This is a genomic window from Pseudomonadota bacterium (assembly GCA_022572885.1).
In the GTDB taxonomy this organism is placed as follows: domain Bacteria; phylum Pseudomonadota; class Gammaproteobacteria; order Steroidobacterales; family MnTg04; genus MnTg04.
In genome coordinates this window covers 1-55,824 of sequence record JACZVC010000009.1, presented here as the reverse complement: position 1 = coordinate 55,824, position 55,824 = coordinate 1, and the positions used below count along the sequence as shown (strand labels likewise).

Below are 55,824 nucleotides of genomic sequence, written 5' to 3'. Positions count from 1 at the left end.
TCGGCCCGGCATTGCCCGGTCCCCGACGGGCTTGCTGCCGATAACGATATGCAGGGCAATCAGCAACAAAAGGCAACTGAACAAGAATTTAAGTTGTGGAAAATCCAGCGCGTTGGCCAGCGCCGCGCCGGCCAGACCCCCCGCCAATATGCCCGGCACCAAACGCCTGAAAGCCCGCCACAAAACAGCGCCGCGCCGATGATGCGCGTATATCGAGCCGAGCGAGGTCGGCACGATCGTCGCAAGCGATGTACCGATCGCCAAATGCATCTGCACCGGCTCTGCGACCTCCATCCCCGCGTACACCCAGGCCAGCACGGGCACGACCACGAGACCGCCGCCGATGCCGAAACAGCCGGCCAGCATACCGGCAACCAATCCGGCGGCCGGGAAGATCCACCAGCCCGGCAGGTTGGCAAAAATTTCGAGCAAGCCAAAAATCTGCTTATCCAACTTTCATCCTGTCGATAATGCGCCGATTAAAGCACAATAGGACTCAGTGAAATCCGCCTTGCCTGGCGGTCAAAGCCGTTAGTGGACTGGAATATGAAAAAATCTGTCATCTGCGTGCTCGGTGGAACCGGCTTTATCGGTCACCGCTTGCTCGCCCGCCTTGCCAACCAGGGTCATCATCTTCGCGTACCAACCCGCTATCGCGAAGACCACAAGGATTTGCTGGTCTACCCGGATCTTGAGCTGAGACAATGCGATATCCACCGGGAGGAAACACTGGTTTCGCTGTTCGAAGGCTGCGACTCGGTCATCAACCTGGTCGGGATATTGAATGAAAAAGGTCATGACGGCAGTGGCTTCAGGCAGGTACACACAGAACTCAGCAAGAAAGTCGTGGAGTCCTGCCTGCGCAACCGGGTGCCGCACCTGGTCTATCTCAGCGCCCTCAACGCGGACGGCGAACGAGGAGCCAGCCATTACCTGCGCAGCAAGGGCGAAGCGGAGAAAATTATTCGCCGGTCCGGGCGGGAACTGGCCGCTACGATACTGCAGCCTTCGGTCATTTTTGGACCAAGCGACTCCTTTACAAATCGCTTCGCCGGTTTGCTGCGAATACTGCCGGTGTTCCCGCTCGCAGCCCCGCGCGCGCGCATGGCACCGGTTTATGTCGAAGACGTGGTCAGCGTGATCACGCTGTGCCTGGACGATCGGGCGTTGCACGGCAAGACGCTGCAACTTTGCGGACCGCAGGTTTTCTCGCTGCAGGAAATCGTGCAGCTCATTGCCAAATCCATGCAATGCAAGCGCCTGGTTGTCGGCCTGCCGGACAGTTTGTCCAGCCTGCAGGCAACATTGTTTGAATACTGGCCGGGGAAACCCTTTTCTCGCGATAACTATCGTTCACTGAAGGTTGACAGCCTGTGCAGCGAGGACGGTTTTGCGAGGACCGGCCTCAGCCCCCATCATTTCTCCAGGCTGATACCCCGCTGGCTTGGCCCCGCAATGACCAGGGACAAGCGCGATTTGGCGCGGCGGACAGCCGGACGCTGACAGTGGGCGCGCAAGCGCTGCCGCCGGGACTCCTTGTCCTTGACCGCAGCCAGCTCGGTCGCCAGCGCCAGGAAAACATCCAGCCGATCCGCAGCGGCCCGGTGCAACAGGCACCGCAGATCCGGCAGTAAGTCATAGTACGTAGCCACCGAGACCAGGTGTGCGTTGTTCAGGTCCTGATCAAAGAATGCCGCAAAATTCTCAAAGTCCGGATGCTCATTGCTGAGCTGATGAAATTCTTCCTTCAACTCGAAAAATATCCGTCTTTTGCCCTGCCGTTTTTGCTCCTCCGAGTCGTCCGCGGCATACAGAATTTTCAGGCTTGCGCGGGCAGCGCCGGTAATCCTGGCGAAAATCGCCCGGCTGACGTGTCTGTCGTTATAGTCGGCAATATCATTGCTTGATTGGCGCGACCGCAGCCATTTGGTGACGGCGTATTCCTCGACAACCGTGGCAAACGCCTCGCTGAACTTCGAATCGCTTTTGACGTACAGCCACTGATGAGCCAATTCATGAAAAATCACGCCGGCCAGTTGCCAGTCGTCCCAATAAATCATGGTGTTGAAAACGGGGTCGTTAAAACGACCCAGCGTTGAGTAAGCTGTGATCCCGGCAACGTAAACATCGTTGCCTTTTTTCGCCATCCGCCGTGCGTAACGCTGCGCGCCGGCCTCCTTGAAGTACCCGCGATAGGCGACGCAACCGATAATCAGGAAGCAAGAATCCACCGGCTCGATCGAAAACTCGGGTGCGGCGAATACATTCCATACCGCGAAGGGTCTTTGCAAATCTGCGTAATAACGATAGCTGCCATTTTCCGGCAGCCCCAGGGTATCGCTGGCAAAATTCCTGATTTCCTGCACTCGCCGAAGCCGTTCCTTCAATTCCGCATCGGTATCGGGGTCGCGAAGCAACTTGTCGATGGACTCCCTCTGGCCTAGAACCCGCATCTGCCCGCCGATAGCCTGCGCGTAGTAAGTCAGGCTGCAACCGTTGATGCCAACCAGAACCAGGCAAATCACGAGCATGGGGAAAAGACGTTGCGGGCGCACCGGCGACCTAAAAAACCAATTTCCGGCCCGTCTTTTTCGCATATCTCTCCCTGGCCAGTGTCGTCCCGCGCACCGAACGATGCATGTGACATTGTACTGCAGCCGAACGACAGGCGGACATTCGGTTAATATTCCCGCATGGAAATATATCTGGTCGGTGGGGCAGTCCGTGATCGCTGTCTCGGGCTGCCGGTCCGGGAAAAAGACTGGGTTGTCACTGCGGCGACTCCAGAGGAAATGCTTCGCCTCGGGTATCGCCAGGTCGGCAGGGATTTCCCCGTTTTTATTCACCCCGAAACCGGTGAAGAATACGCGCTGGCCAGAACGGAAAAAAAAACCGCGCCAGGGTACAAGGGATTCGCGGTTCACGCGTCACCCGATGTGACTCTGGTGCAGGATTTGCAGCGCAGGGACCTGACCATCAATGCGATGGCGGTCGATAGCGAGGGAGAATTGATCGATCCCTGTGGCGGACGCGAAGACCTGGAAAAAAAGAAACTTCGGCATGTTTCTTCTGCATTCAAGGAAGACCCGGTTCGCCTGTTGCGGGTTGCGCGCTTCGCAGCTCGCTTCGCGGATTCCGGCTTCACGGTCGCTGAAGAGACCATGGAACTGATGCGCGGCATGGTCGCCGACGGCGAGGCCGATTCACTGGTGGCAGAGCGGATATGGCAGGAAACGCAAACCGCTTTGCAGGAACCGCGCCCACAGGTTTTTTTCCAGGTCCTGCGGGATTGCGGTGCGCTGGTGGTCTTGTTCCCCGAACTGGAAGCGCTGTTTGGCGTTCCCCAAAATCCAAAATGGCACCCGGAAATTGATTGTGGCGTGCATATGATGATGGCGCTGCAGCTTGCGGCCAGGCTAAGCGATGATCCGGTCGTTCGCTTCGCTGTCCTGGTCCACGACCTTGGCAAAGGCACGACGCCGAAGGACGAGCTGCCAAGACACATCGGCCATGAAAAACGTAGCGTGGAACTGATACTGGAAATGAGTGCCCGCCTGCGAATACCGAATGCATACCAGGGACTGGCCCGGCTGGTCGCGCAGTGGCACGGGCATTGTCATCGAGCCATGGAATTGAGGCCCGCGACGCTACTGAAATTGATCGAAGCAACCGATGCCTGGCGCCGGCCACAAAGGCTGGAGGATTTCCTGACTGCCTGTGAAGCGGACTACAGAGGCCGCAAGGGATACACCGAACGCGACTATCCCCAGGCCGACCGGGTCAGAAACATGGCGCAACTGAGTGGCGGAATTGCGGCCGAATCCCTCGACCTGGATGGCCTGAAGGGAGAGGAAATCGGCGCCCGGCTGTCGGCAGCCCGTTGCCGGGCCATAGCGGATGCGTTAAAAAAACAGGCCGGCGGCGGGCCAGGAAACGCCAACAATAACGGCGGCCATTAGCAACCGGTAAATGACAAAAGGCAACATCCCGATGCGTTCGAGCAGCGACAGGAACCAGCCGATCGTCAGGTAAGCACTGACAAAAGCGACCACGGCCCCAATTGCAAACACGGACCAGTCGACCGCCGCGGGCTGCTTCATCAGCACCCACAGTTCGAGTGCGGCCGCCAAGGCAATAACCGGAATCGACAGCAGGAACGAAAAACGGGCGGCTGCCTCGCGGGTCATGCCAAGCGCCAGCCCGGCGGTAATCGTTAACCCCGACCTGGACGCACCTGGAATCAGGGCTAACGCCTGGGCCAGTCCAATCAACATGATTGCCCGAAAACCGATGCCGTATTCATCCCGGCGAGGCTTGCTTGCGACATCGGCCAGCAACAACAGCAAACCGAAACCGGCGGTTGCTGCCGCAATAATCATCGGGTCGCGAAGCTGGTCGGCATAAGCGGCGACCGCAAAACCCACGATCCCGACCGGTATGGTGCCGAGCAAAACACCCCACGCCAGGCGGCCATCGGCCGATAATTCCCCGCCGGCAAACGTCGCCAGCCAGGCGCGCGCCATACGCCCCAGTTCGTCATGGAAATACCAGATCACCGCGCACAGAGTGCCCAGGTGAAGGGCAACGTCGAAAGCAAGGCCCTGGTCTGGCCAGCCCAGCAACCGGGGCATCAGGATCAGGTGGGCGGAACTCGATATGGGCAGGAATTCGCTCAGCCCCTGGACCAGGGCCAGCCAAAAGCTGTGCAGTAAATCCATTCCTTGAATTACCTCTTGCCGGCCTTGTTCACAGGCGGTCGCTTAAATCGCGCATCGCGAAACCGAGCAGGGCGATATCCAGCCCGCGGGTAAACGCGATCGCCTTGAAAACTTCGCCCATTTCCCCGGGCAGGGTAAGGGTTTTTACCTGCTGCGCCAATTCCAGCCTATCTTTCCAGTCGCCGGCAAACGACTGCTCCACCAGTTGGTCCAGACCCAACGACAACAACCAATGCGCCTGGGTCGTAAACCCGGCCAGTTCCAGCCCGCTGTCGCCAGCGGCTTCGGCCACTGCGGAAAACTCGACCCAGGCGGTGATATCCTGCAACCCCGGCCAGAAAAAAACCTCGGCATGCGCACGATGGCGGTAGTGGCACATCAGCGTTCCGCCAGCACGATCCGGGTGATAGTAGTCGGCGCGGTTGAGGCCGTAATCGGTAAACAACAGCATCCCCTCGGCCAGGCATGCCGCGATCGATGCGACCCACGGGCCCAGCGCCGGGCAGAACTCGGACGTATAACCGGGTGAATAATTCGCGAGCGGCAGACCCAGACGACCGCGCAACTGGCTGGCCAGATTCGCCGGCATTTCCCGGGTGCGCAAGCAAAAAAGCTCATCTTCAAGCCCAACCATGACTTGTTGCAACCGCCCGTCCGCAATAACAAAACGCTCGACCGGCAGGGCATCGAGCACTTCATTGGCGATGATGCAGCCATGCACTGGGGTAGCGGGAAAATCCGCCAGCCACTCGATGTTTGGAAAATACCCGGGCATATCGGCTGCCAGCCTGGCCTGTTGACGATCGCGCAGGTCGGCGCTGACTTCCAGAATAAGGTACCGGTCCGGCAGGGAATCCAGGGCTGACAATTCGGCCAGGATATCGGCAGCCATCGTGCCGCTGCCAGCGCCCAGTTCGAGTATGGTTCGCTGCTCGCTGCCGCCGATCGCGGCAAGCACCTGGGCGCACTGCCGGGCCAGGCAGCGTGAAAACAGCGGAGAAATCTCTGGCGCGGTGACAAAATCCCCACCCTCGCCGAATTTTCTGCTGCCCGCGCTGTAATACCCCAGCCCGGGTTCATACAACGCGAGCTCCATATAGCGGGCAAAGCTCAGCTCGCCGACAGCCCTGATTTCCTTGCGCAGCGCAGCGCACAGAGCCTGGCTTACGGCCTGTGCGTCCGCCGCTGGAACCGGTAGTCTTGCAGCACTCATAAAACGATCCTGTAGCGGTCGGACGGGCCAGCCTTGCTGGCGTAGCCTGCAAACGACCGGAAGTTGTATTGTAATCATCCAGGCAATCGTTCCGCAGTGATAACTTTGCACCTTTGACCAAGCCAAAATGAATGAATAAGAAAACCCCGGCGGGGCTGGAGAAAAAAACGGTACTGGTTACCGGCGGCGCCAGGCGAATCGGCGCAGCTATAGTTCGTGAATGCCATCGCGCGGGCGCCCGCGTATTTGTCCATTACCGCAATTCCGAGGTACCGGCGCAGCAACTGACCAAGGAACTGAATGCCGTCCGCGCGGACTCCGCCGTTGCAATTCACGCCGATCTGCAGGATCCGCTGGCAGCGGCGGGCCTGGCGAAAAAAGTCAGGGAACATGGCGGACGGCTGGATGTCCTGGTCAACAACGCAGCCGATTTTTTTGCCACCCCATTCGGCTCGGTCAGCCAGGACGACTGGGATCGCCTGATCAGCAGCAATCTCCGCGCTCCGCTTTTCCTCAGCCAGGCGGTTCTTCCCTTACTGAAAAAATCCGGCGGCCTGATCCTCAACATTCTGGATATTCATGCCGGCAAACCGCTGGCGGGGTATTCAGTTTACTGTGTCGCCAAGGCCGGCCTGTCGATGCTGACCCGCTCGCTGGCACTGGAACTGGCCCCGGAAGTCAGAGTCAACGGCATCGCACCTGGCGCTATTCTGTGGCCCGAACAAGGCCTTACCGCTGAACAAAAGGATGCGGTTCTGGCGCAGACACCGCTGGGCAGAACCGGCGATGCCGGCGATATTGCCAGTCTCGCAGTTTTCCTGGCGACCCGAGCCGGCTACATCACGGGTCAGGTCATTGCCGTGGATGGCGGCCGTAGCCTGACTTCTTAACGGCATGCCTCACAGCACCATGGCAACCTCGTGCAGTGGATGACTGGCGGCATCGAAGCGTTGCCACAATTCGGCAAAGCTCAGATTGCCGGCCGGGTGCAGCATGTCCGGCCGCAGATCAGCCATAGGCTTGAGGATATAAGATCGTTGCAGAATTTCCGGCCGCGGAATCTTCAGACCCGCTACGCTAAACATGGCATCCCCATAGAGCAGTAAATCGAGATCCAGCGTCCTCGGGGCATAGCGGGGAAGGTTGCGGTCCCGCTGGCAGCGATCTTCGATCATGCGCAGGTCGGCCGCCAGGTCCAGCGGTTCCCGGGCGCTGGAAAAGCCAGCCACCAGGTTAAAAAAATCGTCGCCATCGAATCCCACCGCCGAGTTTCGATAGACCGGTGACAATTCCAGAGGGCCGAATCGCTCGCGCAGCAAACGGATGCCGGCGCTCAGAAACCGCCGTGGTTCGATATTGCTACCGATGCCGATAAAGGCCTCAGCGACTGGCATTTTCTCCACGCTCGATAATAATACCGACGCCGACGGCACCCCGGACCGCCCCTTGCTTGTTGACAGCGACGCGGACCCAGGGCACGGAAAACTCATCGGTTACGATCTTCGCGATTGCCTCGGCCAGCGTTTCCACCAGTTGAAACTCCGCGGCTTCGACAAAAGCGATTATGCGCTTGGCAACCTTCTTGTAGTCCAGCGCATCGCCTATTTCGTCGGTTGCCGCCGCCTGGCGTACATCGCAGGCCATTTCCAGATCGATACCGATGGTTTGCCTGATGCGACGCTCCCAGTCGAATATCCCGATCGTGGTCTGGACCCTCAGGTCATGCAGAAAAACCTTGTCCACTGTGGCATCTCCGTGCTGATTCTTCATGGTGGCGAGAGCTGGTCAAGCGGCCAGCGTGTCCGCACGCATATCCCACCCGAATCCGACTCCCCGGCCTTCATCCTCAGGAACCCCGCATAGGCGATCATCGACCCGTTGTCCGTACAAAGTTCGGGTCTCGGGAAATGTACCCGCTCGCCAATCGCATCAGTCAGCGTCTTGCGCAGCTTCCTGTTGGCGCCTACGCCGCCGGCAACCACCAGGGTCTTGCGGCCCGTCTGCTGCAACGCGCGCAGGGATTTGCCGACCAGGGTATCGATAACAGCGTCTTCAAACGCACGGGCCAGATCGGCTCGCGATGCAGCGCTCTGATCGGACTTTTCCCAAGCCAGCATAGCCGCGGTCTTCAGGCCGGAAAAACTGAAATCCAGCCCCGGACGATGCATCATCGGCCTGGGCAAATCGAAGCGGCCAGACCGCCCTTCGCCAGCCAGTTTCGCCAGTGCGGGCCCTCCGGGATAAGGAAGTCCGAGCAGCTTGGCGGTCTTGTCAAACGCCTCGCCCGCCGCATCGTCGAGCGTTTCCCCAAGCACGCTATAAACGCCCAGGCCCTGGACATCGACCAAAAGCGTATGCCCGCCGGACACCAACAACGAGACAAAGGGAAATTGCGGGGGTTCTGACTCCAGCATAGCCGCGAGCAGGTGACCTTCCATATGATGCAGTCCCAGCGCCGGCACCTCCCATCCGTAAGCCAGGCTCTTGGCGACCGCGGCGCCGACCATCAGCGCGCCAACCAGCCCTGGCCCTGCGGTATAGGCAATGCCATCTATCCGGCCACCCGCCTGCGCGATCACCTCGCGCAGCATCGGGGTCAATTTTCTCACATGATCACGGGATGCCAGCTCCGGCACCACGCCGCCATACCGGGCGTGCAGACCGACCTGCGAATAGAGGGCATTGGCCACCAGACCCCGGTCGCCATCATAAACCGCTACCCCGGTTTCGTCGCAGGAGGTTTCTATACCCAGTACACGCATTGAGGTTTCCTTAAAAAAGCCTTTTCGGGTGATTGAAACTTTGCAATTCTACACTTTCGCGTTTAGAATTCCGCGTCTTCCATCCGGGCCGGGCCCGGATTTTTTGACCCGGCAATCCGGACTAGTGTAAAGGTTGTGTTTTTGATGCCCAGCGTTCGAGTTAAAGAGAACGAGTATTTTGACGCCGCGTTGCGGCGTTTCAAGCGTGCCTGCGAGAAAGCCGGCATTCTCACCGAGCTCCGCAGGCGCGAGTATTATGAGAAGCCGACCCAGGAACGCAAGCGCAAGAAAGCCGCGGCAATCAAGCGCCACATGAAGCGACTGTCCAGAGATAACTCCCGCCGCACACGTCTTTACTGACCTCCATGCCATTACGGTCGGATATCGAGCACGATATGAAGACCGCCCTCAAGGGTGGCGAAAAAGAACGCCTGATGACGATCCGCATGTTGCTGGCGGCGATCCAGCAGAAAGAAGTGGACGAGCGCATCGAACTGAACGATGTGCAGATTATCGGCGTCGCCGAGAAACTGGTCAAACAGCGCCGCGAGGCGGCCGATCTGTACCGCAAAGCGGAACGCGAAGAACTGGCGGCCAAGGAAGAATCGGAAATCCTGATCCTCAAAGCCTATCTTCCGGAGCCGCTCGGCGCAGCGGAACTCGCCACCTTGATCGATCAGGTCATTCGGGAAACCGGAGCCAGCGGCATCAAGGACATGGGTCAGGTAATGGGGCGAATCAAAGCCCGGGCCCAGGGTCGCGCAGACATGGCGAAAGTCAGCCAGCAAGTCCGCGCGCGTCTCGGCTGAAGCGCAACAGCGAGTTCAGCCGTCGTTGACTATATTCAGTATGGAGTTGCCGGAGCGGGACACCACGGCGACCGCAGTTTTTTCCATTCGGGATTCAGATGGCAGGCCGCATTCCAAAAGCATTCATCGATGAACTGATCAGCCGGACCGATATAGTCGATCTGATCGGTACCCGTATCCAGCTAAAAAAGGCCGGTCGTGAATACAAGGCTTGCTGTCCCTTTCACGATGAGAAAACACCGTCTTTTACCGTGAGCCAGGCCAAGCAGTTTTACCACTGCTTTGGCTGCAACGCGCATGGCACCGCACTGGGCTTCCTCATGGAATACGATCGGCTGGAATTTGTCGAGGCGGTGGAAACGCTGGCCGCCACCATGGGTATGGAAGTACCGCATGAAGGCGGGTCGGCGGCGCCACGCCAGGACCAAAACCTGTACCCGCTGCTCGCCGACGCGGAGAAATTTTTTTGCGAGCGTTTGAAGAAAGACGATCGCGCGATCGCTTATCTGAAAAAAAGAGGCCTCAGCGGCGAAACGGCGGCCCGCTTCGGGATCGGGTACGCCGCAGACGCCTGGGACGAATTGCTCAGGGAACTGGGGGCCGACAGCCAGGCACGGAAGCGGATGGTGCTGGCCGGCCTGGTGATCGAAAAAGATCACAACAAGGTCTACGACCGTTTCCGCGACAGGATCATGTTTCCCATACGTGACAGCCGCGGTCGTTGCATAGGATTTGGCGGCCGGGTGCTGGACAAAGGTGAGCCCAAGTACCTGAATTCGCCAGAAACCAGCCTTTTCCACAAGGGACGTGAGTTGTATGGTCTGTACGAAGCACGCCAGCAAAACCGGGAATTGGCCAGACTGATTGTGGTCGAAGGCTATATGGATGTCGTCGGCCTGGCTCAGCACGGGATTACGAATGCGGTGGCGACACTGGGCACCGCAACGACCGCCGCACATTTGAGGCGCCTGTTTCAGGCTTCAGAGGAAATCGTTTTCTGTTTCGATGGCGACAAGGCCGGTCGGGCTGCGGCCTGGCGGGCGCTGGAAAATGCGCTGCCTCAGACCGGCGGGGGCCACCAGATCAGGTTCCTTTTTCTGCCCGACGGGCAGGACCCCGACTCAGTGGTTCGCGAAAACGGCGCCGACACATTTGCAAGCTATATGGCCCAGTCAGAAACGCTGTCGGAATACCTGATGCGGCACCTCAGTGAGCAGGTGGATATGAGCAAACTGGATGGCAAGGCTCGTTTCGCTGAGCTTGCCAGGCCGTTGCTGCGGCAAATACCGCCCGGTGCATTCAGGGAATTGCTCGCCGGCGAGATCGCGGAGCTTGCAGGCGCTGGCAATAGGCTGGCCAGGCAGTTGGCGGAAGATGGGCGCAGACCGAAAAGAGCTCCCCGGAGTAGCCGCAGCAGCGGCCGCGGTGACCTGGTCCGCCAGGCCGTGACAACCCTGCTTCGTTATCCGACGGTGGCAGCTCATGCCGGCGATACCGGCTGGTTGCTGGAGATGGAGGGCGAAGGATGCCGGATCCTGGGTCTGTTACTTGAGGACGCCTTGAATAGTCCCAATATCACGACCGCGATGTTGCTGGAAAGACACCGGGATGATGATCAGTCTGCGGCCCTGATGAAGCTTGCCGCATCGGAATCACTGGTGGATGAGGAGCAAGCGATCGCCGAATTTCGCGACGCACTGAGCATATTGAGCCGGCAATCCGCTGGCATGAGGCTGGACACGTTGCTGGACAATGCGCGCCACAAGGAACTCAACGCAGATGAAAAAAAGGAGTTAAAGGATTTACTCGCCAAGCGGCAATCCGTGGAAGTCGTGGTCGACAGATGAGCGGTCAAAGGGGCCCTGTTCGGTGGCCGGAACCAGGGTTTGCGAGCCGGAAATTTTGACGCTTGTGCTATACTGTTCGATTAGCTTTGCGTGCGAAACCCGGCCACCACCGGAGAGTTCGGAATGAAGACGAGGAACAAAGACTTGACCAACAAAAGCGCAACCCAGGAAGCGGTTACACCACGCATCGATGACCGCCAGTCAAAGTTGAAGGCACTGATTGCCCGCGGCAAGGAACAAGGCTACCTGACCTACGGCGAAGTCAACGATCATTTGCCGAATGACATCGTCGATCCCGAGCATATCGAAGATATTGTCAACATGATCAACGATATGGGTATCACCGTGTACGAGAAGGTGCCGGATGCCGAAACTTTGCTGATGTCGGATAGCGCGGTTTCGGCCGACGAAGACGATGCCGCTGAAGCGGCGGCCGCTCTCGCCACGGTGGACAGCGAATTTGGCCGAACCACAGATCCCGTCCGCATGTACATGCGTGAGATGGGAACCGTCGAGTTGCTGACGCGCGAAGGCGAAATCCGCATCGCCAAGAGAATCGAGGAAGGCCTGAACCAGGTTCGCGGTGCACTGGCAATGTTCCCGGATACCTACCGGATGTTACTGGGTGTTTACGACAATATTACCGCTGGCAGCGGCCGTCTGCAGGATATGCTCACCGGATTCATCGACCCAAACGCCTCGAACGAACCCGCAACCGCAGCTGAGCTGCAAGCGGAAGCCAAAAGAAAAGAAGAAATGAAACTGCGGGGCGAAGAGGAAGAACCCGTTGACACCGGCCCGGACCCCGATGAGGTCAAGGCGCGGATGAAAAAAATCAGGAAATTTTTTGCCCGATCCCTGAAATTCATCGGGAAATATGGTCCGGAAGATTCCCGTACCATGGCGGTTCGGCGAGACCTCGCCGCGGATATGATGGAGCTGAAACTTGCGCCGAAGTTTTTTGATGCGCTGGTATGGAACCTGCGCGGCCACATCGCAAACATTCGCGCACAGGAACGCCAGATTATGCATTATTGCGTCGCGGAAGCAGGGATGCCGCGCAAGGATTTCATCGCCAGTTTCCCGAGCAACGAGACCAACCAACAGTGGGTGGAAAAACATATACGCGCAAAACGCAAACACTCATCCGGCCTGTCCCGGCTCAAAGAAGATATTCTGCGGGCGCAGAAAAAACTGATCACACTGGAGATCAGGACCTTCCTGGGTATTTCGCAAATCAAGGAAATTAACCGCCAGATGTCCATCGGTGAGGCCAAGGCCCGCCGTGCGAAGAAAGAAATGGTCGAGGCCAATCTGCGCCTGGTGATTTCCATTGCCAAGAAATACACCAACCGCGGTTTGCAGTTTCTTGACCTGATCCAGGAGGGCAACATCGGGCTGATGAAGGCGGTGGACAAATTCGAATACCGGCGTGGTTACAAGTTCTCGACCTATGCGACCTGGTGGATTCGGCAGGCGATTACCCGTTCGATCGCCGACCAGGCTCGCACGATCCGCATCCCGGTGCACATGATTGAAACCATCAACAAGCTCAATCGCATTTCCCGCCAGATGCTGCAGGAAATAGGCCGCGAACCCACTCCCGAAGAGCTTGCGATCCGTATGGAAATGCCCGAAGACAAAGTGCGCAAGGTTATGAAAATTGCCAAGGAACCCATCTCCATGGAAACGCCCATCGGCGACGATGAAGACTCTCACCTGGGCGATTTCATCGAAGATGCGACCGTGGATTCCCCGGTCGATTCGGCAACGACGGAAGGGCTCCGTGAGGCAACTTACGATATCCTCGGAGGCCTGACACCGCGGGAAGCCAAAGTCCTGCGCATGCGCTTCGGTATAGACATGAACACGGATCACACACTCGAAGAAGTCGGCAAGCAGTTTGACGTCACGCGTGAACGCATACGTCAGATAGAAGCCAAGGCACTGCGTAAACTACGCCACCCGACGCGCTCGGAACGCTTGCGCAGTTTTCTAGCCGAAGACTAGCAGGCCTGTTAATGGCTTGCGGAACTCCGCGGAAAACACGATCCCGCAAGGGCCTGTAGCTCAGTTGGTTAGAGCAGAAGACTCATAATCTTTTGGTCGAAGGTTCGAGTCCTTCCAGGCCCACCATCTTTTCCAAACCCGCCCCTGACGGTGATTACCCGGACAATGCCACCATCGCGCCAACAGAGTGCGGGCTCGCTCCACCTGGGCAAAATAGCGCCGATCGGCTGATTCGAGGCCAAACAAGCCAGTTTTTAGGGCCCAAGTCCGCATTTTGTTAACTGGGTCAAGATTTTGTGGGTCAGCGAAAGGTATTTTCCATATTCCGGCAGGGTCTCAGGCGGAAGCCCTGCTGCTGCGCTGATTTTATCCTCGCCGAGGGGAAGGCGCAGACGACAACCCGTAAAGGACAAAGCACATAGTGGCAAAAGCAGGCAAACAACCGGAAATCATGATTCTGCTGCTATCCAGCGACCAGGAGTTTTTGGGCCAGGTCACAGACGCGGTTGAAGAACGCTATGTGCTGTTCCACGCAAAGGATCTGAAACAGGCCCTCGGGTTTGATCACCTAAACCAGATCGCTCTATTGATTGCCGACTCCGAACTGCTGAGCGGCGAGCCCGCACCTATGCTCGAACGCTTGAGCCGTCGTGCGCCAGGCATGGTTCAGGTGGTTGCCGGCACCGCTAATGACAGGCCCAGGCTGAAACAATTGATGAATGACGGCAAGATTTTCCGGGTACTCACCAAACCATGCCAGCCGGGACAAACCAGACTTTATATAGAAGCCGCCATCAAACAGGCGATGCAGATGCGCGGCTTCGACCACAGCGTGGAAAAACCGTCCGGGCGCTCCTGGAAAAAACCCGCATTGATCGTCGGCAGTGCGGCAGCCGTACTCGTATCGGTCGCATTCGTCATTCCCTGGGGTGGCGATAATACTGCGGCGCCTGACGATTACCTTGCATCGGGCCAGGGCGCGCTGATCGAGCAGCATCTGGATATGGCCAGGTCAGCCATGGGAGAGAAACGATATTTTGAGCCAAAAAATAACAATGCGATTTATTATTATTATCAGATTCTGACCCTGGATCCGAACAATGTCGGCGCCCAACGAGGGATTATGGCTGCAGCCGACGAAGTACTCGCGCAAACCGAACAGGATCTGCTTCAGAACAGGACCGCCAGAGCAGCGAAGGCGCTGGTCATGATCAGAAATGTGCTTCCCGATCACCCGCGCCTGGCTTTTTTTGACTCGCTGGTCGGCGCCACCTCACCGGAACAGCGCATGAGCAATGCGCGCAGAGCGATCGCCGCCGGCCAATACGAGCGAGCATTTGGTCTCTTGGCCGAAGTATCCACCGGCGGTTCGGCAACACTCCCAGCGATGGAAAAGGCCGTGCTCGGAGGTGTCCTGGAACACGCACGGGCCGCGATATCGAGCGGTGAAATTGGCCGGGCACTGGACCTGATTGACCGCGTTAAGGTAATCAATTCCCTCTACGGCGGGATTGCCGAAATTGGAGATCAGCTTGGCCAGAAGTATTCGACGCTCATGAGCGAAGCTCGTACTGAAACCGATAATGGAAATCTCGGTACTGCCGAGAACCTGCTGCGACAGGCCGAAACAATTCCGGTTGCCAGCGTATCTTCTATCAGGCAGGCACGCGCTCGTATTTCGAAGGCTCAGCAGGCAATGGGCGAAGAAGCTGCCGCGCTGGCCGCGCTGAAAAGGCGTGAGGAGCAAATAGCCGACCGGGTAAACGCCCTGAACCAGGAATTTCGAGCCAGCATCGCGGACAACCGTCTGCTGTCGCCGCGGAAAGGCAACGCGCTCTTTTTTCTGAATGAAATGCGGGAACTGAATCCGGCCAGCGAAGAATATAGTGCCGGGTCATTGGCACTGACCAACAAACTGCTGGAACAAATGTGGCAAGACCTCGCGGCGCGGGAGTATGCCGCTGCCGAGTCTTTTTTACAGCAGGCTGAACAACTCGGCGGCGATAGCGAAGAGCTGACAGCGGCACGTTCCGGACTGGAACAGGATTGGGCCGCTCACCAAGGTAGCATTGCAATCCCGGCGACGAAGATGAAAATGACGAATTTTGTGGAGCCGGACTTTCCGAAACGCGCTTTGCGCCGGAACATAGTGGGCTGGGTGGACGTCGAGTTCACGGTCACAGCAACTGGTGAAGTCAGCGAAATCGAAATCATTGGGGCCAAAAAAGCCGGCTACTTCGAAAAAACCACGCGGCTAGCAGTCGCCCAGTGGCGCTTCGAACCACACGTATTTCGTGGCGAGCCTCACAAGCAACGAGTATCGGCACGCCTGCAGTTCAATTTGTAACCTGTCGCCACTCCGTCAGCATCGGCAACGCTGGCGAAAATGTCTGGCCGTCCCTCCGGCTCAGGATTGGCCAGACCACCCCACAATCTCGCTGACAGCTTTCTTGAGGATAGCAGCGCTTCGGATATACTGCGGGCCATGTTCGACTGGCTCGCCTTTTTCACACCGTATTTACCATGGATGGCGCTGGCGTCCTTTCTCAGCCTGATCCTGGTCGTTATCCTGCTGCCAGCGATCGTCCTCCAGTTGCCGGATGACTATTTTGTCCGCGAAAAACGCCAGCCTGTCGGTCGCAAAAGGGGACACCCAGTGTTGATGGGCATTATCAACCTGGTCAAAAACCTGCTGGGTTTGTTGTTCATTATTGCGGGAATCCTGATGATGGTTTTGCCGGGACAGGGATTACTGACCGTCCTGATCGGCATGATGCTGGTAAATTTCCCGGGCAAATACCGACTGGAGCAAGCGCTCATCAAACAGGCAATGATTTCACAAACCCTAAACGGCCTGCGCAGGAAAGCGCGCAAGAATCCTTTCGATTTGCCACCCACTCACTGACCATTCGCCGTTTGCGCTTCGGGTAGCCGCAAGCTAACCGTCGGGCGGTTTCGGGTAGCTCGCGGCAACAAGTCTGAAACACCTAGCGCCGGATGAAGTTGACCCATAGCGGTCGACCAGGGCGGCGATCAATTCGTTCAGTTCCTGGGCGAATGCTTGTTGTTCCTGCGCATTATCGAACGCAATTTCCGTGTCCAAGGTCAGCATTGGCTGTTTTTCCCCATCGTTCCCGGCTGCCGATGACAAAACGCCGACTTCTCGAATTGTCCTGGCGCACGATTCCACCAGCCCACTGACGGTAAATCGATCCTGCAAGGTCGCCGCGTTCGAGTCGGCCTGGACCACAATGATCCGCCGGGCCGCCGTCTGGAGTTTCCTCGCGACACAGTTGCCCCGCCGGCTCTCCCCCACGTTTGCCAACAACCCTGCGCCCTCGAGTTTCCTGACGTGGTAGCCGAGCTTCTGCCTGGGCATGCCCATCGCCAGGGCCAGGTCGGCCGTCGTCCGGGGCTGATCCATTTCTCGCAGAATTTCCGCCTTCAGCGGGTCCGCCAGCAACGCCATCGTCCGGACATCGGAAACAACCATCAATTCCCGTCTCATTGCTGCTTACCCTGGTCCATATACTGGGTTTGATTATTAACCGACAAAAGTATTTGTCAAGACAATTATTTTTGTCCATACCTTTCGAATACCACGTTCTGCCGCTGATCAATCCCAATTAGGATCGCCGCCTGCCTGTACGACTACAGCTTCTGGCCCGTGGCCGGGAGGTTTCCAGCAAACAAAGAGACATGGGCCCTGGGCGGGTTTTCCGACGCACGGAACAACTCGGTTTAGTAGACCCTGAAACCACCATAGCGTTTTCGGCTGCGGTGATCGAACCACAGAAAGCCCGCAAATAAACCGACCAGCAGCATCAGCCCGGCAGCCAGAAAGGCCCAGCGCACCGGTACGCTGCCACGAAAATCAACCATGCGCTCGTTGAAAGCGTTGTTTTCGGCCTCCAGCTCGGTTGCTCTCGCCACTGCGGCGGCCCCTGCCGTGGTTGCCGCGGCCAGTTCGCTCTCGAGGTCGGCGATAGTCTGGCGGACATCCGAGGTTTGCGCCAAAACCTGTTCCAGTCGGGCATTGACTTTCGCGTTCGACGCTTCCAGTTCCATGACCCGCGCCGCGGCTGGTTTGCTGCTGATCAGGTAACCCGCCTTGACCCAGCCTTCTTCACCGGCGCTGGTGAGAACTCTTGCGTAGAAACGATTGCGTTCCAGCACTTCGAGCTCAGTGCCGCTGACCAGCGTCCGAAATGGCCTATCGCTGGTATCTTCCGCATGATGCAGGCCCAGTTGGAGTTCATCGGTGACATATTCGGCCTGTGCCTGCAAAGCCATCAACCACAGCAGGCTCGCCAAGACTATAAATCCGCCCACTTTTATCATCGGTCGATTTCCATAGAAGGAATGCCAGCTAAAATCCATTTCCCGCGCCGATTAAAATCCGTGCAGAACTATTCTGACCGGAATCTGCGACTTCTTGTCTTGCCAGACCCGCTTATTGTACGGCTTGCTTACGCACTTGCCAGCAAAAATCATTATTGCTGGTGAATGCTCGCATTTTATACCCGATGGTGAACCGGTCGCGCTCATTTCCAGCGGGCCTTGTTCAAAAGCGTAGCTGCGCCGGTTACCATGGGCCATGCAAAGCGTGAATCGATATGGCATGGCAACTTTGTGTGCAGTCCTCATTGTTTTGGGTGGTTGCGCCACTTCGCCGCTTGGCCGCACTCAGCTGGTTTTTTTTCCGGATTCGCAAATGAACCGGATGGGCGTGCTGGCCTTCCAGGAAATCCAGACCCGGACCCCGCCCGAAGAGGATCCCGTTATCCGCAGCTATGTGCAGTGCGTCGCTGATTCATTGCTGCAGCAACCGGGTGGAAATGCGGATTCCCTTGGCTGGGAGGTGCGAGTTTTCAGACAAGATCAGGCGAACGCCTTTGCCCTGCCCGGAAGGAAAATTGGCGTATTCACCGGCTTGCTGAAGGTGACAGAAAACCAGGACCAGCTGGCCACGGTCATCGGTCACGAAATCGCCCATGTCCAGGCTCGTCACGCCAATGAACGCGTCTCTACTGGCTACCTCGCACAAAGCGGAAGCCAGCTGATTGCGGCGATGGCCGGCGGCTCGGCGGAGACCCGGAGCAACGTCATGGCCATGCTGGGCGTAGGCACACAGGTCGGAATTCTGTTGCCGTTTGGCCGCACCCAGGAAAGCGAGGCAGACCTGATCGGCCTGGACCTGATGGCGAAGGCCGGTTTTGATCCGCGGCAAAGCATCCGGCTTTGGCAAAACATGGGCGCCACCGCCGGTAGCAGGCCACCCGAGTTTCTATCGACCCACCCGGCCAGCGAGACCCGTATCCGGCAACTTCGGCAAAGGATGCCGCAAGCCATCAAGCTGTATGAACAGGCCAGGGGGGCCGGATACCGCCCGGCGTGCAGGCAGCCTGCAGCTTAGCTGGGTGGTGGCCGCCGCGCGGTCACCGCAAGCTACTCGCCCCCGGCCCGGTTGCCGAACTGGAGCGCGGTCCAGCCAGCCGTTCGACCTCGGCCCACGGCATTCTCAGCCGGATGCTCGCCGTTTCCACATCGAACCCGGCGCCGCTGCTGATCAGAAAGTGGATCGTCCGCTTGAAATAAGGCCCAAATAACGCCAAAAAATCGAATAATTCGCCGGGATTCGCGGTCGAATATATTCAATGATGGCCGGGAAAGCTTCCGAGGCCCAAATTTTGCCGTAATTGTGACTTCGGTGGTTTACTGGTTCACCTGGCTCAGGCGATAGTTCAACTATATTTGGATTCTGACATACGATGATCAAACTTCGACTGGCCGCCCTGTGCGGCGCCATTCTGCTGATTGCAGCGAACAGTTTTGCCGCCGGCCGCGCTGCCGATGAGGGCAGCTTCCGGGTTTTACACCACGAACCGGTAATCTCACCGGGGCTGCGGGAACCGGCCGCGCTGGCAGGTCGATCGATCCGCTTTCAGGCGCTCGGGCGCGATTTTAATCTGCGCCTGCAAGAAAACAACAGGCTATTGGCCGGCCTGCCGGAAAACCGGCGCACCGAAATCCTGCAGGGCATGGAAATCCTTCGCGGCCACCTGGACCAGGTACCCGGCTCCTGGGTGCGACTGACGCGCAGCGCGGGCGAAATACGCGGGCTGATCTGGGATGGACAGGAAATGTTTGCGGTCGGGCCGGGGTACGAAGTGGCCTTGTCCAGCCCCACGCCTGCGGTAATCCAGACTTACGGCCCCGTCATATTCCGCTGGGCCGACACCGAAAACCTTTACCGCGATATCGTGCGCGCGCACCCGCGCCTGGAAGAATTGAACGCCGAGCGACAACTGGGCTTTGTCACCGCCGAACTCAGGGAAAAAACCATGCTCCATGGCGGCGTCGACCACTTTCGGCTGGATATCGCCGCACTGGGCGACTTCGAGTACGCCAACGCGCTCGGCAGTATTGCAGAGAGCGGGCTTATCGACCGGGTCAACAGCGTCGATGGGATATTCGACAGCCAGCTCGGCATACAGATCAACCTGGCGGAATTGCGAGTGTTCGATGTCGCGGCGAACGACCCGTTTGGCACAACCTTTGCTGCCACCAGCGACGCCTCGCAACTGATTGACGATGTCTCGGACTACAAGTTTGGCGATACCTTACTGCGGCCGCTGGGCATCGTTCATTTGTTTACCGGCGTGAACCTTGATGTCAACACGGTAGGCATTGCCTTTCGACCGGGCGTGTGCGATGCCAGGTTCGGCGTATCGCTGACCCAGGCGATCCTCGGCCCCAGCCCCAATTACCTGGTCACCGCCCATGAGATCGGCCACAATTTCAACGCGCCCCACGACGGCGATACCAATGAAGCCTGCGGCGGCACTCCCGACAATACGTTCCTGATGGCGTCCCAGTTCAATGCCAGTACCGTCTTTTCCGCCTGCAGCATCCAGGAAATCCTGGCTGAAGTGGCGCGCGTGTCATGCCTGACCCTGCTGGGTCCGGCGGACATGGCGGTTTCGATTGCCGACACCAATGTCAGCGCGCTGGCCGGGCCGGCTTTCGATTATGCGCTCCGGGTCGATAACCTGGGACAGGTCGCCGCCAGCAACGTGACGGTTACCCTGACCGTGGACACCGGGCTGGGTATTGGCAATATTCGTATGCCGGGCTTCAGTTGCTCGGCCCCGGTCAGCCCGGTCGTCTGCCAGGCACCGCAACTGGACGCGGGCGGCTCGGCGACCCTGACCGTAGCGATCACCGGCACAACACCGGCTTTGTTCAATGTCGGCGCGATGGTGAACTCGGACAACGACCCCGACCCCGGCAACAACATGCAAAGCGGCGTCATCGAGATTCTGCCGGCTGCGGATCTTTCGGTGTCGGTCATGGCTGCGGATGCATTCATCCGCAGCGCCGCAAGCACCACTGTCACCGTTTCGGCGGTGAATAACGGCCCCCAGGCGGCAACCGACACCCAGCTGTTCATCGACCTCGGCGCCTTGCTGACGGTGACGCCGGGCCAACTCAACCCGGCGTGCATGACCCCCGACGGTCGAATGCTGACTTGCCTTTTGGCCACACTGGCATCGGGTGCGCAACAAAGCATAATCCAGCTAGTCGATGCGGCAGCCTCGATCGGTGCTGCAACGGTCACCGCGACGATCAGCAGCGATCTCGCAGACCCGGACCTAAGCGACAACAACGGCAATGCGACTGTCCAGGTCGCCAACCGGCTGGTGGATCTGCGAGCCGCAATCGGTACCTTGCCGGTCGGTGTGCAGGTCGGGCAAAGCGGCAGTTTTACAGTCACCATGGAAAATCTCGGCCCCGACGCGGCCTCGCAACCGGAAATCGAAATTGTCGCGGGCGGCACCGGCGTATCGTTCAACTCGGTGACTGCCGATACCGGTAGCTGCACATTCACCCAACGCATAGCGACCTGTACGGCCACCGATCTGACCGGCACGCAAACCGTTACCCTGTCTTTTAATGCGCTGAACGCCGGTAGTTTTTCGATATCGGCCACGGCCCGCACTATCGTCGTGGGAGATGCTGATACCGATTCCGGCAATAATCTGGTCAGCCAGACCCTCACTTTGCAAAACGCGCCCACCAATACCGGCGGTGGCGGCGGGTCGCCAGACCTCTGGTTGCTCGGGCTGCTGTTTTTGCTGAGCACAAGCAGAAGTCGCCAGGCAATGCAAAACTTGCCCGCATAAAGGCATAATAAGACCTTCGACGTTTTGCGGTACCCGGATATGAAGCCAGGCCCCCTTCTGACGATATCTGCCACCATACTGGTTTTTGCAGGCATGACAGCAACAGCGGACTCACCCATAGCGATAGCAATTCACGGCGGCGCCGGAACCATATCCCGTGCCACGGTTACCGTGGAACAGGAGCAGGCGATTCGGGAAAGCCTCCTCGAGGCCGTCAACGCCGCTTACCAGGTCCTGAAAAATGACGGCGACAGCATGGATGCCGTAATTTCCGCGATAAAAATCCTGGAAAATTCGCCGCACTTTAACGCCGGCAAAGGATCGGTCTTTACCTGGGACGGCAAAAACGAAATGGATGCGGCGTTAATGGATGGGGCATCGCTGGATGCCGGCGCCATTTCCGGGGTTACCAACATAGCCAACCCGATCGTGCTGGCGCGGCTGGTCATGCAAAACTCCAAACACGTTTTTCTTTCCGGTGATGGTGCTGTGGAATTTGCCACCGAGCAGGGCATGGAAAAAGTGCCCGATGAATACTTTTTTACCGAGCGCCGCTGGCAGCAATTACAGGATCTCAAGGACAACCGGGAATTGGCAGCCGCCGAGCCGCAATACGGCATCGGCACGGTCGGTGCGGTCGCGCTGGATCGCAGAGGAAACCTCGTCGCCGGCACATCGACCGGTGGCACCACGGGAAAACGATACGGCCGTATCGGCGACAGCCCGATCATCGGTTCGGGAACCTATGCGAATAACCGGAGTGTTGCCGTTTCGGCTACCGGCACCGGCGAGTTTTTTATCCGCGGAACGGTGGCTCATGACATCAGCGCACTGGTCGAGTACAAAGGCATGACCGTAGATGACGCTGCCCGAGAGGTCATATTCGAAAAACTTGTTGCGCTGAAAGGCGATGGCGGCGTCATCGCGATGGACCGGCATGGAAATATCAGCATGCCATTCAATACCGTGGGCATGTACCGGGCATCGATCGACACCTCCGGGAAAGTCAATATTTTGCTGTACGACGAAACGGCGGAGACCGATTAGGCCGGCTATTTCGTTTGCAGGTGTCTTTTCAGGGCGGCGAGCAAGCGCTCCACATCTTCATCGTCATTGTAAAGATAGGATGCGATTCGCAACCGGCTGCCGCGCTGGCTGAGGTAAACGCCATCGGCGCGCAGTTTCCCGAGCAAATCGGCGGGTGGGCCACCGGCCAGGCGTATTCCCAGCAAATGCGGCGCGTGCGGTTCGGGCACTTCCAGGCCGAGCCCGGCAGCCCCGGCGGCGATTTTTGCGCTGGTCAGTGACACGGTCCTGGCGATATTGTCTACGCCCCATTCCAGTATCTGCCCCAATGTCTCGATAACGACCGGCCATTGCTGGAACTGGCCCCGACCACCCGCATCGAACCGCCGGGCGCCGGCCTGGTAATGGTCACGATAATTAACCAGGCCGGCAAAGTTCTCGCTACCGGCCCGGTTTATCCATGCTTCCTCCAGGGGTCTGGCGTGGTGCCACCTGGGAGCTGCATAAACAAAACCGGACCCATAGGGACACAACAACCATTTGTAAGCCGCGCAAAAAATAAAGTCGGGATCAAGCTCCGCAATATCCACTCGCATGACGCCGATCGACTGGGTCAGGTCGAGAACCAGCTTCGCGCCCATCTCACGACATCGCTTCGCTATCGGGACCAGGTCGATCAAAGAGCCATCGGTCCAGTGAACGTTTGGCAACGCGATCAGGGCGGCGGGTTCGTCCAGAGATTCCAGGACGGACTCGGACCAGTTGCGGCCCTCCGTCTTTTGCACGAAATCAATGACCAGGTCTCGCTCACGGGCAAGCGAGAGCCAGGAATAAACATTCGAGGGAAACTGCTCCGCCAGCATGACGATGCGCTGACCGGGGTCTGGCCGCAGGTTTTTTCCAACGATTGCTACCCCATAACTGACCGATGGAACCAAGGCAATATTTTCGGCCGCACAACCCACGATATCGGCAAACAGGCTCCGCGCTTTTTCCGGGCCATCGAAAAAATCGTCAGACGAAATATTCCAGGGGCTTTGTTTGATTTTTGCGCCTGCAGCCGCGGCCTGGCTCGCGCTGTTCAATTGCGGCGACAGATAGGCACAGTTGAAATACGCCAGGTCCCTGGGAATAGAAAACAAATGCCGCTGGCTGGAAATGATGGTTTCTGACATATTTGGCAGGTTATTTGCTGACCACAAAAGAAACAAGCAGGTGAAATATGCGGGCCAGACTGACCAGACACATATGCCTTTGGTCCGGGCCGCGCAACGTTTCGACCGCCTTGATGTACAGTTTCGGGCAGCGGAATGACACGCGGATCGTGGACGAACCACTTTATGGTCATTACCTGCGGGTAACTGGCGCAAATCACCCCGGCCGTGAAGCAGTGTTGTCGGCCATGGATACCGATGGGGATCGGGTCATGAAACGACTTATCGAGCGACCGCATGACCGGCCAATCCTTTTTATGAAGCAAATGGCGCACCACCTAGTCGACCTGGACTTTTCTTTTCTCCAGCAAACCATCAATGTCTTGTTGATCCGCGATCCAGTCGAGATGTTACCGTCGCTGGCTATCCAGTTACCGGAGGCCGGTCTCGCCGATACCGGACTGGCAACCCAATGCGAGCTGCTTGAACGTCTCGGCGAATTCGGGCAACAAGCGATTGTTCTCGATTCGCGGGAGCTGCTGAAAAACCCTCGTGCGGTTCTCGCCAAGGTTTGCCAAAAGCTTGCCATACCGTTTGCTGAAAGCATGCTGAGCTGGCCACCGGGCCCACGAACGGAAGATGGCGTATGGGCCCGGCACTGGTATTATCGGGTCCACCAGTCGACCGGATTTTCGCCATACCGGCCGAAAACCGAACCGTTCCCGGACCACCTGGAGCCACTGCTGGAACAGTGCCGGCCCTATTATCAGCATATGTATAAGTACGCCTTGAGAGCGGATCAGCCAGACGGAGACAGTCGATGAAAAAGGCCGCAATGCCCGATCCGCGCAACCTCGATATCCAGGTCTGGGTAGGCGAAGGCCTGGTGCATCGCGACCAAGCCCGGGTCTCGGTTTTTGACAGCGTGGTCCAGGGCGGCGACGCAGTCTGGGAAGGACTGCGGATATACCAAGGGCATATTGGCGCATTCGATGCCCATCTAGACCGGCTTTTCGCATCCGCCCGGGCCATGGCTTTCGACCAGGTCCCCGACCGCGACTGGATCGCGGCGGCCGTATTCGCCACGCTCGAGGCCAATGGGATGACCGATGGAGTTCACATCCGTCTGACCCTGACGCGCGGCAACAAGATCACTTCGGGCATGAACCCGCGTTTGAACCAGTCCGGGCCATGCCTGATCGTACTTGCCGAATGGAAGCCACCGGTATATCCGGAGCCGTTGTCCCTGGTGACCTCGGCAATCAGACGTAACAGCCCGCAATTCGTCGATTCCAAGATTCACCACAACAACCTGATCAACAATATTCTTGCCCTAATACAGGCCAATGTCGCGGGCGCCGATGCCGCCCTGATGCTGGATGATAACGGCTTCGTTTCGGAAACCAACGACACGAATATATTTATGGTTCGCCAAGCCACCTTGTTTACGCCGTTAGCGGACGCCTGCCTGCCAGGAATTACCCGTGCGCTGATTCTGAAAATCGCGGCCCATGAAGGCATCCGCTGCGAGGAAAAAAATCTGTCGCTGGTGGATTTCTATACGGCCGATGAATCGTTCACGACCGGAACCATGGGCGAACTAACCGCGGTACGCCGAATTGACGGCCGGATGATCGGCGAGACCGTGCCCGGCCCGCTCACCCGGAAACTGCAGGAAATTCATCGACAATGGATATTGCGAGACGCCACGCCATTGCCGTTCATCTGAAAATATCAAGAATATCTGCCGACCAAAAAAAAGCCCGCAATGCGGGCTTTTTCAGACCTGAATACAGCGGCTAATCACCACCGACACTTGCGGCATTGCCACGCTGGACGTTTTCAAACGTCCGTCTCGCCTCTTCCTGCTCCAGGCGAATCAGTTCGGCAGTGCGACAAACCGTTCTTTTCCTGTGAGACCCGGTAACCTGCGTCTTGCGGCAAATGATCTGATTCTTTTCTTCCTGCTGGCTGTTGTAGATCGCCACTTTTTCTTCGGCGCTCATCTGATCTATTTCATCCTGGGTAAAAGTGGGCGCTGCCTGGGCCGTCTGCACCGGGGCCGGTCCAGGGCTGGCGCCAGTGGCGCAGCCGGAGATTGCGACGGCAGCCAACGCCACCAGTAAATATCTTGTTTTCATTGAATTGCTCCTTAAAAAAACTCTGCCCCGGCGACATTGGCAATAGCTGAAATGCCGCAATTGACCGAAGATTCCTGCCAAAAAAGTTTTGGCCAGCGCCCCTAAAAGGCCTGGCCAGAAATCCAATTTCCCGGGTTTTCAGAATTCGCGAGTATACAGGTTCCAACAAATATTTTGTAGTGCCTCAATATTCATACGCACGATGCCTCAAAACAAGGCGGCAGCTGCGTTACAGGAGTTGATCCGCCTGGCTGAAGTAGTTCTGCAAATACGCTTCGAAGCTGATCCGGTCGCTGGCCTCGACTTCTTTTTGTCGCTCGATGGAGGCGGCTGCCTCGGCGGCAAGGAACTCCAGGCGTGCAGAATCGTCATTCCCCAGGCTCAAAAAGTAATCCCGGTGCTGTTCCGATATTCGCCGGGCAATTGAAAAAAAGGATTCGCCGGACCTTTTCATCTCCGCCAGAATGCCCGCCGACGGTGTCAGCCCGGGATCACGGATAGCTTCGCGCTGCAACTCGAGCGCATCGCGATACAAAGATGAACCGGTACCATCGTCCAGCAGATCGCAGATAGCAACCAGGTGGGCGCATATCTCATCCGCCCAGTTCGTCAGCAGGTGCTGCTCCTGATGCCGGGTCAAGGTCAGTCCGGGCTCTCGTCCCTGGCGGGCCACCAGTAACTGGTTGTTTTCCGTTTCCGCAATTTCCCGGGCATCCAGCAGGGGACTGTCCTCGATCATGCAATAAATCAGGAATGCTTCCAAAAATCTCATCTGGTTCTGGTTTATCCCGGTCGGGTCTGCCAGGCTGACATCCAGCGCCCGCAGTTCTACATATTCCACGCCCCTGCGTTTCAAGGCCCTGCTTGGCATTTCACCCGATCGGGTAACGCGCTTTGGCCGAATCAATCCGTAGTATTCGTTTTCCACCTGCAGGATATTTGCGCTGATCTGTCTGTACTCGCCATCGGCCTTGATACCGATTTTCTGGAAATCGCGGCTGGGCGTGGTAACCGCCTTCAGCAATGTTTCCACGTAGGCATCGATATTATCCAGCGAAATATCCAGCGCGGCCTGGGTGGTGTTTTTATAGCCCAGGTCACTCATTCTCAACGAGGTGGCATAAGGCATAAAAAAAGTGCCCTTATCGAATACCTCGAGGCCTGCCTTTGTGCCGTCTGCAAAACACCTGCAGACTGCCGGCGAGTTGCCGAACAGGAAAAGCACCAGCCAGCCCATTCGCCTGACATTTCTCAATAATCCGAAATAAGAAGACGAACGAAATTCCTGGCTTCCGCCGGTGTCTTTCTCCAGTTCCTGATAGTGATCCCAGAAATCCTCAGGCAGGGAAAAGTTGAAATGCACGCCGGAAATCGTCTGCATCATCCGGCCATACCGGTGGCCAAGACCGAGCCGATAGACCGTCTTCATTTTGCCGACGTTTGAATCGCCGTAACGTGCTACCGGAATAGCCTCGTCAGCTTCGATCAGACAGGGCATGCTGGCCGCCCACAACAACTCATCGTCGAGTTGCTGATACACAAACTGGTGGATATCACACAGAAACTGCAGCGTCTCCCAGGTCGAGGTATAGGCTGGCGTTACGAACTCCAGCAGCGCCTCCGAGAAATCTGTCGTTATATACCGGTTGGTCAGCGCGGAACCCAAAGCCGGCGGATGGCGCGTCATGGCCAGAGCGCCATCCGGGAGCACTCGCAGCGCCTCTTTCTCGACACCCTTGCGGCAGCGTTGCAAGACTGCCGCCAGCCCGGCGTCTGCCAATCGTTGCAGACGTACCTCCGCCGGCTGGTTCAAACCACACCCCCCGACGGCACTGACAAGAACAAAATGCCGATCAAAACGGAATGCGCCCGGTGAGTATGTCCTTGTACATGACAAAATCTCCCAGCAGGCTGTACCACGGATATTTAAAGGTCGCCGGCTTGTTTTTCTCGAACACAAAATGCCCGACCCAGGCAAAGCCATAGCCAAAAACCGGCATCAGCCACAACAACGCAAGAGGGCCTTTAAGCAAAGCGTAAACAAAAATAATCAGGACCAGGCTGGTGCCGACAAAATGCAGGCGCCTGCAGGTCCTGTTGCTGTGTTGGCCGAGATAAAACGGGTAAAATTCTGTGAAATTGCTGATTCTATTTTCCATAACCCTGCCCCTTGCACTTCCTCCGGTTCATTGTATCCCCAGTTTCTACCGCCCGGTAGCCGCAAATCCAGACCTGGGAACAAGCTGTCAGGCCAAGACTGTGAACCGCAACACACTGAATATAGTGGGGTCACACTACACTGGGCGGGATTTGTGCCAAACAGGCCTTTTTGTGTCCGCAAACGACCAACAAGAAATAACCGGCAATGACGATACCACTGAACCGTTGATATCCGATGCCGATCTGGCGATCGGCGTCCGCGATAACCAGTTCGTTATGCATTACCAGCCGAAAATCGATACTCGAACGCTGGAGTTCGTCTCGGTGGAAGCGCTGATACGCTGGATTCACCCGGTACTTGGCATGGTGATGCCGGACTCTTTTATTCCGCTGGCGGAGCAAGGCCAGCATATCCACGGGATTACCGATATCGTGCTGAAAACGGCCCTCAAGCAAAGCGCCCAGTGGCGGGAGCTGGGGCTGGATTTGCGCATGTCGATAAATATTTCAGGCGCCTCGCTTGAAGTTCCGGATCTGCCCGAACGGATCCACGACGTCACCAATGCGTTTAATGTGCCCGCGGACAAGATTGTGCTGGAAGTTACCGAAACCTGGCAAAGCAAGGACACCGACACGGCGCTTGATATTCTGAACGGCTTGAGCGCAAAGGGATTTGGCTTGGCGCTGGACGACGTAGGCACCGGTCATTCCAACTTTTCCAAGCTGCAAGGCATGCCATACAGCGAGATGAAACTGGACAAGAGCCATATCCAAAGCGCAACCATTGATCAAGAGACCCGGCAATTCATCGCCATGTGCGTCGAACTTGGCCATGAGATGGGGATGTATGTCGTGGCCGAGGGCATCGAAAGCCAGGACCAGTGGGAAATGATGTCGGCGATGGGCTGCGACGAAGCGCAGGGATTCTTCATTGCCCGGCCCATGCCCGGCGACCAGATACCGGGATGGCTGAAACGCTGGAACAGGTACCTGGGACTGGCGGAAAACCATCAAAGAGCGAGCGGGCAGAAAGTCAACCTCGACGAAATGACCGGCACATTTCATCGGCTCAACAGCATTTTCCCCACCAAGCTGGATATCTAGCCCAACTGTAGCCACCGATCGCAGGCGGGTAGCGGGACCGGCGCTCCAGCGTATCGATCTGGCCGGTTGGTCACCCGTTCACAAGGCAATTTTGACAAAGAACTTGACATGAATCCCATACTGACTTATAAGTAAGTAACTATGGAGCGAAAAATGGCGACACCCCGAACCTCGACCCGCGAACACATACTCAAAAGAGCAACCATGCTTTTCCAGGGCAGGGGCTATAACGGCTTTAGTTTCAAGGATATTTCCGTCCCTATGGGGATCAAGAACGCGGCCATCCACTATCATTTTTCCACCAAATCCGATCTTTGCAGTGCCGTCATCGAGCGCTACCGAGACCTGCTCAAGTCGGAGACCAGCAATTTCATGAAGCACGGCGGTTCGGCCAGATTTCAACTGGAAGCTTATCTGGCCTTTATTCGCCATGAAATTCTGGATGCACGCTGCATGTGCCCGCTGACCAACGTTGCGGTGGCCATGGATACCCTGCCCGACGAGATCCGGGCGCGAGCCACTACGCTCGCTCGCGAACTTCTCGCATACCTGACCCGGGTGATGGAACTTGGGCGGGAACAGGGAGAATTCCAGTTTAACTGCGCGGCTGAGCAAAAAGCGTTGTCGGTAAAAGCCACCTTACAAGGCGCAGGGCAGTTGGCCAGACTAATGGGGCCGCAGGTTGTGGACCAGGTTATCGATCAAATCCGCTGCGATCTGGGGCTTTGATTTTTTTTGACTTATTTACTTACCTACTAGTTAGTATGGTTGGGAGGCAGGATGTATAACACGCACACAGAAAAATTGAATGAAATTGGCGGGCTGATTTCGGCCGTCAAGACATCGGCAACCCGTTTGTGCCCCGGCGCACTGGAAATCTGGTCCGTTCTTGTCGGTAGCATTATCACCGCGGTAATCGCTTCATTGCTGACAAATTGGGCGCTTTCTGAACAAACACAGCTCTTGTCGGCTATTTCGTTTACCGGCGCGCTGGTGTGGATTTATGGCATCTTGCTGGCCGGCAGCGGGCGAAAAGCCTTGTTCAGGTTGGCGCTGGTCATCGGTATCGTGGTATTCGCGGCCGGTGGAAATACCGATTTGCTCGCCGCGAGTTTCCTGATGCATGCTCTGGCAGCGGCGCAGGTATCCTCGGAAGTTTCCATACGGCAGGAAAAACTGGCGTTGCTGGCGTGGACCGGGGCGACCCTGACCCTGGCCGTGCTGACCCTGGTTGGCCTGGGTTGATAGACGGCGGCAGGCTGGCGATTGGTCCCACCGGAAAGGAAAAAAAAGACGCCGCGGCGGGGGAAGCTGACCGCGGCGCCAGAGCGAAATTCTGTGTTTAAGAACCGCTTCCGGACTTAGCCAAAAGCCACTTGTTCCATTTCGTAACCCAGTACTTTGCCGGTGTCAGGATCGGTGATTGGCCTTCCTTTCCTGAAACAGCCCGTGGTTGGCCATCGTTTCAAGTAGTCGACATCCGATTCCACTTCTCTGAGCTCAATGCGTCCATTTGACCGTCTGACCAGCAGCGTCGCCGTTGAGGTGAAATCATCGTCTGGTGAATCGACATCCGTGTCTGCTAACAGCAATCCTATGACCTCGGCACCCATTACGATCTCCATCATCAGTCTCTAAACCTGCTGGATTATGTGCAATCATCGTGCCAAAAACACTTTTATGTTAATTTACAATAACTTAAGAGATTTCTGATCGGCTGTTTGGGTGACTATTTTTGTCACAGTCTGACAATGGAGTTCCGCCCGACCGCGGGCAACGTCACTTGCAGGTAGCAATTTCCCAAAACCCCGCCGCTGCTATCGCCCAGGCTGTACCCTGCATCCAATAATTAAAGCAAGTGCCGGATGTCGGGCAGGTATTTCTCCCAGGATCCGGTATTGATGATGACCACGCGGTCACCTGGGTGGATATGCTGCTGATCCACCAGCCTCGAAATCGCCACCACGCAGGCGGCGCCTTCCGGGCCTATCCACCAGCCGGTCTTCTTGTAAACCCGGCCCAGGGTTGCGCCGATTTCCACCTCCGGTACAGCCAGCGCGGCACCCTGACTTTCCCGAAGTATGCGCAACACCTCAAAATGGCCAACCCCGCCCGGGACGTTGAGCCCGTAAGCAATGGTATCCCCCGCCTCCACCACCTCGCTGTCTGCCAGACCTGCTTCGAATGCCCGAACCAGCGGAGCCGTTGCCTCGCTCTGCACAGCGATCATGCGCGGCATTGGACCGTCGGTCAGACCCAGCGCCCGCAACTCGTTGAACGCTTTCCACATCCCCAGTATCCCGGTACCGCCACCCGTTGGATAGACAATGACATCGGGCACTCGCCAACTGCCCTGGTTAAACGGTATGGCGGGCTCGGCCAGTTCCAGGCCCAGGCTTTTTTTGCCATCGATACGCCAACCGGGTTCCTGGAAAGTGGCAACCGAAAAATACCCCTGGGACAGGTATTTTTCCTCAATCCGCAGCCCGGCCTCGCGTATGGTGCCCTCAACCACGTCGATACTGATCCCCGGGTAGAGCTGACTATATGCAGCAACCTTGCCCAAAATCGGCATCGGCGTGTTACTGGGCATCGCGATCGCGGCAGACAAGCCGGCCTGCGCCGCGTATTCCGCCAGCGAGTCGCCGGCATTGCCCTGGGTAGGGACTGCAAGCTTTTCAAGCCCGAACTTTCGCGCCATGGAAACCACCATAGCCATCCCCCGGTCCTTGAAACTACCCGTCGGGTTTGCGCCAAAACCCGGTGCCGGACGCCCCTCATCCTTCAGCCACAATTCAAAGCCACCCTTTTTTGCGAGGGGGTAATCCGACCACCGGTAAATCGGCGTGTATCCTTCGCCAAGAGAGAAAATATGACTCGCGTCTTCCGCATCCCCCGGATCCAGCGCCATCAGACGGCCAAAACGCCACATATTTTTCAACTCCGGGCGATACGCTATATCGCTGGCCTCTTTTTTCCGCAGCGCCTCCAGATCGAAGCACATCTGCACCGGGAGATTGTCCTCCGGGCACAGGTTCATGACCCGGTCGGCGGAATACTCTTTTCCGCATCCCAGGCAACGCAGGTGAGTGACATAGCTCATGTTGTTTCCTCGTACCGCTGCGGAAGCCGAGACTGGATTCCACATCCCAATGTGCGCACAATGCCACGATGAGTCAACGGGGCGCCAACCCCAAAACCAGGATCGAAAGACAAACACAGGGAGTATGACGATGGCCGGTAAATTTCGTCGCTTTATGGATAGCGCCGACGATTCCACAACCTTGCTGGGCGAAGGCACACGCTTTGTCGGCCAGTTTAGTGGCCGTGGTCATTTTGTCGTTTGCGGAGAGGTTGAAGGCGACTGCAAGATCGAAGGCTCACTGACCATTGCCGTCGATGGGCGCTGGAACGGCACCATCAGGGCTGAAAATGTGGTGATTGCCGGTCAGGTAAATGGCGAGGTGCAGGCTTCAGGTCAGCTTGAAGTCGCTGCAAGCGCCAGGATTACCGGTAGTCTGACTGGCGCGTCGATCGCCATCGCCGAGGGCGCGATTATCGAAGGCGGCGTCAATGTGAGCGGCCGCAGCGATCCCATCGCGTTCAGCGAAAAACGCTCTGATCCGGAATAAAGCTGAAAACCTAAAATGCAGCTGCAGTGGTGGATCGCGTATGTAACGACGATATTGATCCTCATGAGCACGCCGGGACCCAGCCAGGTCCTGATGCTGTCGAACAGCATGACCCATGGATTCAGGAAGTCCCTGGCAACGATGGCCGGAGATCTGACCGCCAACCTGCTGCAGATGGGGGTCGCCGCCGCCGGCCTGGTCACGCTGATCCAGGCTTCCTACTCATTTTTCAGGATTGTGAAATGGGCCGGCGTCACCTACCTCGTTTATCTGGGCATTAGGTTGTTCCTGGATTCCCAACCGGTGACGAATTCGCACCAGTCTGGCGACACCGGACGCTCCGGCCAAGCGCTGTACTGGCAGGGTTTTTTTACGTCAGCGACCAATCCGAAAGCGATCATTTTTTTCGCCGCCCTTTTCCCGCAATTTCTGGTTCCACAGCAACCTATCGCGGAGCAATTTATCATCCTCAGCACTACATACCTGCTGATAGACGGATGTTTATTGTTGACATACGGTGGTTTCGCAAGATTGCTTTCCGGTTTTTTCAGAAAACAGAAGGCAAACCGACTGAACCGCGTATCAGGATCGCTTCTGATTGTCGCAGCGATCACTCTTGGCCTGAAGGATATAGATAGCGGCGCGGGATAGACTGGCGAGAAGGCGCCACGAACAGTAAGACACGACTCACTCGACAGGCCGGGTGCGGCCATCGCTTTCCTTGCCAGCCCAAGCCGCAAGTAATAGCAACACCAGCCACCCGGCTGGGTACAACATGGCCAACGCGTCGTCATAGCGCCAGTATGTGAAGGTAGCGCCGATGATAACCAGGAAAACAATAACCGCGCCGATCAAACGCGTTCGGCGAAACCACAGCAAAATGACGCCAACCACCTGAATAAAACCGGTGGTAATGCGCAGCCAGTCAGGATAACCATAGACAACGAACTCCATGACCTGCTGCTGCGTGCCAAAAACACGGCTGCCGCCGGCATCGAGAAAGATCGCCAGCAGCGCGATCCGGGCGACAAGACCAACCATTTTCAAGTAACTTCCGCGAATCTGCGGTGGATTTGCCCATCGATCCAACTGCTTCCATCCAGGCGCTCGAGAAAACCGCAGTGACCGCCGAAATCGGTTACCACGATGTCCAACGCTTCGCTCCTGGCTACCCGATCGAGATCGCCAATCGGAATCATCGGGTCATCTTTTGCCAAAAACAGGGTCGATGGAACCGCCAGGCTATCGAGCTTGTCGCCGGTGATCGCATAATCAGACAAGTATGCTTGCAAATCCGGGTAAGGTGCGTACGCATCGACAAACCTTTCAGTCATTTCCATCAGACCATCCGTCCACGGTATGGTCGAAAAATCGTAAACATCCGGAAACAGTTTCTGCTTGATATTCAGCGAGCGGCGCCATTTGATGACGAAATATCTTTTGTAGCCGAAAAAACCATTATCGAGCGCTTCCAACGTGTGGCGCGGCTCAAGGACCGGACTGACCGCGACTACTTTTTTTAGATCGATATTTGCCTCCGGCGCTCTTGCGGCGATCCTCAGACAAAAATTACCGCCAAGTGAAAATCCGGCAAGGTAAAGTCCGTGGTCAGGAAACACCCTTTGCAATCTTGATACCGCGCCGACCGCCTCTATGATCCGGCCGGAGTGAAACAATTCGATATTCAGGTGATGAGTCGGCCCGTGGTCACGCATATTGAGACGGAAAACCTCGTAGCCCTGCCGGTACAAATAGTCTGCGGCGGATATCAGGTACAGGGAATTGGCGCTTCCCTCCCAGCCGTGAATCAGGATCGCCAGCCTTCGCGGACCGTTTTTCGCCTCCAGATGGGGTGAGTAATAACCATGCCAGGTAACGCCCTCGCCACAGTCCAGCAACATGGACCGTGACGCCTGCAACATTTTTCGGCCACGAAACCGAACCACCGGCTGACGAATATTCAAGCCGCCAAGTATCGATTGCGCATGACCGTTTCGCAAAAATTTTGCCGGCCGGAATTCTGCCATGATTTCTGCCAACCTTTGGTCAAGCGCGCCTGATATCCGGCGCGAACGGAAATGGGTGCGCTACGGCCGACATCAAGTGATTTCTATTTTGCCGGAACCTGGCAAATTCTCTACCAGGGCTTTGCCCGCCAGTAGCGATGGTGTGAAGTAACCCCCCGGAAAACTGCCATCCAGCACAATATCAACCAGGGCAAGCGCTGCGGTAACCGTCAATGCGTAACCGTTTGCGGTTTTGATTCTGCCGGTTCGGCGGTCGCCGGCTGCGTTCCTGACTTCGCCCCAGACAAAAGTGGGTATATTGTCGCGTTGCTCGCCACTTGGTCCGCGATGTCCTTTCTCCACCTTCTTTTTCAGAAAATTCTGCACTATGCCGAGCCCCAGAAGAAACCGCACTTTGTCCATCATCCTCAGTCTTTTTACCAGCCGGGGGGAGGCGGGCACAAACACTTTTATATTGGGTATGCCGGTGGAATAGTGCGCGGTCGCAACATCTCCCCAGGGTATGGTCATGGCGCATTTTTCACCATCGCCAAAATCTATTTGCCTGCTTTCGTGACCCAGACCGACGGTAAGCAGTTTACCCTCCTCCCTGATTCGCCCACCCTTGGCCAGGCCCTCGATGGAAGTCTTGGCGGTTCCCTGGCTCATGCCCGATCGGGAATCGAATCCCAGCGACAAATGGGTCGCATCGGGCAATGCTTCACTGAGTGCGGCGGCCAGACAATCGGTAGGGACTACATCAAACCCGGCGCCGGGACACACTACGGTGCCGGCATCGACCGCTCTTTGATGCAGACTATGTGCATAGTCGAACACATCGATTTCACCGGTGATATCCAGGTAATGAGTTCGGTTGGCCAGGCACGCTTCCAGCATCGGTTTTGCGGTCGCGGAAAATGGCCCGGCACAATGCACCAGCAATTCGATTCCGGACAGGCCCTGTCGGGTCGCCTGCGGATCGGTCAGCGAAAAAATTCGGCTGTCCAGACCCAATTCGGCGGCCAGTGGCTCGATTTTCCCGGCCGACCTCCCGGCAAGCACCGGCTTGCTCCCCCGGTTGACCGCCTCGCGGGCAATCAACTCGCCGGTATAGCCGTTCGCCCCGTAAATCATCCACTGCCTGTTGTTCATATCCTTCTCCGACGTTTGCTTATTGCTGAACCTGGCTGGTTTGCAGGAGCCTGGTCTCGACCCGATTGTTCAGCGCCGCGACGCCGTTCCAGGTATTGGCGCTTATGGACGCAGCATCAACCGGGTAAGCCATCAGCGGACTGCTGTCGCCATGCGCGATTATTTCCAGTCGAATACGGCCATCGACAAGTATAGGGCTGGAACTGAGAAACCTGGAAAATGCAGGCGAGCGCTCATCCGCCTGCATCGTGCCCAGGTAACCACACTGACTGACGATCTGGCCCGGCCCGGCAATTACCCACCGGCCAAGCTTCCGATTCTGGCAAAATATACCACTGTGAACATTCAGCGTAACCACGCCTTCAAATCCAAGCTTATCCAGGCGTTTCAGCAAACCTTCAACAGTGGCCAGCCTGATGTCTCCGAGCGGACGGTCACCCGGGTCCACCCACTGGTCAAGGTTCAAAGCCCATTCCAGGGCCTCCAGATCCACAACCGCAGCGGTAGCGAACGGTGGTTCAGCCTCGCCGCCGGCCAGCGCACGGCTAAGCCGTGACAAGTCACGCGCCATGCCATCGCGCAGACTCCTTAGCGCAGTTTCCTGTAACTGCACCTGGGATTGCAGCATCGCCACCTGGTCCCGCGATTTCGAGAACTGGTAAGCTAGACCGAGGCAGATTATGGCCAGGGCAGCCACCACCCACTGCCACGTGCCCCACCCGCGCGGCCTGCGGATAGAAAAATCATCGTCCACTTCATCCAGGGCCTGCGATTCGCCGAGCCTGGCTTGCAGACGGCGGAGTCCCTCGCATATGTCCTGCAAAACCAAGTCAGGATTTCCTGACCCGCAACCAGCCTCCACATCGCCGTTATCCGGACCGCTTGCCCTGCCACCGGGTGACGCGAGCCGCAGGGAACGCAATACTTTGGAAACCTGAATCGGCTTGTTTCCTTTCGGCAAAACGCCCGCGGCGCCCAATTCGCGAACCTGATTCAAATAGACTTCGCCACGCTTCGATGTGTACATCAGTACCGGAATGTTGCAAGTCTCCGGGTTCTCTTTTATTGCTCGCAGAGCTTCAAAGCCATCCATGCCGGGCAAAAGGTGGTCCATAAAAATAACATCGGGGTGTTGCCGTTCCAGGTACCGAAGCGCCGCCTCGCCTGAATCGACAGCGTCAACCTCGATCTGTTGATCCCTGAGCTGTTGCGTCAGGACGGCCCGTGCCGAGGTCGAATCATCGACAACCAACGCTTTACCCGACATCCTGACCCTGCCTTGCCTGCTTGTGTTTAGCCGCGCGACTCGTGCGCCGGGCCATCCTTTCCAATCCCCTGAAATAGGATTCCGGGAAAAATCTTTTCCACCGCCAATACCAGCGAGCGTCCATATGGGGGATCAGCATGAACTGCCGGGTTCTGAGCGATGCAAACATCTGCTCCGCTACGTCATCGGCAGTGACCTTGCTGCGCTCCATTAGCCGCTCGACCATTGCCCGCGCTTTATCGTGCGGCACGCCGGAAGTTTCCATCAGCCGGGTCTTGAAAAATGCCGGACAAGTAACGCTGACCCCAATATCTCTTTCCACCAATTCAGCCCGCAGGCTCTCGGAAAAAGAAATAACCGCCGCCTTCGTCGTGTTGTAGGCGACCAGACCCGGCGCCGCAGCGATACCGGCAAACGATGCAACATTGATGATATGTCCGCCCCGCGCAATCAGCGGAAGCATGGCTTGCGTCGTCCTCAGAACACCAAAAAAATTTACCTCAAAAATACGCCGCCATTCCTCCATCGAGGTTTCATCGGTGCGGCCCGCTGTCGCAATGCCAGCATTATTCACCAACACATCCAGGCCGCCCCAGTGGTCGGAAACAGACTCCGCAAGGTGTTCGATCTCCTGCTCACTGGTAACATCCGCCCGCAAGGACATAGCTGTACCGCCTGCGTGGTCGATTTCTTCCGCCGTTTGGCGGACCCGATTTTCATCCAGGTCACAGACGGCAACCCGCCAGCCCTCCACAGCGAAACGCAAGGCCAACGTTTTGCCCAGACCGCTGGCCGCACCGGTAATCAATGCCCTCCTCGCGCCACCGTTCCACATCCTGCTATTCTCCTGTTGATACTGGCCGCCTGATTCTACTGCGCCGTTGCTTCATTGCCCATTATAAAGGAGACCTTGATGAGCTCTGCATTGTTCGATTTGACCGGTAAGACGGCGTTGATTACCGGCGCCAGCAGGGGCATCGGCGCGGCCTGTGCGGTGCTGCTGGCCGAACATGGCGCACATGTCGTCATTACCAGCCGTAAACAGGAAAACCTGCAACAGACCACGAATAAGATTCTTGCCGCTGGCGGGCAGGTCACGCCCATCGCAAGCCACGCCGGCGATACGGACGCGATAGACCGTTTGCTGGCGGCAATGGAAGAAGGGCCCGGCGCACCTGACATTTTGCTCAGTAACGCGGCCGCCAATCCGTATTTCGGGCCGATGCTGGAAGTTGAAATGAGCGCAGTCGACAAAGTAATCGAGGTTAATTTGCGCGGCAGTTTTTATCTCGCGCGGGAAGTCGCCAGGAAAATGCAGCACAAGGGCGGTGGAAATATTGTCCTGGTCTCGTCAGTGAACGGCGTACGCGCCGGGCACTGGCAGGGAATTTACTCGATCAGCAAGGCCGCACTGATGTCGATGGCAAAGGCGATGGCCAGGGAATTTGCTGCCGATGGAATCCGCGTCAACGCTGTTTTGCCGGGGCTGACTGACACCCGTTTCGCCGCCGCCCTGACCCGGGACGAAAAAATTCTGCAAGACTTTTTGAAGCAGGTTCCGATGAACCGGATAGCGCAACCGGAAGAAATAGCAACCGCTGTCCTATACCTGGTGTCGCCGGCGTCTTCATATGTGACCGGGGTCTGTTTACCGGTCGATGGCGGCTATCTCGCCTAGCCCTTCAAGTCGCACAAGGCGCCGTTGGCGCAGCTTTCTCGCCAACGCCGATCGGCTTGTGAAAGCGCAGCACAAAGCGGTCGGTTTTTCCGCGTATGCCTTCGGCAAACATGGGCGCACTCAGATCGTCCTGGGAGTTGCGCAACAAATCCGTTGAGCCGGCAAACGCGAAACCAGCCCTTTCAATTTCACACCGTACTACCATCATTGCGATGCGATGCAGGCCGGTCGCCGTTTCGATTTTGTCAGCCCCAGGGTTTGCACTGTGATCTACGACGCCGAGTACGCCACCGGGTTTGAGCGAGTCATATATGTCGGATAACATCGCCGGCCCGTCAATTTCGGGCCAAGAATCGTCTTCGGGCCGATAATAAAGGTCATGGTATGAAAGTATCAGCAACGCCACGTCGATCGCATCGGCCGGCAAATCCAGATCGGCGACCGCGATGTTCAGCCGCTCTACATTCGCAAGCCTTCGATCGGCAAATCTGGTTTTCAACTCGTCTTTGGCGAAGTCCAGATACGCCTGGTTATTCTGCGCATACACTTTTCCCTCTGGCCCGACGAGGTAAGCCAGAATTTCGGTGTAATAGCCGCCACCGGAAAACATATCGAGCACCTGCATGCCTTCGGCCACATTGAAGAATTCCAGTATTTCCGCGGGTTTCCTGTCGCCGTCCCGTAGCCGGTCCGCCTCCGGCCGGGACGGATGAGCGACCGCAAGTTCATAAGGAGACTGAGTTGCAATCGCAGCGTCCGCCATTTCGGCGATCGCAGAACTCACCTCACCAGTTGCTTGCGCAGCCTGCTCCCCGTTACCGCAAGCCACTAAAAAAAGTGACGCCAGAACGATCCACCATTGTCTGCTCATTTTGTTTTCCCCGCCGGCTAAGGAAGCTCTGATCTGTGCATGGACTCGGATCTTGCGCCCGCGAACAGATCAGAACTTCCATGATTGCTGAGTGGTTCATTATTGATAAATGCTGGGACGTGATTTGGCAAGCGCCTGATCGCCCGCTTTTGCGACAAACTGCGGAAAAACGCCATCGATGGCTCCGTAAAAGGGTTGTTGCAACGCAATACTATGGTCCGAAAGGGTTGAGGGGCGGGCGTCCCGGGTCCTTTTTGGGCAAAGCCCGATACTCAATTGACCCAATATGCCGGATAATGGTTTCCTGAACCTCGCCTGATGTCATTCCGGAGAGCGGCCGGAGCCCGGGCCTGTTCAAGCCAGCAGAAAAAGAATAACGACAGTCCGAGGGACTCCACAGAAGCATCTGCGTCCCGCCCACTGGAAATCTCATCACGCTGGCGGGCGGGCCTGGTCTTTCGTTCGCTTTTCCCGGGCAGAAAGAAATAAAGATGAGAAAACAGTCACTAATAAAACATATGGTTATGATCGCCGTGCTGCCGGCTCTGCTGGCATTCGCTGCGTTCGAATGGCTGCAGGCCAATCCCGGGTTAGTCGAAACCACCGGCATCCAGTCATTTTGGCTGCTCGCCACGCTGGTCGTCTTTCTCGCCACCCTTCCTGGTCTGATCTGGGCATGGCTGGTCGCTGCACGCCGGCGCAGGGACATCGATGCGATCTCGGTATCGATGGAAGCTGTCGAGGCTGCAGAATCCGCTGACAAGCTATCGACCATCGCTGATCCGGACATGCACATGCTGGGCAAAAACGCGGAAAGCCTTAGGCGAAAACTTATCCAGGCGATTGATCCTGCCTACCATTTGAACTTGATTCTCGACAGCGTCAATGATGCTATTTTCGTAAGCACCACAGATGGCGTGATAAAAAGAGCCAACTCTGCGGCGTGCAATCTCGTTGGATACGAGGAGCAGGAGCTATTGGGGATGCCGATCCAGAGGCTCGTCAGCCCCGATCGTAAGAATGCCTTCCCACTGGACGCCACCACGACAGAGGCGACCGATACCGTACTCCTCTCGCGGGACGGCAGCAGAATTCCTGTATCTGTGTCGTGCTCGGTTGTCAGCACCGCCGACCCCAGGTTCCAGGGGAACATCTATATCGCGCGAAATATCAGCGACCGCAAGCGCGCGGAGAAACGCATTCGTTATCTCGCACGATATGATGCGCTCACCCGTATTCCCAACCGGATGCAGTTCCAGCATCTGCTTCAGCGCAATATCGCCCGTGCAAAACGCAGAAAACTGAACCTGGCGATGCTTTATCTGGATATGGATCAGTTCAAGGAGGTCAATGATACCTTTGGACATGCCGCCGGCGATCAGTGCCTGGAAGTCATTGCACAGAGGTTGCAGGCGGTACTGGGAGAGGATGTAGTCATAGGGCGCTTGGCGGGTGACGAGTTTGGCATCGTTCTGGAGGGTTTTGCCAACGATAAAGAAGCGCGTTACCGGGCATCGGATGTCGCTCGTCTGATACTGGATCGTATCAATAATGCGTTTTATCTTCAGGATTCCGAAATATTCATTACGGCGACTATTGGTATTGCCTGCTATCCACGCGATGCGGACAACGTCATTGATATCATCCGAAATGCCGACGCAGCGATGTATCACGCAAAACAAAATGGCGGCAACACCGGTCAGCTTTACCTTCCGGAAATGAACGCAGCCGCGGTCGAGCGATTGATGTTGAAAAGTAAGTTACGCAAGGCGCTCGAGCGTAAAGAACTGATCGTCCGATACCTGCCGAAAATAGACCTGCGTAATGGGAAAATCGCCGGCGCGGAAGCATTGTTGCGTTGGCGTTTACCGGGACACGGTGACATCGCTCCGTCGAAATTCATCCCGCTGGCAGAAGAAGGCAGCATGATCTCGGAAATAGGTGACTGGGTGCTGCGGAAAGTCTGCAACGATTACAAGCACTGGCAGGAATATGTTCCTTCGCCTGGGCGAATTGCGGTAAATCTCTCACTGCGACAACTAATGCGTCCCAACGTATCAAAACGGATCAGGGAAATTTTTCGCGAAACCCAGGTATCTCCATCGGCGTTGGAACTGGAATTGACCGAGACCACATTGATGCACGATGCGCGGCGAACAATTCGCATTCTGGATGACTTGTATGCCATGGGTATACACCTGGCAATCGATGACTTTGGAACCGGCTATTCATCGCTGAGCGCTCTGAAAGACTTCCCGATTTCCACACTGAAAATTGATCAGAGCTTTGTACGTAACGCTGACATGAACAGCAGCGATGCCGCAATGGTTAAGACGATAATAGAGATGGGCAGAAATCTTGACCTTGAAGTGGTTGCCGAAGGTGTTGAGAACCAGGCTCAACTCGAACTGCTCAGACAGTATAATTGTACCTATGCGCAAGGGTATCTGTTTGGCGAAGCGATGAGCGCAAAGAAGTTACTCGATCAACTGATATCGCAAAATGAGGGCGCCAGGCAACATCAGGCATTGTTTGCCTGAACGGGCAATCCATATTATTGCAAAGCGCATTCAACCGGAGTCCGACGATCGTGCCCGACCATACCGAAAAACCCGGCCGAGCGATGGTTTTGCAGGGGGTGGGCCAACCGCTTCGTCTTGAAGAAAGACCAATACCCACTCCCGGCCCGGGCGAGGTCCTGATTCGGGTCACGGCCTGTGCCGTTTGCAGGACCGACTTGCACCTGGTCGATGGCGAGTTGCCGAATATTCAGTACCCCATCGTTCCGGGCCATGAAATCGTGGGTCACGCAGTCGCCACCGGCGAGGGCGTCATCTTGGAAAAAGGCGTTCGCCTTGGTGTACCCTGGCTTGGTTATACTTGTGGCCGGTGCAGGTTTTGCCGGGAGCAAAAAGAGAATTTATGTGATGAAGCCAGGTTCACTGGCTATCAGATTGACGGTGGGTTTGCCGAGTATGTGCTTGCAGACCATCGTTACTGTTTCCCGTTACCGGAAAACTATAATGACCAACAAGCAGCTCCATTGCTTTGTGCCGGGCTTATCGGGTATCGCTGCCTGCGAATGACGGGGCAAGCTCAAAATATTGGCATATATGGATTTGGTGCGGCGGCGCATATCGTCGCCCAGGTGGCAGCACATCAGGGCAGATCCATATTCGCCTTTACCCGTGCGGCCGATGCCGCAGCCCAGGACTTTGCGCGCTCGCTTGGCGCGGTCTGGGCAGGTGGCTCGGAAGATGATCCAGGCGTTAAACTTGACGCTGCGATTATTTTTGCCCCCGCGGGAGAGCTGGTTCCCCGGGCGATGGCGCAAATACGAAAGGGAGGAACCGTTATCTGCGGTGGAATACACATGAGCGATATCCCGTCATTTCCCTATCAGCGACTTTGGGGCGAGCGGGTCCTGCGTTCGGTCGCCAATCTGACACGGGCGGATGCCAGGGAATTTCTTGAAATTGCGCCGCTGGTACCGGTACATACACGGATCACCACTTTCGGTCTTGAGGAGGCAAACATTGCGCTGGATCGTCTTCGCCACGGGGGTATAACCGGCGCCGCCGTATTGGTCCCGTGATCATGAGGCGCTTTGCTTGCTACTCACTTTTGCTGCTGCTGATTTTACCCGGCCCGGTCTCCAGTGCACCGGAAAATACCGGGATAGTCAGCAAGGTCTTCGATGGCGACAGTCTCATGGTATTACTCGCGCCAGGCCGTTCGATTGAAATACGCCTGGCGGAAATCGATGCGCCCGAGAAAGATCAGCCGTTCGGAGATAGATCACGAAACGAGCTAAAGGCATTGATCGATGGCGAGCCGGTTGCAATAGAAATTTATGACGTCGACGCTTACGGACGCCTCGTCGCCCATATTTACCGTCTTCGTGATCGATTACACGTTAATGCGTGGATGGTAGGCCATGGGCTGGCATGGGTATATTTGAAATACGCGGAAGATGAAAAAATGATTGCCCTGGAAAAAAGCGCTCGGGAAAAAAGCGCTGGCTTATGGAGTCTTCCGGAGAATCAACGAATTCCACCCTGGACATGGCGCCACAGAAAACAGTAGAAGCGGCGACCTTACTCTTCCACCACAGCTCGATGCGTTTCTTCGTCGACGCTAAGAATAGCGTGTAGCAGATTGTTCTGAAAAATGGGGTTGCCGGTCAGCCTGGTATGTTTCGAGCAAAGAAAAAAAGCGTATTCGATATCGATGAACCTCCATTCGTGTCGCTGGACGGTTGGATCGTAGGTCTGTCTCGCCAGCAATGATGCCTTGGTAACCCTTCCGTCGCCCGGCTCCATCATCAGGCGGTCATAATTTACCGTGGAATTCGGGTGACGTATCTCGCGAGGTGAATGCCGCAGCACCGATTTGCCATTGATTTCTTCCACCACCAACCGTGCTGGAGTCAGCCGGCAATCGCCGCCAAAAACAATCAACTTCACATCTGGATGTGGCGCCTTTACCGTAAGCGACCAGACAAAACGCCTTGCCCTTTCGAGATGTACGGCAAAATATGCCTGGAATACCCGCAAGTATTCCCGACCCTCCGACGGATTTTCGAATTGCGAGATAATTTCTTTTTCAACCTTGGGGTCGAAAATCGAGAATTCAAACCTGCGCCAGATCTCGACACTGAACAGATCCAGATCCAGAGCCTCGCCATCCACAGAAAACAACCACTGACTGATCGGATGTGGAAGCAATTGGTAGCTACTTGGCCAGGTAGCGATCAACTGTGGAGAAAGCTCCCCAATGCCAATTTTAAAGCCATTGATGATCGCCTTAACGGCACTGGTTGACCCGAGATTCGGGGTGCCCAGCAAAATCGCCCGGCGAATTCGTGATGCCCCGTAGTTATTAACCAGAAATTCGTTGTCCGTTAATTCATCGCTGGTACCATAGCGAATGTAATAGCGCGCTATCATCCCACCCATACTGTGCGCAATGAGATCGACTTTTAGATCGGGTTCCTGGTAATCGCGCCGTATGGCTTCGATCAGCGAATCAAGCTTCCTGACCGCCAACAGGTTGTCCTGCCGCCAGTCATAGGCGAGAACATAATACCGCCGTTCCCCCCGCCAGGCTCGCGTTCCTGGTGCAAACTCGACGAAACCACCGACCTTTTCAAGCACGTCGCGCAACCGCCGGTAGTAATCCTGCCCAATGATCGTATCGGTCAAACCGGTCAAAAGGAGATCAGATTTCTCGGGTTCCAGCGTGTCAGGGTTTACCTTTAACTTGAGTTCGTCATAATCGGACAACAGCAGTTTGAAAGCGGACCCGGGCCAAACCTCTTTGCCATTAGCGTCACTCAACCGCGAACCGAATAGGCCTGGTATCAGGATTATCGGCGGCTGGTTCGGGTTACCCTGTTGATAACGGTAAAGTCTTTCCAGATCCGGCTTATTGAATTGCGCACAACCGCTCAGGCCGCCCAGGACCAATAATGTCGCCAGCAAATAGCGGTGCTTCCTCATTTTGATTCGTTGCTGTGCCACCATTCTCTGAATTCTTCGCATAGACCATCTTCGTTCAGAATTGCCCGCAACATACCGTCGATAATTACCTGATCGCCGTTCTCACGATTGAAAGTGCATTGCCAATGGGCCGTACCTGCACGGTCAGACCAGTCAATAACGTTATAACGAAACTTCACGTCCTGCTGCCGGGCAACTGCTTTCTCCACTGCATTTGCAATTTGCGCCCGTCCCTCCAGCACTTCCTGAAATGGCGTCCAATAGTAATGTGCATTCGCGGTAAACAGTTGCGCGAAGCGATCGGCGTCTCTGGCCTCCCAGGCAACACCCATCGCCTGAATCCAGTTTTCAAATACCTGGTAGGAACGGCGCTCTGGCAGATCATTCATCGGCAAACTCCTGTTGTGTATAAGGGTGGCTGTGCCATAGACGGATACTGATTATCACTCAGGTAAGGGGTCAGCCTGGTTTCCTATGTCGACCAATACTTTCCACTCGCCATTTCTTTTAACCCAGACATTGAGGTATTTGCCCCTTCTTTCCATTACCCCCGAGTCGGTGTCAATCCTCAGCAGCCAGCGCCCCCATGTGTACCCCATGTCTGCATTCCCGGAAACAGCCGCATCCTGTGGAATCCATCGGAGCGAATACTCTCCTGCCAGTGATTTTACGATATTCTTCAGACCGGTAACCGCTGGCCCATTCCGCGGCAAGTTCAGTGCGTCGTCAACAAGATATTTCGAGAAAGCGTCAGCCGGCCCGAACTCCCCGGAAAGTTCGTCAAAACGAACATCCGCCGCCAGCAAGGACCTCCGCTCTGCCTGAAGATTGACGGGCGCGGCACAGGCAACAATAATCCAGGCGATCAATATAAGCAGACCCGCTCTTGCCATTATCACTTTTTTCTCCAGTTTTCTTGGCGGCCTTCCGGCCATTACTTTGCATCCGCTCAATCGATAAAATGGTCCGGCAATTCTTCATCCGAGCGTACCAACGGCTCCCAGAAATTATGTAATTCCTCGATACTGGTTCCGTGCTCTTTTAGATAGTGATCGATCATCCCGTCAATAATCGCATTTGCCTTGCGCAGGTTGGCCCGCCTTTTCTGGATATCCTCTACAAGCTTGGCTCTGCTCTTGGCGCCGAGAAAATACTCCGCCTTGTCCACCAGGTAAGAATGCACCAGCTGATTGCGTTGTTTAATCGCCTTATGGACGGTCTTCCTCTCGGCTGAAGTGAAAAACTCCTGTTTGCGCACAGTTCTGAACAACTCTCCCAAGGTTTGACTGGAAAGCACGGCGCTGAGACTTTCGTCGGGCCTGCCTTTGAATTTTGCATCTTCATACTTGGTCAGCAATGCCATCAGCAGCCCCAACGCATATTCCAGGCACTGCGCCGCATGGACCGTCGCGCCAAATTCGGCAAACACGATCTCGAGTTCGCGAGGATCGACCGGCAGGGCCTGATTCAGTTTTCCCGGTTCTTGATCAGTCATGGGTGCACCTGGTGACTATCATCACGTTTTCTTCCTTTCCCGTCCATGCTGGCGCATGTTCTAGAACGATGATCCGGGCTGGGTTAGAAACGTTTTTTCAGCAGCAGTGGATTCGCGGGAAAGAATTTCGTTTCGATGAGGATATCTGCCGAACTGCCTGATGATTTTTCGGTGCGCGTGGGCAAAATCAAGAAACCCCGCGAAAACTTCCTGGTGACGGTCCGGCACTTGTTCGCCCAGGGCTGCAAAAAGCGCAACACACCGGTGCTGATCAGCCATATCTTCCGAGTGCTCCAGGGGCAGATAGGCAAATAAACGCTCAATGGGCCGGAGCTCCAAATCCAGCCTCCTCGCCAGCAGTTGCCGACACCAGCCGCGCGCCAGGTGATCGTTTGAAAATGCGCGCGCATGGTCACGATAAATATTCCGGCTGAATTGATCCACCAGGATAATCAGGGCAAGCATGCCCCGGGCCGAGTTTTCCCAATCCGCCAGATCTCCTCTACAGGCTGCTTCGAGCGTTGCCCGATAGGTGTCCGAAATCTCCCGGTCGACAGCCGGATTTTTGGACCACCACAACGACTGCTGCGTTTTCGCAACATCGGCATCGTCTTCCTGCCCTCCAAACCAGAAACCTAAGATTTCGTCGACATTTATGCTCATCGTCCTTTATCTTTTTGATGCGTTCGGGAAACTCATCGTTTCCCGGCAACCAGGTCCTTAACCGGCAATAATTCCTCTGCGGGTTGCCGCTCAGCGATGGCGTCGTTCATCAACTTCGCGAGCGCCTGGTCCGCGGGCCCAAGGTCTTTGGACTTCACCCAGTGACCCCGGCTGGGCCAGGCAGCGTAGGCAACCCACCAGCCATCGTCGCGATAGTGGAGGCGTGATCCCAGGCCCCCTCTTTGCGCTCGTATCAGCTCAGTCATCTTCGCCCAGGCATCGGTGAACTGTTGTTCCATACCTGTTTTCAATCGCCAGCGGTAGAGCACGTAGAAATCAGCTTTGCCACTCATGGCACAGCCTGGCTACTTGAGTCCACTGGATTTATACCCATCGCCGGACGCTGGACCTGTAGCTTCGATATTGTTCGCCAAAGATTCTTTCCATCATCGCTTCTTCACGAAGAATAAAAACATTTCGAATAATCAAAATGAATCCCGGAATCAACAGCCATGGCGACAAGCTGCCCAGCAACACGCAGACGCCCATCAGCACCTGGATCATGCCCAGGTACATTGGGTTCCGCGTAAACCGGTACAAGCCATGGGTTACCATCGCGGTCGATTCTTCCAGCGGCCTGATCGCCGTATCGGCCCGGCCAAAGGCGCGCACTCCCCAGCCCGCGAACAAGACGCCGAGAGCCAGGAGTATCAGGCCAGCGTAACGAATCGGCCCATCGAAAAGCTGCGCCAATGGCCAGTAGCGATGAATTGCCATCTGACCCAGGATAAACAGCAGCAGATACACCGGTGGAACGATGAGCGGTTTTTTTTCGACCGTTGCCGACATCGCCAACTCCGTGAAAAATCAGGCCCCCTTCGCTGATAATACCGCACAGCGCTCTTTTTGATAGCTGACGGCAGTGCAGCGTGCTGGATCAAGTGCTAGTCTTTGCCTGAGCCAAAGGTGGTCTTGCATTGTGTCGTTGATCAAAAATTTCTATGGCGAACTGAGCCGGCGCAATGTCGTCAGGGTCGCAACTGTCTACCTGATTGTTGGCTGGCTGGCGATCCAGATTATCGATGTCGCATTTCCGCTGCTGAAGATCCCCGAATGGGCCGGCTCAATGGTACTGATACTGCTGTTGATAGGCTTTCCTTTTGCATTGATTCTCGCGTGGGCATTCGAATTGACCCCGGACGGGCTGAAACGTGAAGCGGATGTTGATCGTAGTCAGTCGATTACGCCCCAGACCGGCCGGCGGATCGATTTTGTCATCATTGCTTTGCTGCTCGTTGCGGTGGTTTATTTCTTTCTCGAGCCCAGAATTTCAATGACCCCGGCGGAGCGCATTGAAGAAATCCAGGCAGTTTCCGAAGTTCCCCCTGCCAAAAGCGACCTTGTATCGGTAGCGGTTATTCCCTTTGTCAATATGAGCAGCGACCGGGACAACGAGTATTTCAGCGATGGCATATCCGAAGAGCTCCTCAATGTCCTGGTCCAGATCAAGGGGCTCAGGGTCCCGTCACGGACGTCCTCGTTCGCCTTCAAGGGCCGGAACATGGATATTGCCGAGATTGCCGCGGCACTGGGCGTGAGCCATATTCTGGAAGGCAGTGTTCGCAAGGCCGGCGACCGGGTGCGTATCACCGCTCAACTCATCGATGTAGCTACCGATACACACCTATGGTCAGAAACCTTTGACCGGAACCTCGAGGACATTTTTGCGGTACAGGACGAGATCGCGCAAAAAATCGTGCGCGCGATTCAGGAAACGCTCTCGGTCGGAGATGTCGGCAACGCCGCAGCCGCTGTCGCCGACAACCGGCCGCCATCAGGCAGTGTAGAAACCTATGAGTTGTATTTGCAGGGGAGGCATTTTTTGAATCAGCGCGGTGCGGACCTGGAGAAGGCATTGGCCCGGTTCAAAAAGGTCGTTCGAACCGATCTGGAATACGCGGCGGCCTGGTCCGGCCTGGCTGCCACGTACGTAGTCTACCCGGACTATTTGCCGATGAATCGGCGGCAGTCGCTGATCGACGCCCGTGAAGCCGCTGAGAAATCTCTGGAACTGAAACCGGGCCAGGCGGAACCAATCGCCGTGCTTGGCTTGGTCGCGGCGCAGGATTATCGGTGGTCCGATGCTATGGAATATTTCGATCTGGCGATTGCGCTGAACCCGGGCGAGCCTTCGGCGTTTTTATGGAAAGGCATCCAGTTGCTGGAAGTCGGCTACCCGGATAAGGCGGAGCGCGCCCTGCGCAAAGCTGTGGACCTGGCGCCGGGTACCGGCGTCAACAATAGCTGGCTAGCGGCGGCACTGTTGCTGAATGGAGAAATTGAGGAAGCTGAGCGGTATGCGAACCGGGGCCTTGATCTTGACCACATGTTTGCATCGGCGGTGCTGAGCGAAATTTATGAAATGCGCGGCGACCTGGTATCCGCGGCGGCAATAATCGATGACTGGCATCGATTTTCCGGAATCGAGCCCTTCCGGTCGGCCAGTCTTGCCTACGCCGCGCGTGGCGACGCTCAGCTCGAAAGCGAGATCACAGAATGGGCATTGCACGCCAGTGGCACTGCCGGGGGCCGCGCTCCAGTCCGTTCGCTGTTGATTATCAAGTCGCCAAGGGCCCTCGAATTAATGCAGACACTGGTCAGCGATGCTCCTGCGATGATCGCCAATCTGTGGTTCCCAAGGTATGCCTATCTCAGGGCTTTGCCGGATTTCGAAATTTTGCTCGAGGAAATCAAGCTGCCGGACTACTGGAATGAGAACGGCTGGCCACGCTGGTGCAAACCATCAGTAGATGGCCCGGTCTGCGAATAAAACGGTACTCCCCCGGTCGCGATGTGCCGCACGTTCCCTCGTCATAAACATCGCGGTTGCTGTCTTATCGATCGCCGTTATTTTCCAAATCCCGAAACTCGTCGCGCAGATTCGCCTCGCGATCGGTAATGATTTTTTCCAGCACCTTGATACGCTCTTCCATCGCTTGCAGTTTCTCCGCTGCCGCATCGTTCTCGGCCTGCAACTCAGCCTCAGCGTTTCCGCGATGACGGCCCTTGCTGCGATAACCTTTTCCCAGCCTCCGCGAGATTATGAACTCCTTGAAAACCCAGGCGACAGCGAGAATGCATACGAGAGACAGTATAAATTCGTATTTGCTCATGCGGCATCAGCCCCAACCTGAAGTCTTTTACTCAAGATCGAGGAATTTCTCGCGCAACGCCGTCTTGCGATCCGTGGCAATACGCTCGAGTACTTCCACGCGTTGTTTCAGGTCAGCCGCGGTCGCCGCCAAGGTGGAATTGCCCCTGTTTTGCCCGCCGATGGATGATCCTGCCGGTCTTTGCCACTGCCTCAGCCCAAGAAGGCAAAGAAAACAACACAAGATCAAGGCTATCAGAAATAAATCACCGATCATAAACGCCCCCACAGGAGTCTTACTCCTGGTTTTTTAAATTCTCAAATTCCCGATCGAGCTGAAAACGCTTTGAAGTCACATAGCGCTCCATTTTCTGCAGGCGCGTCTCAAGATCGCGAAAACGGTAGCGCACCTCCCCAAACGTGGCTTTCGGTGCACGCCTCATTGCCCGATCGAAAGCTCGTTCCGCCACGGTTCTTTCCGGCGTGTTTGGCTGCCGTGGAACAATGAATACAAGAAGAATATACACCAGGATCAGCATCTGGAAAAACAACATGCTGAAGAATGTAACCAACCTGACCGCAGTCACGTCAAAGCCGAAGTAATTGGCAATACCTGCGCAGACCCCGCCAAAAATCCCGTGCTTTGGATCACGAAAAAACCGGCGTGTTGGAAACTCCTGATAATCAGTCATGCTCACTCCGTTTCTCGATCGCTGGAACGCCAGAATCGATGCTCATAGTCCGGCCCGTAATAATTAAGCGGGCGGTCGCGGAGCAACAAGCCGAAAGCCACGTAGGCCACAACGACCGGCCAGAAAGCCAGGCAGACCATTGCGACCACCGCGAGTATGCGCACGCCGAGTACGTTAAATTCAAACCTTTCGGCAATTCCGGCGCAGACCCCGAGGATCATGCCGTTTTCCCGATCCCTGTAAAGCATCTGTGTTCCTCCTCGAAACCATTGCCCTGTTGTCACGCTCTTGACCTCCAGTCAGGAATTTCCTCGTCCAGAATGGTCTCCAGCGCATTGACGCGGCTCTCCATTCGATGCGAAATATCCCACAAGTCCTGCAAAAGTTTTTCATCCGCCCCGCTGAGAGCCCCGGTCTGCTTCCACTTGGTAACGTAGTGCAGAATGATTGCCAGCGGCGCAATCACCAGCAGGGCTATCATTGCCAATAATTCAACCATCAGTTTTTCATCCTAATGCCAGAAACTCGCTTCAGGCTGTTTTTTCCACCTGCCGTATTTTCTTTTTCAGTGCGGCCAATTCCTTTTCCACTGCCTCTGAGTTCTCCAGGTTGGCAAGCTCTCGATTTAGATTCTTTTGTAACCCCAGATCGAATGAGTCCACTTGTCCTTCCAGATTTTCCATTTTCCGTTCGAATTGCTCGAAACGAACCAGGGCGTCCTCGATCTTGTAATCATGGATTTTCTTTCTTAGCTCAAGCCGGTTTCCGGCCGTACGATGTCGCAACAACAGCGATTTTTGCCGGTTCTTGGCGTCTGCAATCTTTACTTCAAGGCGTGCGATATCGTCATTGAGCTTTGCCAGCCCATTCTCGATGATTTCATAGTGCTGGCGTAAATCCGCAACCGCTTCAGCCGCTCGCGATTTTTCCGCCAGCGCCGCCTTGGCAAGATCGTCCCTGTTTTTGCTGACCGCCAGTTCCGCCTTGCCCTGCCACTCTTTTTCCTCTTTTTCCAACGCCGCCAATTTACGATTCAGCCCCTTTTTGTCGGCAATGGCCCGCGCGGCGGCGGAGCGAACTTCGACCAGCGTGTCTTCCATCTCCTGGACCATCAGGCGAACCAGTTTTTCCGGATCCTCCGCCTTGTCCAGGATGGAGTTGATGTTGGAATTCACTATGTCACTGAATCTCGAAAAAATACCCATGGAACCGTCCTCAATCAGATCGAATTGTCGTATTTGTTACTCTTGGTATTGAGTGTTGCGAAATTCGTGCCAGATTGCCTGAATTCCCGCAACATACTGTTTATTAAATAGAAATAGTAAAATATAGTCATCAATAAATAATCTATATTAGCGTATTTCACTAAAACATTAGTATTTTGCTCGTTTTCCAGCTATTTTAACTATTATGCCTGTCCACCGACCCGAAACCACGCCAATTATCGGCGAAGCCCCGGCTTTCCTGGAAATGCAGGAGCATGTGTCGCGCGCCGCAACCCTGAGCAAGCCGGTCCTGGTTATCGGTGAACGGGGTACAGGCAAGGAATTGATTGCCAGCCGCCTGCATTACCTGTCTGGTCGCTGGGAGAAACCGCTGATCAAACTGAACTGCGCGGCACTGACGGAAAGCATCCTGGAAAGTGAATTGTTCGGCCACGAGGCCGGCTCGTTCACCGGCGCGGTTCGCACCCATTTCGGCTGCTTTGAACGATCCGATACAGGAACGCTTTTTCTGGACGAATTGTCAACGATATCGCTGCGCATGCAGGAGAAAATATTGCGGGTTATCGAATACGGGGAGTTTGAGAGAGTAGGCGGCACCGAAACCATTTATGTCGATATCCGCATAGTCGGGGCCAGTAACGAGGATCTTCCCAGGCTGGTGCGGGAAAACCGGTTTCGCCCGGACCTGCTCGACAGGCTGGCTTTCGATGTCATTGCGGTGCCGCCGTTGCGCGCCAGGGAAGAGGACATCCTGCCACTGGCGAATCACTTCGCAATCAACATTGTCGGTGAGCTGAAACGGGACTTTTTCCCGGGATTCTCACACCGCGCCGCATCGTTACTGCTGAGGCATGCGTGGCCCGGCAATGTACGCGAATTGAAACACACGGTTGAGCGCTCTGTTTACCGGTCAGAACGACCCGACAAACCAGTGAGCAACATCGTCTTCGATCCATTCGACTCACCCTATATTCCGGGCCGAATGCCTATCCCGGGACGACGGATTCTCAGTGCAAAACACGTGCCGCCAGGCACCATTGATATGCTCGAACCGTCAACGAGGAAAATCCACTTTCCGCTGGACATGAAAGGAGCGATCGGCAAAATGGAAATCCACCTGGTTCGCGAAGCGATGAAAAAAGCGAGATTCAGGCAGTCTGAAGCTGCTAAATTACTGGGTCTGAGCTATCACCAGCTGCGCGCTTTGCTGCGCAAGCACGACTTACAGGATGAACTGGGCCGCAAGAGACGATGACCATGCAATCATCCCGCCTTTTGAAAAGCCATATTAGCCGGCGTACCAACGACGCCGCGGCGCAGGTTGCGTTCGTCGAGAGCCTGATGAGCCCCGATATATGCGACAGCGCGATCGCGCTCGCGGAGAATTCTCCAAAGCTGGAAGGAAAAACGGGGGCCGAGCGAAAAACCGATAAAGGCAGGAACTCGACCGTGCGCTTTATCTGGCCATCGGAGGAATCCGCCTGGCTTTTCGATTTTCTGGAAGACGCACTGATGAAACTGAACCGCGGATATGGCTTTGAACTAAACGGGTTCTATGACGGTATACAGGTGGCAAGCTACGAGCCGGGTGGCCACTATGACTGGCATATCGACCTCGGACCTGGCACTTATTCAAGCAGAAAACTGAGCCTCAGCGTGCAGTTGAGCGATCCGGCGGATTATGAAGGCGGCGAGCTCGAATTTCTTTCGGCGACAGACGAACTCGCTCCACGCAGCCGTGGTTCGCTGATCGCGTTTCCCTCATACCTGGCGCATCGTGTGCGACCGGTGACCAAGGGAACGCGCCTGTCCCTGGTGTCCTGGATTGGCGGGCCGCCGTTTCGCTAACGGGCCGTGGCAAAACGCGAGCCTCGTATGACGACACCTGGACCGACGTGCGCATTTAGGGCGGGCCACTTAACGTCTGCTTTCATCGATAGCGGTCGTTCATATGGCTGGAAAGGCGGAGTAGCGACAGACAACAGTCGGCCAAAAGCGGACGTTGTTAACCCTTTCTAATCGAATAGACAATGGGAGGTTGGCGTAAATTTGCTGACTCCCTTTTTATTGTTCGGACCACGACAAAATGACTGGTCCCTATTTTTTCTCTGGCACCAGGTGAAGGCCATTGAGTGCTTCCTGCGTATCGATGACCAGGCGGTATTCGCCCTCAGTGTCCGTATAGATAACCTCCACGTGGGTTGGTGAAGGAGACAGCGGGAAGAACAATTTCGCAGAAACTTCGTCCGATGAAGGTAACGCCAGAGGTAGCATCGACTGTCGACGTATGATTTCCGAATTGACCTTGCTGTTGTTTACGCCTTTTTTGATGCCAAGAAAAGCGATCACGGGCGCTGCAAGTAGCACGGCGCCCGCAGCACCTGCACCACCACCAGCAGCAGCTCCGGCCCCAAATCCCCCCCCCGCTGCTGAACCTACCGCGAGTCCATACCCGACAACCCCGACCGCTGCACCCGCAGCCAGCATTTTGCCGGTACCCATCCCGGCCTTGACCTTGATATCTGAATCTCGATAACGACGCTTGGTGCCTTTCGTGCCTTTAACCAGTGCTCGCCTGTCGAGTTGCCTGTTTATCTGGGTGCCAAGTGAGTCATAGACCCAGACATTGGTAATTTGCATTGGCGAATCCGTGAGATTCTTGAACCGCAGAAGGTATTCATCCCAGTCTGCATTTTTTGCCCAGGTGCCGGGACCGGCACGCACTATTACCCAGTCCAAGGTAATGGCCAGACGTGGGTCTGATGCCACAGCAAGCGGCTGCGTAGTCTTCAATGGCTCAGGTTTTTTTAGAACTTTTGCGCCACCGCAGCCCGTGAGGACAACGACTAATGCGCAAGTCATGAGCAGGCTAATTTTTTTCATTAGTTATTTCCTTTTGTGCCTCGTTTTGACAGATCAGCCAGTTTGGCTATATCGATGTTGTCTGCATCACGAAAGTTGAAGATTAGTCATCTTGCGTCACAATTAGGCTAATGAGCAATATTTGGATACTGGGAATGTCCGCTACGGGTCATTAGCGGCCCCTCACGACTCTACCATCCCAACGGCCGCTTTCGGGTGTATAGCAGACGTTCGATTTGAGCAAAAGCCGATTTTTGACAGTCCGCTAACGGCCAAGAGCCGACGTTCTAACTCCGTATCACGCCAACGTAAGCGGGCTGGACGCGGCAGGTACAAGTTCATCGATGAAGGAAATTGACTCCGACTCTGCGTGGGCTGCCTTGATCCATTGGCGTACGGTATCTGAACTTTGGACTGCATCAACAAACTCTTGTGCCTTGTCGCTAATCGGGATCGAATAGGTCACAAATCGCAGCGCAACCGGTGTGAAAATAATAT

60 protein-coding genes and 1 tRNA gene (1 of these 61 only partly in view) are annotated in these 55,824 nt (G+C 56.1%); 27 read left to right on the top strand and 34 right to left on the bottom strand.

Annotated elements, in window-relative coordinates; genetic code table 11:
* Positions 1-366, bottom strand: the start of a protein-coding gene (locus IIA05_05005; GenBank protein MCH9026461.1) for a sulfite exporter TauE/SafE family protein. The gene continues 378 nt to the left of window position 1, outside the view; only the first 366 of its 744 coding nucleotides appear in the window; its start codon is at positions 364-366; its stop codon lies beyond the left edge, outside the window.
* Between the two features lie 180 nt (positions 367-546).
* Here IIA05_05005 and IIA05_05000 point away from each other — a divergent pair, with 180 nt between their 5' ends.
* Complete coding sequence (locus IIA05_05000; GenBank protein ID MCH9026460.1) at positions 547-1,503, top strand: complex I NDUFA9 subunit family protein; 957 nt, start codon at positions 547-549, stop codon at positions 1,501-1,503.
* Here the strand turns inward: IIA05_05000 and IIA05_04995 are convergent.
* A complete protein-coding gene (locus IIA05_04995) occupies positions 1,416-2,597 on the bottom strand; it encodes an aminopeptidase (protein MCH9026459.1) in 1,182 nt (393 codons plus the stop codon). The two genes, IIA05_05000 and IIA05_04995, sit on opposite strands and share 88 nt — an antisense overlap.
* 96 nt (positions 2,598-2,693) lie before the next feature.
* Here IIA05_04995 and IIA05_04990 point away from each other — a divergent pair, with 96 nt between their 5' ends.
* Positions 2,694-3,959: a multifunctional CCA addition/repair protein gene (locus tag IIA05_04990; protein MCH9026458.1), complete on the top strand. Its 1,266-nt coding sequence runs from the start codon at positions 2,694-2,696 to the stop codon at positions 3,957-3,959.
* Here IIA05_04990 and IIA05_04985 read toward each other — a convergent pair.
* Both IIA05_04985 and IIA05_04980 read right to left on the bottom strand, forming a co-directional pair.
* The gene (locus IIA05_04985; GenBank protein ID MCH9026457.1) at positions 3,903-4,718 is read right to left on the bottom strand and encodes an undecaprenyl-diphosphate phosphatase; all 816 of its coding nucleotides are present in this window, start codon (positions 4,716-4,718) and stop codon (positions 3,903-3,905) included. The two genes, IIA05_04990 and IIA05_04985, sit on opposite strands and share 57 nt — an antisense overlap.
* A 28-nt stretch (positions 4,719-4,746) precedes the next feature.
* Positions 4,747-5,931: an SAM-dependent methyltransferase gene (locus tag IIA05_04980; protein MCH9026456.1), complete on the bottom strand. Its 1,185-nt coding sequence runs from the start codon at positions 5,929-5,931 to the stop codon at positions 4,747-4,749.
* A gap of 131 nt (positions 5,932-6,062) precedes the next feature.
* On the opposite strand from IIA05_04980, the gene IIA05_04975 reads away from it, so the two are divergent.
* A complete protein-coding gene (locus IIA05_04975; protein ID MCH9026455.1) occupies positions 6,063-6,821 on the top strand; it encodes a pteridine reductase in 759 nt (252 codons plus the stop codon).
* A gap of 9 nt (positions 6,822-6,830) precedes the next feature.
* On the opposite strand, the gene folK is transcribed toward IIA05_04975, so the two are convergent.
* The 3 genes from folK to tsaD are packed head-to-tail and all read right to left on the bottom strand — an operon-like array spanning position 6,831 to position 8,693.
* Complete coding sequence (gene folK / locus IIA05_04970) at positions 6,831-7,325, bottom strand: 2-amino-4-hydroxy-6-hydroxymethyldihydropteridine diphosphokinase (GenBank protein MCH9026454.1); 495 nt, start codon at positions 7,323-7,325, stop codon at positions 6,831-6,833.
* Positions 7,312-7,674 carry a dihydroneopterin aldolase gene (folB, locus tag IIA05_04965; GenBank protein ID MCH9026453.1) on the bottom strand — a complete coding sequence of 121 codons (363 nt, stop codon included), beginning with the start codon at positions 7,672-7,674 and terminating at the stop codon, positions 7,312-7,314. The genes folK and folB overlap by 14 nt, the downstream gene beginning before the upstream one ends.
* 23 nt (positions 7,675-7,697) lie before the next feature.
* Positions 7,698-8,693 (bottom strand): tRNA (adenosine(37)-N6)-threonylcarbamoyltransferase complex transferase subunit TsaD, encoded by a 996-nt coding sequence (gene tsaD / locus IIA05_04960; protein MCH9026452.1) that lies wholly within the window; start codon positions 8,691-8,693, stop codon positions 7,698-7,700.
* 144 nt (positions 8,694-8,837) lie between these two features.
* Between tsaD and rpsU the strand changes: the two genes are divergently transcribed.
* The 7 genes from rpsU to IIA05_04925 all read left to right on the top strand — a co-directional run bounded on the left by rpsU (position 8,838) and on the right by IIA05_04925 (position 16,264).
* A complete protein-coding gene (gene rpsU / locus IIA05_04955; GenBank protein MCH9026451.1) occupies positions 8,838-9,053 on the top strand; it encodes a 30S ribosomal protein S21 in 216 nt (71 codons plus the stop codon).
* A gap of 5 nt (positions 9,054-9,058) precedes the next feature.
* On the top strand, positions 9,059-9,502 hold the full coding sequence (locus tag IIA05_04950) for a GatB/YqeY domain-containing protein (protein MCH9026450.1): 444 nt from the start codon (positions 9,059-9,061) through the stop codon (positions 9,500-9,502).
* A gap of 92 nt (positions 9,503-9,594) precedes the next feature.
* Positions 9,595-11,349 (top strand): DNA primase, encoded by a 1,755-nt coding sequence (locus IIA05_04945; protein ID MCH9026449.1) that lies wholly within the window; start codon positions 9,595-9,597, stop codon positions 11,347-11,349.
* Positions 11,350-11,472: 123 nt separating this feature from the next.
* The gene (gene rpoD, locus IIA05_04940; GenBank protein MCH9026448.1) at positions 11,473-13,359 is read left to right on the top strand and encodes an RNA polymerase sigma factor RpoD; all 1,887 of its coding nucleotides are present in this window, start codon (positions 11,473-11,475) and stop codon (positions 13,357-13,359) included.
* A gap of 49 nt (positions 13,360-13,408) precedes the next feature.
* A tRNA-Ile gene (locus tag IIA05_04935) sits at positions 13,409-13,485 on the top strand.
* Between the two features lie 295 nt (positions 13,486-13,780).
* On the top strand, positions 13,781-15,706 hold the full coding sequence (locus IIA05_04930; GenBank protein MCH9026447.1) for a TonB family protein: 1,926 nt from the start codon (positions 13,781-13,783) through the stop codon (positions 15,704-15,706).
* 66 nt (positions 15,707-15,772) lie between these two features.
* Complete coding sequence (locus tag IIA05_04925) at positions 15,773-16,264, top strand: hypothetical protein (protein ID MCH9026446.1); 492 nt, start codon at positions 15,773-15,775, stop codon at positions 16,262-16,264.
* 33 nt (positions 16,265-16,297) lie between these two features.
* On the opposite strand, the gene IIA05_04920 is transcribed toward IIA05_04925, so the two are convergent.
* Entirely contained in the window at positions 16,298-16,867 is a 570-nt protein-coding gene (locus tag IIA05_04920; protein MCH9026445.1) for a helix-turn-helix transcriptional regulator, read from the bottom strand.
* A gap of 233 nt (positions 16,868-17,100) precedes the next feature.
* Positions 17,101-17,700, bottom strand: a complete 600-nt coding sequence (locus tag IIA05_04915; protein ID MCH9026444.1) for a TIGR04211 family SH3 domain-containing protein — start codon at positions 17,698-17,700, stop codon at positions 17,101-17,103.
* A 280-nt stretch (positions 17,701-17,980) separates the two neighbouring features.
* Here IIA05_04915 and IIA05_04910 point away from each other — a divergent pair, with 280 nt between their 5' ends.
* The 3 genes from IIA05_04910 to IIA05_04900 all read left to right on the top strand — a co-directional run bounded on the left by IIA05_04910 (position 17,981) and on the right by IIA05_04900 (position 22,592).
* Positions 17,981-18,775 carry a M48 family metallopeptidase gene (locus IIA05_04910; protein ID MCH9026443.1) on the top strand — a complete coding sequence of 265 codons (795 nt, stop codon included), beginning with the start codon at positions 17,981-17,983 and terminating at the stop codon, positions 18,773-18,775.
* 355 nt (positions 18,776-19,130) lie between these two features.
* Positions 19,131-21,545, top strand: a complete 2,415-nt coding sequence (locus tag IIA05_04905) for a hypothetical protein (GenBank protein MCH9026442.1) — start codon at positions 19,131-19,133, stop codon at positions 21,543-21,545.
* Between the two features lie 39 nt (positions 21,546-21,584).
* Positions 21,585-22,592, top strand: a complete 1,008-nt coding sequence (locus IIA05_04900) for an isoaspartyl peptidase/L-asparaginase (protein MCH9026441.1) — start codon at positions 21,585-21,587, stop codon at positions 22,590-22,592.
* Between the two features lie 5 nt (positions 22,593-22,597).
* Here IIA05_04900 and IIA05_04895 read toward each other — a convergent pair whose 3' ends face one another.
* The gene (locus IIA05_04895; GenBank protein ID MCH9026440.1) at positions 22,598-23,746 is read right to left on the bottom strand and encodes an aminotransferase class V-fold PLP-dependent enzyme; all 1,149 of its coding nucleotides are present in this window, start codon (positions 23,744-23,746) and stop codon (positions 22,598-22,600) included.
* Between the two features lie 59 nt (positions 23,747-23,805).
* On the opposite strand from IIA05_04895, the gene IIA05_04890 reads away from it, so the two are divergent.
* Together IIA05_04890 and IIA05_04885 are read left to right on the top strand one after the other, a co-directional pair.
* Positions 23,806-24,549 carry a sulfotransferase family protein gene (locus IIA05_04890; protein MCH9026439.1) on the top strand — a complete coding sequence of 248 codons (744 nt, stop codon included), beginning with the start codon at positions 23,806-23,808 and terminating at the stop codon, positions 24,547-24,549.
* Between the two features lie 11 nt (positions 24,550-24,560).
* Complete coding sequence (locus tag IIA05_04885; GenBank protein ID MCH9026438.1) at positions 24,561-25,454, top strand: aminotransferase class IV; 894 nt, start codon at positions 24,561-24,563, stop codon at positions 25,452-25,454.
* Between the two features lie 70 nt (positions 25,455-25,524).
* On the opposite strand, the gene IIA05_04880 is transcribed toward IIA05_04885, so the two are convergent.
* From IIA05_04880 to IIA05_04870, 3 genes are all read right to left on the bottom strand, one after another.
* Positions 25,525-25,866 carry a hypothetical protein gene (locus tag IIA05_04880; GenBank protein MCH9026437.1) on the bottom strand — a complete coding sequence of 114 codons (342 nt, stop codon included), beginning with the start codon at positions 25,864-25,866 and terminating at the stop codon, positions 25,525-25,527.
* 229 nt (positions 25,867-26,095) lie between these two features.
* Positions 26,096-27,679, bottom strand: coding sequence for a glutamate--cysteine ligase (locus IIA05_04875; GenBank protein MCH9026436.1), 1,584 nt, complete (start codon positions 27,677-27,679; stop codon positions 26,096-26,098).
* Positions 27,680-27,719: 40 nt separating this feature from the next.
* Entirely contained in the window at positions 27,720-28,025 is a 306-nt protein-coding gene (locus IIA05_04870; GenBank protein ID MCH9026435.1) for a DUF962 domain-containing protein, read from the bottom strand.
* A 172-nt stretch (positions 28,026-28,197) separates the two neighbouring features.
* Between IIA05_04870 and IIA05_04865 the strand changes: the two genes are divergently transcribed.
* The 3 genes from IIA05_04865 (at position 28,198) to IIA05_04855 (ending at position 30,375) form a co-directional block, all read left to right on the top strand.
* On the top strand, positions 28,198-29,130 hold the full coding sequence (locus IIA05_04865) for an EAL domain-containing protein (GenBank protein MCH9026434.1): 933 nt from the start codon (positions 28,198-28,200) through the stop codon (positions 29,128-29,130).
* A 153-nt stretch (positions 29,131-29,283) separates the two neighbouring features.
* On the top strand, positions 29,284-29,859 hold the full coding sequence (locus IIA05_04860; protein MCH9026433.1) for a TetR/AcrR family transcriptional regulator: 576 nt from the start codon (positions 29,284-29,286) through the stop codon (positions 29,857-29,859).
* A gap of 51 nt (positions 29,860-29,910) precedes the next feature.
* Positions 29,911-30,375, top strand: coding sequence for a hypothetical protein (locus IIA05_04855; protein ID MCH9026432.1), 465 nt, complete (start codon positions 29,911-29,913; stop codon positions 30,373-30,375).
* 116 nt (positions 30,376-30,491) lie between these two features.
* Here the strand turns inward: IIA05_04855 and IIA05_04850 are convergent, their stop codons facing one another.
* Together IIA05_04850 and IIA05_04845 are read right to left on the bottom strand one after the other, a co-directional pair.
* Positions 30,492-30,758, bottom strand: a complete 267-nt coding sequence (locus IIA05_04850; GenBank protein ID MCH9026431.1) for a hypothetical protein — start codon at positions 30,756-30,758, stop codon at positions 30,492-30,494.
* Between the two features lie 221 nt (positions 30,759-30,979).
* Positions 30,980-32,233, bottom strand: coding sequence for a threonine synthase (locus IIA05_04845; GenBank protein MCH9026430.1), 1,254 nt, complete (start codon positions 32,231-32,233; stop codon positions 30,980-30,982).
* A gap of 130 nt (positions 32,234-32,363) precedes the next feature.
* Here IIA05_04845 and IIA05_04840 point away from each other — a divergent pair, with 130 nt between their 5' ends.
* Complete coding sequence (locus IIA05_04840) at positions 32,364-32,762, top strand: polymer-forming cytoskeletal protein (GenBank protein MCH9026429.1); 399 nt, start codon at positions 32,364-32,366, stop codon at positions 32,760-32,762.
* A gap of 15 nt (positions 32,763-32,777) precedes the next feature.
* Entirely contained in the window at positions 32,778-33,413 is a 636-nt protein-coding gene (locus tag IIA05_04835; protein ID MCH9026428.1) for a LysE family transporter, read from the top strand.
* 36 nt (positions 33,414-33,449) lie between these two features.
* Here IIA05_04835 and IIA05_04830 read toward each other — a convergent pair whose 3' ends face one another.
* The 5 genes from IIA05_04830 to IIA05_04810 form a co-directional block, all read right to left on the bottom strand.
* Positions 33,450-33,803, bottom strand: a complete 354-nt coding sequence (locus IIA05_04830; GenBank protein ID MCH9026427.1) for a DoxX family protein — start codon at positions 33,801-33,803, stop codon at positions 33,450-33,452.
* Positions 33,804-33,805: 2 nt separating this feature from the next.
* The gene (locus tag IIA05_04825; protein ID MCH9026426.1) at positions 33,806-34,789 is read right to left on the bottom strand and encodes an alpha/beta fold hydrolase; all 984 of its coding nucleotides are present in this window, start codon (positions 34,787-34,789) and stop codon (positions 33,806-33,808) included.
* Positions 34,790-34,861: 72 nt separating this feature from the next.
* Positions 34,862-35,902: a saccharopine dehydrogenase NADP-binding domain-containing protein gene (locus tag IIA05_04820; GenBank protein ID MCH9026425.1), complete on the bottom strand. Its 1,041-nt coding sequence runs from the start codon at positions 35,900-35,902 to the stop codon at positions 34,862-34,864.
* Between the two features lie 37 nt (positions 35,903-35,939).
* Positions 35,940-37,187 carry a response regulator gene (locus tag IIA05_04815; protein ID MCH9026424.1) on the bottom strand — a complete coding sequence of 416 codons (1,248 nt, stop codon included), beginning with the start codon at positions 37,185-37,187 and terminating at the stop codon, positions 35,940-35,942.
* A complete protein-coding gene (locus tag IIA05_04810) occupies positions 37,177-38,022 on the bottom strand; it encodes an SDR family oxidoreductase (protein MCH9026423.1) in 846 nt (281 codons plus the stop codon). The genes IIA05_04815 and IIA05_04810 overlap by 11 nt, the downstream gene beginning before the upstream one ends.
* Before the next feature lie 75 nt (positions 38,023-38,097).
* Here IIA05_04810 and IIA05_04805 point away from each other — a divergent pair, with 75 nt between their 5' ends.
* Positions 38,098-38,865: a glucose 1-dehydrogenase gene (locus IIA05_04805; protein ID MCH9026422.1), complete on the top strand. Its 768-nt coding sequence runs from the start codon at positions 38,098-38,100 to the stop codon at positions 38,863-38,865.
* 4 nt (positions 38,866-38,869) lie between these two features.
* On the opposite strand, the gene IIA05_04800 is transcribed toward IIA05_04805, so the two are convergent.
* The gene (locus tag IIA05_04800; protein MCH9026421.1) at positions 38,870-39,736 is read right to left on the bottom strand and encodes a class I SAM-dependent methyltransferase; all 867 of its coding nucleotides are present in this window, start codon (positions 39,734-39,736) and stop codon (positions 38,870-38,872) included.
* 518 nt (positions 39,737-40,254) lie between these two features.
* On the opposite strand from IIA05_04800, the gene IIA05_04795 reads away from it, so the two are divergent.
* The 3 genes from IIA05_04795 (at position 40,255) to IIA05_04785 (ending at position 43,822) form a co-directional block, all read left to right on the top strand.
* Positions 40,255-42,276: an EAL domain-containing protein gene (locus IIA05_04795; GenBank protein ID MCH9026420.1), complete on the top strand. Its 2,022-nt coding sequence runs from the start codon at positions 40,255-40,257 to the stop codon at positions 42,274-42,276.
* 83 nt (positions 42,277-42,359) lie between these two features.
* A complete protein-coding gene (locus IIA05_04790) occupies positions 42,360-43,331 on the top strand; it encodes a zinc-dependent alcohol dehydrogenase family protein (GenBank protein MCH9026419.1) in 972 nt (323 codons plus the stop codon).
* Between the two features lie 2 nt (positions 43,332-43,333).
* Positions 43,334-43,822, top strand: coding sequence for a thermonuclease family protein (locus tag IIA05_04785; GenBank protein ID MCH9026418.1), 489 nt, complete (start codon positions 43,334-43,336; stop codon positions 43,820-43,822).
* Positions 43,823-43,833: 11 nt separating this feature from the next.
* Here the strand turns inward: IIA05_04785 and IIA05_04780 are convergent, their stop codons facing one another.
* Genes IIA05_04780 through IIA05_04750 form a run of 7 tightly spaced genes read right to left on the bottom strand, consistent with a single transcriptional unit; the run spans position 43,834 to position 48,244 of the window.
* Positions 43,834-45,237: a hypothetical protein gene (locus IIA05_04780; GenBank protein MCH9026417.1), complete on the bottom strand. Its 1,404-nt coding sequence runs from the start codon at positions 45,235-45,237 to the stop codon at positions 43,834-43,836.
* Complete coding sequence (locus IIA05_04775) at positions 45,234-45,626, bottom strand: nuclear transport factor 2 family protein (GenBank protein ID MCH9026416.1); 393 nt, start codon at positions 45,624-45,626, stop codon at positions 45,234-45,236. Before IIA05_04775 ends, IIA05_04780 begins: the two co-directional genes overlap by 4 nt.
* A 54-nt stretch (positions 45,627-45,680) precedes the next feature.
* Positions 45,681-46,136, bottom strand: coding sequence for a nuclear transport factor 2 family protein (locus IIA05_04770; protein MCH9026415.1), 456 nt, complete (start codon positions 46,134-46,136; stop codon positions 45,681-45,683).
* Positions 46,137-46,186: 50 nt separating this feature from the next.
* Positions 46,187-46,732 (bottom strand): hypothetical protein, encoded by a 546-nt coding sequence (locus IIA05_04765; GenBank protein ID MCH9026414.1) that lies wholly within the window; start codon positions 46,730-46,732, stop codon positions 46,187-46,189.
* Positions 46,733-46,792: 60 nt separating this feature from the next.
* Positions 46,793-47,395, bottom strand: coding sequence for a DUF924 domain-containing protein (locus IIA05_04760; protein MCH9026413.1), 603 nt, complete (start codon positions 47,393-47,395; stop codon positions 46,793-46,795).
* Positions 47,396-47,427: 32 nt separating this feature from the next.
* Positions 47,428-47,748 carry an antibiotic biosynthesis monooxygenase gene (locus tag IIA05_04755; GenBank protein ID MCH9026412.1) on the bottom strand — a complete coding sequence of 107 codons (321 nt, stop codon included), beginning with the start codon at positions 47,746-47,748 and terminating at the stop codon, positions 47,428-47,430.
* 31 nt (positions 47,749-47,779) lie between these two features.
* Entirely contained in the window at positions 47,780-48,244 is a 465-nt protein-coding gene (locus IIA05_04750; protein ID MCH9026411.1) for an isoprenylcysteine carboxylmethyltransferase family protein, read from the bottom strand.
* 130 nt (positions 48,245-48,374) lie between these two features.
* Between IIA05_04750 and IIA05_04745 the strand changes: the two genes are divergently transcribed.
* The gene (locus tag IIA05_04745) at positions 48,375-50,225 is read left to right on the top strand and encodes a hypothetical protein (GenBank protein ID MCH9026410.1); all 1,851 of its coding nucleotides are present in this window, start codon (positions 48,375-48,377) and stop codon (positions 50,223-50,225) included.
* Between the two features lie 64 nt (positions 50,226-50,289).
* Here the strand turns inward: IIA05_04745 and IIA05_04740 are convergent, their stop codons facing one another.
* The 5 genes from IIA05_04740 to pspA all read right to left on the bottom strand — a co-directional run bounded on the left by IIA05_04740 (position 50,290) and on the right by pspA (position 52,443).
* Positions 50,290-50,568, bottom strand: a complete 279-nt coding sequence (locus IIA05_04740; GenBank protein MCH9026409.1) for a hypothetical protein — start codon at positions 50,566-50,568, stop codon at positions 50,290-50,292.
* Positions 50,569-50,842: 274 nt separating this feature from the next.
* Entirely contained in the window at positions 50,843-51,238 is a 396-nt protein-coding gene (gene pspC / locus IIA05_04735; GenBank protein ID MCH9026408.1) for an envelope stress response membrane protein PspC, read from the bottom strand.
* Between the two features lie 2 nt (positions 51,239-51,240).
* Positions 51,241-51,486, bottom strand: coding sequence for a PspC domain-containing protein (locus IIA05_04730; protein ID MCH9026407.1), 246 nt, complete (start codon positions 51,484-51,486; stop codon positions 51,241-51,243).
* Between the two features lie 32 nt (positions 51,487-51,518).
* Positions 51,519-51,737, bottom strand: a complete 219-nt coding sequence (pspB, locus tag IIA05_04725; protein MCH9026406.1) for an envelope stress response membrane protein PspB — start codon at positions 51,735-51,737, stop codon at positions 51,519-51,521.
* Between the two features lie 31 nt (positions 51,738-51,768).
* On the bottom strand, positions 51,769-52,443 hold the full coding sequence (gene pspA / locus IIA05_04720) for a phage shock protein PspA (GenBank protein ID MCH9026405.1): 675 nt from the start codon (positions 52,441-52,443) through the stop codon (positions 51,769-51,771).
* Between the two features lie 205 nt (positions 52,444-52,648).
* On the opposite strand from pspA, the gene pspF reads away from it, so the two are divergent.
* Both pspF and IIA05_04710 read left to right on the top strand, forming a co-directional pair.
* Positions 52,649-53,719: a phage shock protein operon transcriptional activator gene (gene pspF / locus IIA05_04715; protein ID MCH9026404.1), complete on the top strand. Its 1,071-nt coding sequence runs from the start codon at positions 52,649-52,651 to the stop codon at positions 53,717-53,719.
* Positions 53,720-53,721: 2 nt separating this feature from the next.
* A complete protein-coding gene (locus IIA05_04710; protein MCH9026403.1) occupies positions 53,722-54,312 on the top strand; it encodes a 2OG-Fe(II) oxygenase in 591 nt (196 codons plus the stop codon).
* 249 nt (positions 54,313-54,561) lie between these two features.
* On the opposite strand, the gene IIA05_04705 is transcribed toward IIA05_04710, so the two are convergent.
* Positions 54,562-55,347 carry a hypothetical protein gene (locus IIA05_04705; protein MCH9026402.1) on the bottom strand — a complete coding sequence of 262 codons (786 nt, stop codon included), beginning with the start codon at positions 55,345-55,347 and terminating at the stop codon, positions 54,562-54,564.
* Positions 55,348-55,824: the final 477 nt, after the last annotated feature.

Excerpts from the sequence above, each read along its gene's own strand:
- IIA05_05000 (MCH9026460.1), top strand. The coding sequence starts at position 547 with ATGAAAAAATCTGTCATCTGCGTGCTCGGTGGAACCGGCTTTATCGGT.
- IIA05_04995 (MCH9026459.1), bottom strand. The coding sequence starts at position 2,597 with ATGCGAAAAAGACGGGCCGGAAATTGGTTTTTTAGGTCGCCGGTGCGC.
- IIA05_04990 (MCH9026458.1), top strand. The coding sequence starts at position 2,694 with ATGGAAATATATCTGGTCGGTGGGGCAGTCCGTGATCGCTGTCTCGGG.
- IIA05_04985 (MCH9026457.1), bottom strand. The coding sequence starts at position 4,718 with ATGGATTTACTGCACAGCTTTTGGCTGGCCCTGGTCCAGGGGCTGAGC.
- IIA05_04980 (MCH9026456.1), bottom strand. The coding sequence starts at position 5,931 with ATGAGTGCTGCAAGACTACCGGTTCCAGCGGCGGACGCACAGGCCGTA.
- IIA05_04975 (MCH9026455.1), top strand. The coding sequence starts at position 6,063 with ATGAATAAGAAAACCCCGGCGGGGCTGGAGAAAAAAACGGTACTGGTT.
- folK (MCH9026454.1), bottom strand. The coding sequence starts at position 7,325 with ATGCCAGTCGCTGAGGCCTTTATCGGCATCGGTAGCAATATCGAACCA.
- tsaD (MCH9026452.1), bottom strand. The coding sequence starts at position 8,693 with ATGCGTGTACTGGGTATAGAAACCTCCTGCGACGAAACCGGGGTAGCG.
- rpsU (MCH9026451.1), top strand. The coding sequence starts at position 8,838 with ATGCCCAGCGTTCGAGTTAAAGAGAACGAGTATTTTGACGCCGCGTTG.
- IIA05_04950 (MCH9026450.1), top strand. The coding sequence starts at position 9,059 with ATGCCATTACGGTCGGATATCGAGCACGATATGAAGACCGCCCTCAAG.
- rpoD (MCH9026448.1), top strand. The coding sequence starts at position 11,473 with ATGAAGACGAGGAACAAAGACTTGACCAACAAAAGCGCAACCCAGGAA.
- IIA05_04920 (MCH9026445.1), bottom strand. The coding sequence starts at position 16,867 with ATGAGACGGGAATTGATGGTTGTTTCCGATGTCCGGACGATGGCGTTG.
- IIA05_04915 (MCH9026444.1), bottom strand. The coding sequence starts at position 17,700 with ATGATAAAAGTGGGCGGATTTATAGTCTTGGCGAGCCTGCTGTGGTTG.
- IIA05_04910 (MCH9026443.1), top strand. The coding sequence starts at position 17,981 with ATGGCAACTTTGTGTGCAGTCCTCATTGTTTTGGGTGGTTGCGCCACT.
- IIA05_04905 (MCH9026442.1), top strand. The coding sequence starts at position 19,131 with ATGATCAAACTTCGACTGGCCGCCCTGTGCGGCGCCATTCTGCTGATT.
- IIA05_04900 (MCH9026441.1), top strand. The coding sequence starts at position 21,585 with ATGAAGCCAGGCCCCCTTCTGACGATATCTGCCACCATACTGGTTTTT.
- IIA05_04895 (MCH9026440.1), bottom strand. The coding sequence starts at position 23,746 with ATGTCAGAAACCATCATTTCCAGCCAGCGGCATTTGTTTTCTATTCCC.
- IIA05_04885 (MCH9026438.1), top strand. The coding sequence starts at position 24,561 with ATGCCCGATCCGCGCAACCTCGATATCCAGGTCTGGGTAGGCGAAGGC.
- IIA05_04880 (MCH9026437.1), bottom strand. The coding sequence starts at position 25,866 with ATGAAAACAAGATATTTACTGGTGGCGTTGGCTGCCGTCGCAATCTCC.
- IIA05_04870 (MCH9026435.1), bottom strand. The coding sequence starts at position 28,025 with ATGGAAAATAGAATCAGCAATTTCACAGAATTTTACCCGTTTTATCTC.
- IIA05_04860 (MCH9026433.1), top strand. The coding sequence starts at position 29,284 with ATGGCGACACCCCGAACCTCGACCCGCGAACACATACTCAAAAGAGCA.
- IIA05_04855 (MCH9026432.1), top strand. The coding sequence starts at position 29,911 with ATGTATAACACGCACACAGAAAAATTGAATGAAATTGGCGGGCTGATT.
- IIA05_04850 (MCH9026431.1), bottom strand. The coding sequence starts at position 30,758 with ATGATGGAGATCGTAATGGGTGCCGAGGTCATAGGATTGCTGTTAGCA.
- IIA05_04845 (MCH9026430.1), bottom strand. The coding sequence starts at position 32,233 with ATGAGCTATGTCACTCACCTGCGTTGCCTGGGATGCGGAAAAGAGTAT.
- IIA05_04840 (MCH9026429.1), top strand. The coding sequence starts at position 32,364 with ATGGCCGGTAAATTTCGTCGCTTTATGGATAGCGCCGACGATTCCACA.
- IIA05_04835 (MCH9026428.1), top strand. The coding sequence starts at position 32,778 with ATGCAGCTGCAGTGGTGGATCGCGTATGTAACGACGATATTGATCCTC.
- IIA05_04830 (MCH9026427.1), bottom strand. The coding sequence starts at position 33,803 with ATGGTTGGTCTTGTCGCCCGGATCGCGCTGCTGGCGATCTTTCTCGAT.
- IIA05_04825 (MCH9026426.1), bottom strand. The coding sequence starts at position 34,789 with ATGGCAGAATTCCGGCCGGCAAAATTTTTGCGAAACGGTCATGCGCAA.
- IIA05_04820 (MCH9026425.1), bottom strand. The coding sequence starts at position 35,902 with ATGATTTACGGGGCGAACGGCTATACCGGCGAGTTGATTGCCCGCGAG.
- IIA05_04815 (MCH9026424.1), bottom strand. The coding sequence starts at position 37,187 with ATGTCGGGTAAAGCGTTGGTTGTCGATGATTCGACCTCGGCACGGGCC.
- IIA05_04810 (MCH9026423.1), bottom strand. The coding sequence starts at position 38,022 with ATGTGGAACGGTGGCGCGAGGAGGGCATTGATTACCGGTGCGGCCAGC.
- IIA05_04800 (MCH9026421.1), bottom strand. The coding sequence starts at position 39,736 with ATGAGCAGACAATGGTGGATCGTTCTGGCGTCACTTTTTTTAGTGGCT.
- IIA05_04795 (MCH9026420.1), top strand. The coding sequence starts at position 40,255 with ATGGTTATGATCGCCGTGCTGCCGGCTCTGCTGGCATTCGCTGCGTTC.
- IIA05_04790 (MCH9026419.1), top strand. The coding sequence starts at position 42,360 with ATGGTTTTGCAGGGGGTGGGCCAACCGCTTCGTCTTGAAGAAAGACCA.
- IIA05_04785 (MCH9026418.1), top strand. The coding sequence starts at position 43,334 with ATGAGGCGCTTTGCTTGCTACTCACTTTTGCTGCTGCTGATTTTACCC.
- IIA05_04780 (MCH9026417.1), bottom strand. The coding sequence starts at position 45,237 with ATGAGGAAGCACCGCTATTTGCTGGCGACATTATTGGTCCTGGGCGGC.
- IIA05_04775 (MCH9026416.1), bottom strand. The coding sequence starts at position 45,626 with ATGAATGATCTGCCAGAGCGCCGTTCCTACCAGGTATTTGAAAACTGG.
- IIA05_04765 (MCH9026414.1), bottom strand. The coding sequence starts at position 46,732 with ATGACTGATCAAGAACCGGGAAAACTGAATCAGGCCCTGCCGGTCGAT.
- IIA05_04760 (MCH9026413.1), bottom strand. The coding sequence starts at position 47,395 with ATGAGCATAAATGTCGACGAAATCTTAGGTTTCTGGTTTGGAGGGCAG.
- IIA05_04755 (MCH9026412.1), bottom strand. The coding sequence starts at position 47,748 with ATGAGTGGCAAAGCTGATTTCTACGTGCTCTACCGCTGGCGATTGAAA.
- IIA05_04750 (MCH9026411.1), bottom strand. The coding sequence starts at position 48,244 with ATGTCGGCAACGGTCGAAAAAAAACCGCTCATCGTTCCACCGGTGTAT.
- IIA05_04740 (MCH9026409.1), bottom strand. The coding sequence starts at position 50,568 with ATGAGCAAATACGAATTTATACTGTCTCTCGTATGCATTCTCGCTGTC.
- pspC (MCH9026408.1), bottom strand. The coding sequence starts at position 51,238 with ATGACTGATTATCAGGAGTTTCCAACACGCCGGTTTTTTCGTGATCCA.
- IIA05_04730 (MCH9026407.1), bottom strand. The coding sequence starts at position 51,486 with ATGCTTTACAGGGATCGGGAAAACGGCATGATCCTCGGGGTCTGCGCC.
- pspB (MCH9026406.1), bottom strand. The coding sequence starts at position 51,737 with ATGGTTGAATTATTGGCAATGATAGCCCTGCTGGTGATTGCGCCGCTG.
- pspA (MCH9026405.1), bottom strand. The coding sequence starts at position 52,443 with ATGGGTATTTTTTCGAGATTCAGTGACATAGTGAATTCCAACATCAAC.
- pspF (MCH9026404.1), top strand. The coding sequence starts at position 52,649 with ATGCCTGTCCACCGACCCGAAACCACGCCAATTATCGGCGAAGCCCCG.
- IIA05_04710 (MCH9026403.1), top strand. The coding sequence starts at position 53,722 with ATGCAATCATCCCGCCTTTTGAAAAGCCATATTAGCCGGCGTACCAAC.
- IIA05_04705 (MCH9026402.1), bottom strand. The coding sequence starts at position 55,347 with ATGAAAAAAATTAGCCTGCTCATGACTTGCGCATTAGTCGTTGTCCTC.